Annotated in this window: 48 protein-coding genes, 1 tRNA gene and 2 rRNA genes (1 of these 51 running past the window's edge); 5 read left to right on the top strand and 46 right to left on the bottom strand. The window is 55.1% G+C overall.

Features of this window, described 5'->3' with window-relative positions:
• From HMPREF9623_RS09825 to topA, 18 genes are all read right to left on the bottom strand, one after another.
• Window positions 1-73: transfer RNA gene (locus tag HMPREF9623_RS09825), tRNA-Ala, on the bottom strand.
• Window positions 74-79: 6 nt separating this feature from the next.
• Window positions 80-197 (bottom strand): 5S ribosomal RNA (rrf, locus tag HMPREF9623_RS09820).
• 60 nt (window positions 198-257) lie between these two features.
• A 16S ribosomal RNA gene (locus tag HMPREF9623_RS09815) occupies window positions 258-1,788 on the bottom strand.
• A gap of 235 nt (window positions 1,789-2,023) precedes the next feature.
• On the bottom strand, window positions 2,024-2,635 hold the full coding sequence (locus tag HMPREF9623_RS09810; protein ID WP_009533732.1) for a TVP38/TMEM64 family protein: 612 nt from the start codon (window positions 2,633-2,635) through the stop codon (window positions 2,024-2,026).
• 91 nt (window positions 2,636-2,726) lie between these two features.
• Window positions 2,727-3,929 carry an ABC transporter permease gene (locus HMPREF9623_RS09805; RefSeq protein WP_009533731.1) on the bottom strand — a complete coding sequence of 401 codons (1,203 nt, stop codon included), beginning with the start codon at window positions 3,927-3,929 and terminating at the stop codon, window positions 2,727-2,729.
• Window positions 3,930-3,943: 14 nt separating this feature from the next.
• Entirely contained in the window at window positions 3,944-4,405 is a 462-nt protein-coding gene (locus tag HMPREF9623_RS09800; RefSeq protein ID WP_009533730.1) for an FMN-binding protein, read from the bottom strand.
• A gap of 15 nt (window positions 4,406-4,420) precedes the next feature.
• Window positions 4,421-5,107 carry an ABC transporter ATP-binding protein gene (locus HMPREF9623_RS09795; protein ID WP_009533729.1) on the bottom strand — a complete coding sequence of 229 codons (687 nt, stop codon included), beginning with the start codon at window positions 5,105-5,107 and terminating at the stop codon, window positions 4,421-4,423.
• Between the two features lie 19 nt (window positions 5,108-5,126).
• Window positions 5,127-6,296, bottom strand: coding sequence for an ABC transporter permease (locus HMPREF9623_RS09790; RefSeq protein WP_009533728.1), 1,170 nt, complete (start codon window positions 6,294-6,296; stop codon window positions 5,127-5,129).
• Entirely contained in the window at window positions 6,286-7,569 is a 1,284-nt protein-coding gene (locus tag HMPREF9623_RS09785) for an ABC transporter permease (RefSeq protein ID WP_009533727.1), read from the bottom strand. Before HMPREF9623_RS09785 ends, HMPREF9623_RS09790 begins: the two co-directional genes overlap by 11 nt.
• A 10-nt stretch (window positions 7,570-7,579) precedes the next feature.
• Entirely contained in the window at window positions 7,580-8,827 is a 1,248-nt protein-coding gene (locus HMPREF9623_RS09780; RefSeq protein WP_242822172.1) for a DUF2318 domain-containing protein, read from the bottom strand.
• A 95-nt stretch (window positions 8,828-8,922) separates the two neighbouring features.
• Window positions 8,923-9,606 (bottom strand): iron transporter, encoded by a 684-nt coding sequence (locus tag HMPREF9623_RS09775; RefSeq protein ID WP_009533725.1) that lies wholly within the window; start codon window positions 9,604-9,606, stop codon window positions 8,923-8,925.
• Window positions 9,603-10,925: an FTR1 family iron permease gene (locus tag HMPREF9623_RS09770; RefSeq protein WP_009533724.1), complete on the bottom strand. Its 1,323-nt coding sequence runs from the start codon at window positions 10,923-10,925 to the stop codon at window positions 9,603-9,605. The genes HMPREF9623_RS09775 and HMPREF9623_RS09770 overlap by 4 nt, the downstream gene beginning before the upstream one ends.
• An 18-nt stretch (window positions 10,926-10,943) precedes the next feature.
• Window positions 10,944-11,645 carry an ABC transporter ATP-binding protein gene (locus tag HMPREF9623_RS09765; RefSeq protein ID WP_009533723.1) on the bottom strand — a complete coding sequence of 234 codons (702 nt, stop codon included), beginning with the start codon at window positions 11,643-11,645 and terminating at the stop codon, window positions 10,944-10,946.
• On the bottom strand, window positions 11,632-12,045 hold the full coding sequence (locus HMPREF9623_RS09760; protein WP_009533722.1) for a DUF4418 family protein: 414 nt from the start codon (window positions 12,043-12,045) through the stop codon (window positions 11,632-11,634). The genes HMPREF9623_RS09765 and HMPREF9623_RS09760 overlap by 14 nt, the downstream gene beginning before the upstream one ends.
• Before the next feature lie 241 nt (window positions 12,046-12,286).
• Window positions 12,287-13,228 carry a translation elongation factor Ts gene (tsf, locus tag HMPREF9623_RS09755; protein ID WP_009533721.1) on the bottom strand — a complete coding sequence of 314 codons (942 nt, stop codon included), beginning with the start codon at window positions 13,226-13,228 and terminating at the stop codon, window positions 12,287-12,289.
• Between the two features lie 25 nt (window positions 13,229-13,253).
• Window positions 13,254-14,021, bottom strand: a complete 768-nt coding sequence (gene rpsB, locus HMPREF9623_RS09750; protein WP_009533720.1) for a 30S ribosomal protein S2 — start codon at window positions 14,019-14,021, stop codon at window positions 13,254-13,256.
• Between the two features lie 156 nt (window positions 14,022-14,177).
• Complete coding sequence (codY, locus tag HMPREF9623_RS09745; RefSeq protein WP_009533719.1) at window positions 14,178-14,987, bottom strand: GTP-sensing pleiotropic transcriptional regulator CodY; 810 nt, start codon at window positions 14,985-14,987, stop codon at window positions 14,178-14,180.
• 59 nt (window positions 14,988-15,046) lie between these two features.
• A complete protein-coding gene (gene topA / locus HMPREF9623_RS09740) occupies window positions 15,047-17,137 on the bottom strand; it encodes a type I DNA topoisomerase (RefSeq protein WP_009533718.1) in 2,091 nt (696 codons plus the stop codon).
• 183 nt (window positions 17,138-17,320) lie between these two features.
• On the opposite strand from topA, the gene HMPREF9623_RS09735 reads away from it, so the two are divergent.
• Window positions 17,321-19,063 (top strand): Rqc2 family fibronectin-binding protein, encoded by a 1,743-nt coding sequence (locus HMPREF9623_RS09735; RefSeq protein WP_009533717.1) that lies wholly within the window; start codon window positions 17,321-17,323, stop codon window positions 19,061-19,063.
• Window positions 19,064-19,398: 335 nt separating this feature from the next.
• On the opposite strand, the gene groL is transcribed toward HMPREF9623_RS09735, so the two are convergent.
• From groL to HMPREF9623_RS09680, 11 genes are all read right to left on the bottom strand, one after another.
• On the bottom strand, window positions 19,399-21,024 hold the full coding sequence (gene groL / locus HMPREF9623_RS09730; protein ID WP_009533716.1) for a chaperonin GroEL: 1,626 nt from the start codon (window positions 21,022-21,024) through the stop codon (window positions 19,399-19,401).
• 27 nt (window positions 21,025-21,051) lie between these two features.
• Window positions 21,052-21,339, bottom strand: a complete 288-nt coding sequence (locus HMPREF9623_RS09725) for a co-chaperone GroES (protein ID WP_009533715.1) — start codon at window positions 21,337-21,339, stop codon at window positions 21,052-21,054.
• A 163-nt stretch (window positions 21,340-21,502) separates the two neighbouring features.
• The gene (locus HMPREF9623_RS09720; RefSeq protein ID WP_009533714.1) at window positions 21,503-22,006 is read right to left on the bottom strand and encodes a hypothetical protein; all 504 of its coding nucleotides are present in this window, start codon (window positions 22,004-22,006) and stop codon (window positions 21,503-21,505) included.
• Window positions 22,007-22,088: 82 nt separating this feature from the next.
• Entirely contained in the window at window positions 22,089-23,285 is a 1,197-nt protein-coding gene (locus tag HMPREF9623_RS09715; protein WP_009533713.1) for a cation diffusion facilitator family transporter, read from the bottom strand.
• A gap of 93 nt (window positions 23,286-23,378) precedes the next feature.
• Window positions 23,379-23,639, bottom strand: coding sequence for a SemiSWEET family transporter (locus HMPREF9623_RS09710; protein ID WP_009533712.1), 261 nt, complete (start codon window positions 23,637-23,639; stop codon window positions 23,379-23,381).
• A 192-nt stretch (window positions 23,640-23,831) separates the two neighbouring features.
• The gene (locus HMPREF9623_RS09705) at window positions 23,832-25,040 is read right to left on the bottom strand and encodes a hypothetical protein (protein WP_009533711.1); all 1,209 of its coding nucleotides are present in this window, start codon (window positions 25,038-25,040) and stop codon (window positions 23,832-23,834) included.
• A gap of 15 nt (window positions 25,041-25,055) precedes the next feature.
• The gene (locus HMPREF9623_RS09700) at window positions 25,056-25,511 is read right to left on the bottom strand and encodes an RNA polymerase sigma factor (protein ID WP_009533710.1); all 456 of its coding nucleotides are present in this window, start codon (window positions 25,509-25,511) and stop codon (window positions 25,056-25,058) included.
• A gap of 209 nt (window positions 25,512-25,720) precedes the next feature.
• Window positions 25,721-26,746: a hypothetical protein gene (locus tag HMPREF9623_RS09695; protein ID WP_009533709.1), complete on the bottom strand. Its 1,026-nt coding sequence runs from the start codon at window positions 26,744-26,746 to the stop codon at window positions 25,721-25,723.
• Window positions 26,747-26,813: 67 nt separating this feature from the next.
• A complete protein-coding gene (locus HMPREF9623_RS09690) occupies window positions 26,814-27,824 on the bottom strand; it encodes a TlpA family protein disulfide reductase (protein ID WP_009533708.1) in 1,011 nt (336 codons plus the stop codon).
• Window positions 27,821-28,699 carry a 4Fe-4S binding protein gene (locus tag HMPREF9623_RS09685; RefSeq protein WP_242822171.1) on the bottom strand — a complete coding sequence of 293 codons (879 nt, stop codon included), beginning with the start codon at window positions 28,697-28,699 and terminating at the stop codon, window positions 27,821-27,823. The genes HMPREF9623_RS09690 and HMPREF9623_RS09685 overlap by 4 nt, the downstream gene beginning before the upstream one ends.
• Window positions 28,692-28,817 carry a CD1871A family CXXC motif-containing protein gene (locus HMPREF9623_RS09680; protein ID WP_040800418.1) on the bottom strand — a complete coding sequence of 42 codons (126 nt, stop codon included), beginning with the start codon at window positions 28,815-28,817 and terminating at the stop codon, window positions 28,692-28,694. The genes HMPREF9623_RS09685 and HMPREF9623_RS09680 overlap by 8 nt, the downstream gene beginning before the upstream one ends.
• Window positions 28,818-29,006: 189 nt before the next feature.
• On the opposite strand from HMPREF9623_RS09680, the gene HMPREF9623_RS09675 reads away from it, so the two are divergent.
• A complete protein-coding gene (locus tag HMPREF9623_RS09675) occupies window positions 29,007-29,684 on the top strand; it encodes a response regulator transcription factor (protein ID WP_009533705.1) in 678 nt (225 codons plus the stop codon).
• Window positions 29,681-30,856 (top strand): sensor histidine kinase, encoded by a 1,176-nt coding sequence (locus HMPREF9623_RS09670; RefSeq protein WP_009533704.1) that lies wholly within the window; start codon window positions 29,681-29,683, stop codon window positions 30,854-30,856. The genes HMPREF9623_RS09675 and HMPREF9623_RS09670 overlap by 4 nt, the downstream gene beginning before the upstream one ends.
• A gap of 385 nt (window positions 30,857-31,241) precedes the next feature.
• On the opposite strand, the gene HMPREF9623_RS09665 is transcribed toward HMPREF9623_RS09670, so the two are convergent.
• From HMPREF9623_RS09665 to HMPREF9623_RS09605, 13 genes are all read right to left on the bottom strand, one after another.
• A complete protein-coding gene (locus tag HMPREF9623_RS09665; protein WP_009533703.1) occupies window positions 31,242-31,829 on the bottom strand; it encodes a peptidylprolyl isomerase in 588 nt (195 codons plus the stop codon).
• Between the two features lie 145 nt (window positions 31,830-31,974).
• Window positions 31,975-33,051 carry a M24 family metallopeptidase gene (locus tag HMPREF9623_RS09660; protein ID WP_009533702.1) on the bottom strand — a complete coding sequence of 359 codons (1,077 nt, stop codon included), beginning with the start codon at window positions 33,049-33,051 and terminating at the stop codon, window positions 31,975-31,977.
• A 73-nt stretch (window positions 33,052-33,124) separates the two neighbouring features.
• Window positions 33,125-34,717, bottom strand: coding sequence for a C40 family peptidase (locus tag HMPREF9623_RS09655; protein WP_009533701.1), 1,593 nt, complete (start codon window positions 34,715-34,717; stop codon window positions 33,125-33,127).
• A gap of 79 nt (window positions 34,718-34,796) precedes the next feature.
• Window positions 34,797-35,423 (bottom strand): cytidylate kinase-like family protein, encoded by a 627-nt coding sequence (locus HMPREF9623_RS09650; protein ID WP_009533700.1) that lies wholly within the window; start codon window positions 35,421-35,423, stop codon window positions 34,797-34,799.
• A 26-nt stretch (window positions 35,424-35,449) separates the two neighbouring features.
• A complete protein-coding gene (gene mgtA, locus HMPREF9623_RS09645) occupies window positions 35,450-38,056 on the bottom strand; it encodes a magnesium-translocating P-type ATPase (protein WP_306697498.1) in 2,607 nt (868 codons plus the stop codon).
• A gap of 25 nt (window positions 38,057-38,081) precedes the next feature.
• Entirely contained in the window at window positions 38,082-39,023 is a 942-nt protein-coding gene (locus HMPREF9623_RS09640; protein ID WP_009533698.1) for an AEC family transporter, read from the bottom strand.
• A gap of 78 nt (window positions 39,024-39,101) precedes the next feature.
• Window positions 39,102-39,833, bottom strand: a complete 732-nt coding sequence (locus HMPREF9623_RS09635) for a YebC/PmpR family DNA-binding transcriptional regulator (protein WP_009533697.1) — start codon at window positions 39,831-39,833, stop codon at window positions 39,102-39,104.
• A gap of 117 nt (window positions 39,834-39,950) precedes the next feature.
• Entirely contained in the window at window positions 39,951-40,409 is a 459-nt protein-coding gene (locus tag HMPREF9623_RS11010) for a hypothetical protein (protein WP_009533696.1), read from the bottom strand.
• 111 nt (window positions 40,410-40,520) lie between these two features.
• The gene (locus HMPREF9623_RS09625; protein WP_009533695.1) at window positions 40,521-41,840 is read right to left on the bottom strand and encodes a hemolysin family protein; all 1,320 of its coding nucleotides are present in this window, start codon (window positions 41,838-41,840) and stop codon (window positions 40,521-40,523) included.
• Window positions 41,841-41,859: 19 nt separating this feature from the next.
• Window positions 41,860-42,990, bottom strand: coding sequence for an alanine racemase (gene alr / locus HMPREF9623_RS09620; RefSeq protein ID WP_009533694.1), 1,131 nt, complete (start codon window positions 42,988-42,990; stop codon window positions 41,860-41,862).
• A 6-nt stretch (window positions 42,991-42,996) separates the two neighbouring features.
• Window positions 42,997-44,013 carry an NAD(P)H-hydrate dehydratase gene (locus HMPREF9623_RS09615; RefSeq protein WP_009533693.1) on the bottom strand — a complete coding sequence of 339 codons (1,017 nt, stop codon included), beginning with the start codon at window positions 44,011-44,013 and terminating at the stop codon, window positions 42,997-42,999.
• Complete coding sequence (gene acpS, locus HMPREF9623_RS09610) at window positions 44,010-44,390, bottom strand: holo-ACP synthase (protein ID WP_009533692.1); 381 nt, start codon at window positions 44,388-44,390, stop codon at window positions 44,010-44,012. Before acpS ends, HMPREF9623_RS09615 begins: the two co-directional genes overlap by 4 nt.
• Window positions 44,359-45,042 (bottom strand): redox-sensing transcriptional repressor Rex, encoded by a 684-nt coding sequence (locus HMPREF9623_RS09605; protein ID WP_009533691.1) that lies wholly within the window; start codon window positions 45,040-45,042, stop codon window positions 44,359-44,361. The genes acpS and HMPREF9623_RS09605 overlap by 32 nt, the downstream gene beginning before the upstream one ends.
• A 155-nt stretch (window positions 45,043-45,197) precedes the next feature.
• Here HMPREF9623_RS09605 and HMPREF9623_RS09600 point away from each other — a divergent pair, with 155 nt between their 5' ends.
• Both HMPREF9623_RS09600 and HMPREF9623_RS09595 read left to right on the top strand, forming a co-directional pair.
• Window positions 45,198-47,117 carry an ABC-F family ATP-binding cassette domain-containing protein gene (locus HMPREF9623_RS09600; RefSeq protein ID WP_009533690.1) on the top strand — a complete coding sequence of 640 codons (1,920 nt, stop codon included), beginning with the start codon at window positions 45,198-45,200 and terminating at the stop codon, window positions 47,115-47,117.
• 22 nt (window positions 47,118-47,139) lie between these two features.
• Window positions 47,140-47,325, top strand: a complete 186-nt coding sequence (locus HMPREF9623_RS09595) for a hypothetical protein (protein ID WP_009533689.1) — start codon at window positions 47,140-47,142, stop codon at window positions 47,323-47,325.
• 42 nt (window positions 47,326-47,367) lie between these two features.
• Here HMPREF9623_RS09595 and HMPREF9623_RS11700 read toward each other — a convergent pair whose 3' ends face one another.
• From HMPREF9623_RS11700 to HMPREF9623_RS09575, 4 genes are all read right to left on the bottom strand, one after another.
• Entirely contained in the window at window positions 47,368-47,592 is a 225-nt protein-coding gene (locus HMPREF9623_RS11700; RefSeq protein ID WP_009533688.1) for a hypothetical protein, read from the bottom strand.
• Window positions 47,585-48,142: a hypothetical protein gene (locus HMPREF9623_RS11695; RefSeq protein ID WP_009533687.1), complete on the bottom strand. Its 558-nt coding sequence runs from the start codon at window positions 48,140-48,142 to the stop codon at window positions 47,585-47,587. Before HMPREF9623_RS11695 ends, HMPREF9623_RS11700 begins: the two co-directional genes overlap by 8 nt.
• 255 nt (window positions 48,143-48,397) lie before the next feature.
• The gene (locus HMPREF9623_RS09580) at window positions 48,398-50,134 is read right to left on the bottom strand and encodes an ABC transporter ATP-binding protein (protein WP_009533686.1); all 1,737 of its coding nucleotides are present in this window, start codon (window positions 50,132-50,134) and stop codon (window positions 48,398-48,400) included.
• A 3-nt stretch (window positions 50,135-50,137) separates the two neighbouring features.
• Window positions 50,138-51,204, bottom strand: partial view of an ABC transporter ATP-binding protein gene (locus tag HMPREF9623_RS09575; RefSeq protein WP_009533685.1) — the 3' portion only. 850 nt of this gene lie beyond the right edge of the window; the window shows 1,067 of its 1,917 coding nt (coding positions 851-1,917); its start codon lies off the right edge, out of view — the gene reads right to left on this strand; the stop codon is at window positions 50,138-50,140.

Genomic DNA, 51,204 nt, shown 5'->3' with positions numbered 1-51,204 from the left:
TGGAGATGGAGAGATTCGAACTCTTGACCCCCTGCTTGCAAGGCAGGTGCTCTCCCAACTGAGCTACACCCCCATAATAATCCGGCGCCCGCCTATTCTCCCATACCGTTACCAGCATAGTACCTTCGGCCGTCTTCCTCTTAACCGTCGTGTTCGGGATGGGAACGGGTGTTTCAAGAAGACGCATCGACACCGGAAATCCGGTGAACCTTTGATCAAAAACCAGACAGCACAAGCAACCCTTACTTTTTCCTTAGAAAGGAGGTGATCCAGCCGCACCTTCCGATACGGCTACCTTGTTACGACTTCACCCCAGTTATCCGCCCCGCCTTCGGCAGCTCCCTCCCTAAGGTTGGGTCACTGACTTCGGGCGTTGCTGACTCCCATGGTGTGACGGGCGGTGTGTACAAGACCCGGGAACGTATTCACCGCGACATGCTGATTCGCGATTACTAGCAATTCCAGCTTCGTGCAGTCGAGTTGCAGACTGCAGTCCGAACTGAGACGTTATTTTTGAGCTTTGCTTAAACTCGCGTTCTCGCTTCTCTTTGTTAACGCCATTGTAGCACGTGTGTTGCCCAAATCATAAGGGGCATGATGATTTGACGTCATCCCCGTCTTCCTCCCGGTTATCCCGGGCAGTCTCGCCGGAGTGCCCAGCTTTACCTGCTGGCTACCGGCAATAGGGGTTGCGCTCGTTGCGGGACTTAACCCAACATCTCACGACACGAGCTGACGACAACCATGCACCACCTGTCACTCCTGTCCCGAAGGAAAGCACCCATTACGGTGCGGTCAGAAGGATGTCAATATTTGGTAAGGTTCTTCGCGTTGCTTCGAATTAAACCACATGCTCCACTGCTTGTGCGGGTCCCCGTCAATTCCTTTGAGTTTCATTCTTGCGAACGTACTCCCCAGGTGGAATACTTATTGCGTTTGCGACGGCACCGATGCCCTTCGGGCACCAACACCTAGTATTCATCGTTTACCGCGTGGACTACCAGGGTATCTAATCCTGTTTGCTCCCCACGCCTTCGAGCCTCAACGTCAGTTTTCGTCCAGCAGGCCGCCTTCGCCACCGGTGTTCTTCCTAATATCTACGCATTTCACCGCTACACTAGGAATTCCGCCTGCCCCTCCGATACTCAAGCTTTGCAGTTTCCAAAGCAGTCCCGCGGTTAAGCCGCGGGCTTTCACTTCAGACTTGCAGAGCCGTCTGCGCTCCCTTTACACCCAGTAAATCCGGATAACGCTTGCCCCCTACGTATTACCGCGGCTGCTGGCACGTAGTTAGCCGGGGCTTCTTACTCAGGTACCGTCATTTTCTTCCCTGCTGATAGAGCTTTACATACCGAAATACTTCTTCACTCACGCGGCGTCGCTGCATCAGGGTTTCCCCCATTGTGCAATATTCCCCACTGCTGCCTCCCGTAGGAGTTTGGGCCGTGTCTCAGTCCCAATGTGGCCGGTCATCCTCTCAGATCGGCTATCGATCGTCGCTTTGGTGGGCCGTTACCCCGCCAACTGGCTAATCGAACGCGGGTCCATCTCATACCACCGGAGTTTTTACCCCCGCACCATGCGGTGCTGTGGTCTTATGCGGTATTAACAGTCGTTTCCAACTGTTATCCCCCTGTATGAGGCAGGTTACCCACGCGTTACTCACCCGTCCGCCACTCGAAATAAAGCCTTCCGCCCGAAGGTTTCCGTCTTCACTTCTCGTTCGACTTGCATGTGTTAAGCACGCCGCCAGCGTTCATCCTGAGCCAGGATCGAACTCTCAAATTTAAATTTGTTCGTTCCGGTCAAAATAACGTTGGTCTTTCTCAGTTATTTTACCCGTTATTACTTGGTTTGGTTCTTTTTTGAAATTCTTTTGGAAGCTCACGGACACATTCGAAAGATGTCCGTGAACCCTCTGTTTTCACAGAGATTTCAGGGTTGTTTGTACTGTCTGATCTTTGATTTTCAAGGTTCTCGGCTCGCCCTCACGAGCAAGCCTGTGTACTATACCATTCCTGTATCAGGGCGTCAAGCTTTTTCCAAAACTTTTTTCATCTTTTTTCGGATTTTTTTCGTCCTCCAGATGATGGTGCTTTGTTGCCCATTTGGAAACCAGATATAGTAGCACCAGCAAGAGTAGCGCCGCCGCAATCCGGAGCGGATTTGCTGCCCGCTGCAAGCTCTCGCCGAGCAGTGAAAGCGACGCCACCATGACGGCCTTTGCGGGCAGCATGACGGCGAGATACCGCCGTCCCCGATAATGACTGACACCGCAGGCAAAATTCACGAAGGATGACGGTGTAAACGGTAACATGATAATCAGAAACAGGGCAAGCGGTTTCAGACCTCCGATCAGTTTTCTCGCCTTTTCTATCTTGTCCCGCCCGAGAAAACCCTGTACTGCGGGCAGTCCCGCGACGGCGCGCACCGCAAAAAAGACGAGCGCGCTGCCGACGGCACTGCCGATCCAGCTGTACAGAAAGCCGAAGACAGCGCCGAACGCCGCCACATTCGCCGCGACGACCGCCGTCAGCGGAATCGGCGGAAACAGCGATTCGAGCGCTGCCATTCCGACCGCGACCCAGGGGGTCATATGGTGAATCCACTGCATGAGTTGCATCCAGATTTGCATGAAAAATCCTCCGTTCCGTCGAACGCCATGATTCTACCACAGCCGATGCCAAAAAGCGTGTACGACAGACGAAGGATTTGTGAAGAAAATCTTACAGACGGCTTTCATATTCCGCTCTCTCCTGCTTGCGAAGAGAAAGTACGGCGCTGCAGGGCGCGAGCAGTCCCGCGATGAGAAGCACGGCGAGGAAAAGCAGTGCTGTGTGAATGCCTGCGGGTGTGAGATAGGGGAGCCCCAACGCATTCTGCAAAGCCGGCGAAAACAGCATGCCGACGGCGAGCGCAAACAGGCAGCCGACACTTGCCCCCGAAGCGCCGAGAAGCAAGCTCTCCCAGACGACCAGGCGACGGATATCCCGTTTTCTTGCGCCGAGGACATAGAGCGCCCGATACTCCGCGCAGCGCTCGCGGAGCAGGATGCCGTAGAGAAGCCTTAGCAAGAGACAGCCGAGCAGCCAGATGAGTCCGATCAAAAGATAGACATAGAGCAGCATGCGGTCCACATTGCCCGCGACCTCGCGCATCATATTTTGCGCGGCGAGCACATAGACGCCCTGTCCGCTCCAGCTCTCCTGCAGGCTCTTTCTCAGCGCATCGACGTCGGTGCCCGGCTTTACCTTTACCATGACCGAGGAAATCAAGCTGTCATCGGCGCCGATCGGGCTGTTCAGCAATTTCTCGTATTCCCGCGCCAGACTTCGCACCTCCGGCATCCCCATGAACACCGAGGTGTCAAAACCCATGCCCGTTTTGGCGAGTTTGCCCTTAATTCGATAGGTCTTTCCGAAGAGGCGAATCTCATGCCGGTAATCCCCCTCCACGCTCGCGCCGACCAAGACCTCATCGGCCGCAAGGGGAAGCTTGGCGCTTGCCTTGAGCCAGGGAACCACGGAAAAATCCGAGTCGAAATCGAGACCTATAATCTGCAAGGGATAGGAACAGCAGCCGGCCGTAAGGGAAGCCAGATAGAGCTGCGGCGCAGCCTCTTCCACTGCCGGATTTTCCCGTATCTTTTCCAGCACATCCGTGTGAAAGAAGAAACTGTTCGGCTCTCCGCGGAGTATCGCACCGCTGATTTTGCTGTCATAGCCCTCCGGCACCAAAATCAAATCCGCCCCCATGCGCCCGGAGAGCGAGCGCAGCCCGTTCTTTAAGCTCAGCATCCAAAAGCTGCTTAAAAAGAGCATGAGTGCGAGCAGCGCGGAGAGCGCGGCGATCCCAAAGGAACGTCCACCCCGAACGCGTATGTTCTGCAGCGCCAGTCCGCGCGCATCAAGCCACTTTTCATCCTGCATTCGCATGAGACTCCTTACTTTGCGCCGTCCAGCGCAGCCTTGGCAGCCTGCACAAAGGCTTCGCGGGAGAGCGTCGCGCCGCTCACGGCATCTATGCTGTCCGGATCCTGGCTGTCTACAAGAAGGCCCGGGAGCTTATCGGTCCCCAGAATCGAATTCTGCGCGATGCTGTAGAGTCCCCGATTCAGAGGCTCGCTCTTTCCGTAGTCCTCACCCTTTTCCTTGCCCTCGCGGTCCAGATTCTGCATATCCACAGTCGCGATTTTGCCGCCCGAAACCGTGATGTCGAGTTTAATGGTTCCGCCGACTTCCTTAACCTCGGCCTCTCCGCTGTAGGTTCCGTCCTTATAGCCCTGCGCGGTCTTGCTCTCCGTGGTCTTGCTCTCTGCGGTCTTGCTCTCCGCGCTCTCCTTCTTGCCGCAGGCCGCAAGGCTTAGCAGCATAAGTGCCGCAAGCAGTGCGATTCTTTTCTTCATCGTTGCTTTCCTCCTTTATTCCGCGATGACCGGTCTCTGCCGCTTTTTCTTCTCCTCGCGGGCAATGCGTCCGTGCTCCAGCACGATCATGCGCTCGGCCTCGTCTCCGACCTCCGGGTCATGTGTCACAACGATGATGGAGCTTCCCGCATTGTGAAGCTTCTCGAAAATATCCATGACGAGATATTCGTTCTTTTCATCGAGATTACCGGTCGGCTCATCGGCGAGGAGTAACGCCGGATGATTAATCAGAGCGCGGGCAATGCAGACACGCTGCTGCTCACCGCCCGAGAGCTGGTTCGGCAGGTGCTTTGCGCGGTCCGCAAGCCCCACTTCCCGGAGTGCTTCCATGGCCTCCTCTTCATCCGGCATCGAGTGGTAATACTGTGCCATCATAACATTTTCAAGCGCTGTCAGGTAGTTCACCAGGTGAAACTGCTGAAACACAAGGCCTATCTTATCGCGCCGCACCTCGGTCAGTTCCTTCTGGCTGCGCTTGGTGATGTCGGTTCCGTCGAGAATCACCTCGCCGAGCGAAGGCTTATCCATGCAGCCTATGATGTTCATCATGGTCGTCTTACCGCTGCCGGAAGGGCCCATGATGGCAATCCACTCGCCTTTTTCAACCGTCAGATTGATTTGATCGAGGGCCTTTAACTCCCCGTAGATTTTGGAGACATCTCGTAAGCTTAAAATATCCATCTTCTCTTCTCCCACTCACTTATTCACCGCGCAACACAAGCGCCGGATCGATTTCCACGGTCTTTCTGACCGGAATCAGGCAGGCAACCACCGCAATCAGCGCCGAAACCAAGATGGTAATCGGCACCAGCGCAAAGAGGAAGTGTACCGTGCGCGAAAAGACGCTCAGGCTCACGCGAAGCGCAAACAGATAGCCGAGGCCTGCGCCGAGCGCACCGCCGAGCACACCGAGCATGGCACCCTCGCCGAGAAAGTCCTTGACCACACTCTCATTCGATGCGCCGAGCGCCTTCTTTAAGCCGATTTCCTTCCTGCGCTCGGTCACGACCGCCATCATTGTGGTCGACACGCAAATCATCATAATGCAGAGCACAATGACCGTGACGATCCAGACCAGAGCCTGCAGTTTTTTGAGGACCGTGTCCTGGGAGGCCGTGACACGCTTTACCGCCTGGGGAAGCAGGCCGGAATCCGCAGCCGCGATTTTTTGCACCAGCTGATTCAATTCCGCCTGCTCCATCTCGACACTGCATTCAATGACATCCGGTCCCTGATTGCCGACGATACCGGTCAAATCTTCCATGCTCATAAAAATGAGCTCTTCCTCCTTCCCGCCGGTTGTCACGGTTCCGGAAACGAAGAAATCGGTCGCGGTCTCTTGACCGTCCCCCTTTGAGGTGTTCACCGTGAACTTGTCGCCGATATCGAGTTTCAAGGTCTTTGCGATTTCATGGCCGAGCAGAACTTCCCTCGACTTTTCCGGCCAGTTTCCGTGAATCAACCAGTAGGGACTGTTTTGCTTTGCGCCCGCAAGATCCGTGCCCGCGAGCAGGTAGGGCTGTTCGCGCACCTTGGCATTTTGATAGAGGTAGGGCGCCATGCCGACCAGCTTGTCCGCCGGTATGGTGTCTCGTACTTCTTTGACCTGCGCCTCAGTGAGAGAGCCGCCCGACTCTGTCGGCATAATCAGTAGATTCGCGCCGTAGGAACGAAACTCCTTGCCCATCTGGCGCGGAATGTCATAGTAGATGGTCACGAGGCCCGAGAGCACCGTGGCCCCCATCGCAATCGCGAGGAGTGCGGTAACCATGTGGGAGCGCCGTCTTGCAAGCGAGGCCATCACCATGTGAAAGTACATGCGTCGGCGGCTCATCTTCCGCTCCCGCGGCTGTTTCTCTTTATTTTCCATGCAGAACCTCCGTCGGATTCAGATGCAGCAGGTAGCGAATGGCCGGTATGCTGCCGAGCAGGGTCACAAAGAAGATCAACAGGGCGACAATCGGAATTACCATAGCCGCCGGCGGAATGGCAGAGCCGAACACGCCGAAGCCGATCAGCTGGGTCAGCATGAGGCCCACGAAATAACCTGCCACGCCGCCGATCACGCCGGTCAGCATAATTTCCGTGAGTATGGTGCCGATGATGCGCCCGTTGCTCGCACCGACTGCCTTTTCAAGGCCTATCTCGGTGCGCCGCTCCATGACGGCAGCCGTCACCAGGTTTGAAATGCCGAGCGCCGAACCGAGCAGGCTGAGCACCGTAATCAGTACCATGAGGAGCGTCGTCTTATTCAAGATATCGCCCTCGGACTCCGCAACCTGACGTATGGGCTTTGCGACCGAATCCGGAATGACTTCCTGAATCTGATAGCAGATGGAACTCACATAGGCCGTGCAGTACCAGACTTCCCACTCTTTGACCGTAAGGCTCAGCGGATTCTGCGCCGCCTTTCTGGCGAGTTCATTGTCCGGGGTTGTGAGCGCCGAGACTTCGATGCTGCTCACCACATTTTCCTTGCCCGCAAACGCCTGGGCAACCGGGAGCACGCAGTAAATGTACTGATCCTCATCGCTTCCGGAGCTGAAAATGCCTCTGACCACCATGGTCTTTGTCAGCGCATTGCTCTTTAACTCCAATTTGTCGCCGACGGATAAATTGTTTCGGAGCGCGTAGATCGATCCGACCATTACACCGTCCGAATCCGCTTCGTCAAGCCACTCGCCGTTCATCTCCCACCAGCTCTTTAAATGCTGCATGCCGGTGTCCACGGATTCGCCCGTCGGCAAATCCATGTGATGTTTGACCCAGGTTCCGACCAGCCTTGTTTGCTCCGCATTGCCGTTCACCTGCACCGTGGTGTTGAAGTAAGGGGTGTAATCGACAATGTTAAAGGCCCAGAATATGGTCTTGATGTTTCCGAGTTTCGACTCGTCGAGATAGCTTCGCTCAGCACCCGCTTCGTCGCCGATGCCGTAGAGATCGCCGAGCAGAGAAGCATCCTTCGGCACGACATTGATGTTTGCGCCGTAGGTTTTTAATTCCTGGTTCACCTTATCGCCGACGCCGAGCATGGTGTTCAGCATCGCGGTCGAAAGGCTCACGCCGAGCGCAACGGTAAACGCAATCATGAACATCTTGCTCTTTTGCCGGAATACGGCTCCCAATACCATGCGTAAAAACATAGCGCCCCCTTTACTTGAATACATAGGACAGCTTGTCAAGATCGGCCGTCTCTATGTATATCTTTTGGTCGTGCACCAGATAGGGGAAGGGAATGGGATTGCATCCGCCGGAAAAGCCTATGGTGCCCTTGTTCATCACGACATCGCAGAGTTTGCAGACCACCTCGTTTTTCCGCTCGAAGTAGCCGGTCGGCCCGCAAATTTCGCAGGCGTCGAGGCCCACACCGTAGGCGCTCTGTGATTTCTTGATCAGAATAAAGCGCATCTTGATGCCGTCCTTCGCCGTGTACTCATAGCGGTGCAGGTGTTCGTCCTGCAGACTCTCGAGCGGCACGACAATGCGCCCGTCCTCAATTGCATAGTCCTCCGGTGCAGAGAGTGGAATTTCTCGCCCCGCATAGGACTTGAGCGCCGTGATGCTCGAGAGATCAAGCGCAAGAAGCAGGGCAAAAAATGCGGCCCAGTGGCGCACGCGGCGGTGTCCCGCCTTCAACTTTCTGAGTTCCGCCCGATTTCGATAACTCTCCGTTACTCTCAGGTGCCGAAGTATGAGCGTAAGCGGTATCACCAGCAGCAGAGCAAAGAGGAGCGCGTCGAAGATGAGGCTGTGATTGATGACAAAGCTGAGTGCCTCAAAAAACTTCGGATTGCGCGGAATGATGCGCAGCGAATAGAGACGCTGCAAAATGAGTGCGGCCTGCGAGACACCGCGGAGCAAAAGTACCGGCGGAAGCAGCAAATCGAATTCCCGCTCTCCGAGGCAGAAACCGCAGCGGAACGCCGCAATCCCCGAGAGCAACATGACGAGAATCGCGAGACTGTAGCCGATGACACGGAACAAAACCGCCGTGCTGACCGCACTCTCTCCGTAGCTCACAAAGCTGCTCACATTGGTCATAATTAGCGGGAGGTACGAGAAAAACGAGGCGAGACTGTATAGGACCACAGCGAGGCTCAGCAGGATTTCATATGCCTTCCGCTGTTTTTTTCGAAGATAGGAGCCAAACAGAATGAGCAAGAGCAGCAGCAACATGCTCCCGACAACGGGCAGCATGCTATAGAAGTTTAAGGCGGTTCGGTTTAAAAAATTCGGTATCGAGCGCAGATACGCCGAGAGCGCCGCGGCGAGAACGCCGCCGATGACGGAAAAGCCTATGATGCGAACGCGCTTGGCTCTCTCCTCATAGCGCAGTAAGGAAAACAAAAGACCCATGGTGACCGAAAACGCAATTCCGCCCTCCATGATTTTGACAAACAACTTTAAGATAGAATCACCTTCCCTCTCGAGTGCTATACATGGCAATACAGGCGAAGGGTTGCCCCTCCGCCCGTACTGAAGTCAAAGCGTTCTTTTTACCACTGCGGTCCGTTCCACTCAAAGTCCGGCCACTCCGCAACCAGCGGCTCGGTCCAGAAGCGACCCGTGACACCCGTCTCCTTGTCGACGTGGAGCAGATAGTCATTGCCCGGAGCGCTCACAACGAACTTGACATCATAGACGCCGACACCTTCCGGGAACTTGAAGTTTGCGCCGTAGTGCGGGCCGTCGGAAGCGTTCATCGGCATGAAAGCGACCTCGGTCGGCTCCTTGTCGGAACCCTTCTTCTGGATGATGGCCTTGACCTGCAGCCACGGAACAAAGTCACCCTTGCCGTAGCCGAGGGTCGTGCCCTCCTGGCTCGCCGTGATATCCGCCTCGATGTGGCAATCGGAATCTGCCTTCGAGAGCGAATTGCCCGCCGGCTCCATGTCGACCGGCTGGAAATAAACGCCCGAGATAATCAGCGGGCCGACCTCCTGATCGTCACCGATTGGGAACTCCTCAAATCCGGCATTCTCACCCGGCGCCTTTGCCTCGGCCTTGGTCTCCTCTGCCTTGGTCTCGCCCGCAGCCGCCTTGGTCTCACCGGCCTTGGTCTCCGCACTGCTCTCCGTAGCGCTGCCCGAAGCCTTGGTCTCCGCGCTCTTGCTGCCGCCGCAAGCGCTCAGCGCAACCGCGGCAATGAGCATCGATACTGCCAAACTTCTCTTCATCATGACTTTTTACCTCCCTGTTTCTGTGTTTTGTTTTTACCCAGCTGGCGACGGTAGGTGAAGATTGTCAGCGCCAGCAGAATAAGCTGAGGAATGAGATTCTCGTAGCGGTCGTAAATACCGAGAAGCTCGAAATTAAAGCCGTTCATCCACGGGATGATGGTTCTTCCGATGACATCCGCCTCCTGCAGTTCGTAAACGCCCTTGCCGATGAACGAGATGCAGAGGATAAACATGAGCACGCTCGTGAAGGTGAAGAAGGGCTTTAAGGGCAGTCTGACGGACAGTTTCGTGATTGCGACATAAACAATCGCGAGAATCAGAACGGCGAGTGCAAGACCGCCCCAGAGCATCTGCGGGTTATTGGTGATGTTCGCGCGCATGCCCTGGAAGAACATAATGAGCTCCGCACCCTCTCGCGCTACCGCGAGGAAGGCCGAGAAGGAAAGCGTGTACATGCTGCCCTTATCGATGCTCTGCTGTACCTTGTCCTTAATATATTTGCTCCAGGTCTCCGCCTCTGCCTTCGAGAGCATCCAGTTGCTCACATAGAAGAGGACAATGACCGCGAGGAACATCGTGACACCTTCAAAAATCTCCTGCCCCGCACCGGACTGCGCATCGCCGAGGCTTGCCGCAATCCCGTTGAAGATCATCGCGAGCATAACGCTGAACAGCACACCGAGTCCCGCGCCGATGTAGACCGAAGCCAGATACTTCCGGCAGTTTGTCTTGACAAGATAGGCGATAATCGCGGCAATGACCAGAATGGCCTCAAGGCCCTCTCGAAGCGTAAGGCCGAGCACCGCAAGGAAGGTCTGCCAGGCCGCCCCGCCGCTACTCGACCCGTCGGCACTGTTTGTCGCAGCGGTGCTCCCGCTTCCCTGCGCCGCGGCTTTGCCGCCGTCCAGGGTAATCGCATCCTCGGTGAGCATGCCCTTTAAGGTCTCGACACTGCTCTTTAACTCCTCTTTCGAGCCGCCGTCGCGGATGATCTTTTTGACGAGATAGAACTGGTGCTCCACATCGGAGCCGCGACTTCCGGAGATGGAAGCCATGACCGTCTTTTCAAAGCCGAGTTTCTCGTAGAATTTATAGTAGGCCACGTTGACCTGCTCGGTCGCTTTCTTGCCGGCCTCTTCGCCGCCCGCGCCGTAGGCTTCGACCGCGCCGTCCAGAACCGTACCCATGGTCGATGCGACCTCCTGCCAGTTCGCATACTTTTGCTCCGCATAGACCGGCAGGGCGAGCAGCAGCGCCATCAAAAGTGCCGCGCACGCTGCCGCAATGCGGCGAAAGCTGTGTCTGCTTCTCTGACTCATTTTTCCCCTTTCTGTTGTTCACCCGGAATTTCCGATTTCCTGTGTCACATCCCGCACCGTGCCCGCCCGAAGTTGCAGAACGCGGTCGGCCGCCCGAAGCTGCGACCAATCATGCGTCACAACCAGTACGCCTGTGCCCTGCGCCCGGAGAGCCGCAAAGAGCCGCAAAAAGTCGGCCGCACTCTCCCGGTCCAGATCCGCGGTCGGCTCATCCGCGAGTAAAAACCGCGGTGCTGTCATGAGCGCTCTCGCGAGCAACACGCGCTTCGTCTCTCCGCCGGACAATTCCGCGGGACAGGCATCCCGGAGCGCAAGCGCCCCGGTCCGGTCAAGTAAGGCCGTAGCGCGGCTGTAGAGCTCTTTGCACTGCGCCTTATCTCCCGAAAACATGGCGGGGAGCGCAACGTTCTGCACCGCTGTCAGGGCTTCGAGCAGTCCGAGTTGCTGCGGCAAATACGAAACCACGCGCTGTCGCAGATCGCAGCACTCATCCTCCGTAAACGCAGTGCTGTCTCTGCCGTTCACCAGAACTCTGCCGCCATCGGGTTTTAAAAGCCCCGCGAGAATTTTCAAGAGTGTCGTCTTGCCGCTCCCCGACTCGCCGGTCAGAAAAACCAGTTCGCCGCGCCCGAGACAAAGGGACGCATCCTGTAACACTTTGACCTCGCGTTTGCCGCGAAGAAAGCGCTTGCAGAGGCCTTCCGCCCTAAGCTCTTCCATGTTTTGCCTCCCCCGTAAGCCTGCAGCAGAGCGCTACGGCACTGACCGCCATCAAAAGTCCCGACAGCACGTAAATCAGCGGGCGCGTGTAGAGATTGCAGGCCATTTCATGCACCCTGCAGCCACCGATCAGGCTTTTTGCGAGTGCGAAGCTCTCTGCGCCTAGCGCCAGATTCATGGCGGCGATGCCGCCGCTGAAAGCCGCGGGCCAAAGAGCCGCCAACAGGCCGCCGAAGATAACGACCGCCGCGACGCTCTGTTCCGCGACATCCATCCAGTGGCACTTCATAAAACCGCCGTCAGGCTTCATCGGACAGACCGGCGCAAGCGTGCCCGGTGTCAGAAATAACAAAAGTCCGAGAACCAGAAACAGGATGCCGAAGATTCGCTGAAGCCGCATAATCACCGTCCTCACAAAGGTTAAATTTAGCTAACACGCGCGGCAAAAAAAATACAAATTCCTTGGAATTTGTATGATGCTTTGCGCATTGCTTTTCTTAATACTATGATAGTTGCCTATAATTGTCAAGTTTGTTTTCTATAATCTCACTGTTTTTTCTGCTCTGCGGCAGCATATAAAAAGAGCGAACCGGCGCAACCGCGCCGATTCGCTCTTTTTCGTATGGTCTCGCAGGTGCTTTTTAGCCCTGCATCTGCTTTGCGACTTCTTCCGCAAAGTTCTCGCTCTTATGCTCAAGGCCCTCGCCGGTCTCATAACGGACAAAGGTCTTGATTGTGATGTGCGCCTGGTTGGCCTTTGCGACCGAAGCTACGTAGGAAGCGACATTCTGCTTGCCGTCCTCAGCCTTGACATAGACCTGGTCCAGAAGGCAGATTTCTTTCAGCTCCTTCTGGAGACGGCCCTGCACTGCGCCCTCAATGACCTTCTCCGGCTTGTTTGCCATCTTCGGGTCATTCTTAATCTGTGCCGCGAGAATCTCTCTCTCCTTCTCGAGGTAGTCCGCATCGACCTCGGCATCGCTCGTGTAGAGCGGCTTCAGTGCTGCGACCTGCATTGCGACATTCTTCGCCATCTCTTTAACCGCATCGTTCACGACATCGGTCTCGACCGCAAGGAGAACGCCGATCTTTCCGCCCGCGTGGACATAGGACTCGACGAAACCGTTCTCCTCCTTAAGCTGACGGAAGCGACGGATGTCAAGCTTCTCACCGATCACGGAAATCATCGAGGAGAGCTCTTCCTTGACCGTGAGAGACGGATCTGCCGTCCACGGCTCTGCGAGGAAGCCCTCGAGGTCCGTCGCATCGGTGTTCAACGCCTGCTGCGCAACCTCGCCGACATAGGTTCTGAACTTCTCGTTCTTCGCGACGAAGTCGGTCTCTGCGTTCACTTCGACCGCAACGCCCTTCTTGCCGTCCTCGCTGACAAGCACAGCAACCATACCCTCGGCTGCGATGCGGCTCGCCTTCTTCTGCGCGCCTGCGAGTCCCTTCTCACGGAGGAACTCGATTGCCTTTTCCATGTCGCCCTCAACTGCCGCGAGAGCCTTCTTGCTGTCCATCATGCCTGCGCCGGTGAGCTCTCTGAGCTCTTTTACCATTGCCGCTGTAATTGCACCCATTTTTTCTCTCCTCTCGCCTGATTGCTTATCGCGCGTTTGCTTCAATTGCCGCCTTGATTGCGCCTGCAGCCGTGTCATCGCCCTCTGCGACTTCCTCGCTGCGGTTCTCCTCACCCTGGTGTGCCTCAACAACAGCGTCTGCGAGCTTGGAGACAATGAGTCTCACCGCGCGGATTGCGTCGTCGTTGCCCGGGATCACATAGGTCAGCTCTTCCGGATCCGAGTTCGTATCCGCAATGCCAATCAGCGGGATGTTCAGCTTATGTGCTTCCGTAACGCAGATGTGCTCCTTCTTCGGGTCGATAATCACGATTGCGTCCGGGATCTTCTTCATATCCTTGATGCCGCCGAGGTTCTTCTCGAGCTTCTCGAGCTCCTTCTTGAGCTCCGTCACTTCCTTCTTCGGAAGGCGGTCGAAGGTGCCGTCCTGGCTCATCTCCTCGATCTGGCGCAGTCTCTTAACTCTGGACTGAATGGTCTTGAAGTTGGTGAGCATGCCACCGAGCCATCTCTCGTTCACGTAGAACTGGCCGCAGCGCTCTGCCTCTTCCTTGATGGCATCCTGCGCCTGCTTCTTCGTGCCGACAAAGAGAATCGTGCCGCCCGCAGCCGCAATGTCCATGACTGCCTTGTAAGCATCGTCCACCATGCCGACTGTCTTCTGCAGATCGATGATGTGGATGCCGTTTCTCTCCGTGTAGATGTACGGTGCCATCTTGGGGTTCCAGCGTCTCGTCTGGTGACCGAAGTGCACACCTGCCTCTAAAAGCTGCTTCATTGATACTACGCCCATGTTTTTTTCCTCCTGAGGGTTTGTTCTTCCGCCGGCCTTTCGGCGCGCACCACTGCTCTCGCAGCACCCGGCGCACGCCTCGGCCGACGTGTTGTCTGGGAAAAATCCCGTAACTATCTTACTTTATCACTTTTCTTGCCATATTGCAAAAGGATTTTATCGCTTTGCGGCAGCTGTCCGCCGCTTGCCGTTCTCCTCCTGATAGGCAGCGATCTCGTCGAAGACCGCGTCATTCAAAATTTTGATGTAGGTACCCCGCATACCGCTTGAACGGCTCTCAATGACGCCCGCGCTCTCAAACTTCCGGAGTGCATTTACGATTACGGAGCGGGTGATGCCGACCCGGTCTGCGATCTTGCTCGCGACCAGGACGCCCTCGGTCCCATTCAGCTCGCTGAAGATGTGCGTGACTGCTTCGAGCTCTGAAAAACTCAAAGTCTGAATTGCCCCGCGCACAATCTGGAGTTTTCTCGCCTCTTCCTGATATTCTTCGTTCACGCTCTGGCGCATCGCCATGCCGATTACCATCGCGGTATATTCGCTCACGATGATATCGTCAATGGTGAAGGCCGCTTCCTTGTATGCCATCAAAGTTCCAAGACGCTCACCTGCAATGTAGATCGGTGTAACAAGCGCCTGGCGGTTCTGCACCGCCTCGCGCGCAAATCCCAGTGTTTCCAGATTCACATTCTCCTTGGTCGACAAAATGGCAAGCAGCCGCTCGTTTAACAACGGGTCGGCAAAACTGCCCACCTTGCCGGACAGGAGACCGCAAAACTCTTCCTTCTCTCCCCCGCCGATACCGCCTGTACCAAGAATCTTACCCTTCTTGCTGATGACCAGGGTACTGCCATCCAGTACATTGCTCAGTACAGTCAGAATGTCGCTGAACTTTACCTTCATGCTTCTGCCGTTTTGCAGCAACTGGTTTATCTTTCTGGTTTTATCAAGTAATTGCACGCTCATGATGTCTCTCCTCGTATGTCGTTAACCCGGTTGTTATTTCTTTGCTGCAATTAAACTTCTCAGCCCTTGTCCTCCTTTCCGAGCACCTCGCTGTAACCGCACGCCTCATCGGCACAGACCAGCTTATTGCCTCTCTCTGTCATATACCCGCCGCACTTCGGGCAACGCTTCTCCGACGGCTTGGCCCAACTCATGAACTCACAGGTCGGATTGTTTTCGCAGCCGTAGTAAATGCGTCCCTTCTTCGTTCTCTTGCGTACCAGCTCACCGCCGCACTTCGGACATTTGACCCCGATCTTTTCGAGATAGGGTTTCGTATTCCGGCACTCCGGAAAGCCCGGACACGCGAGAAACTTGCCGTGCGGTCCGTACTTGATCACCATGCGTCTGCCGCAGAGCTCGCAGTCGACATCACTCTCTTCGTCTGCAATTTTTACGCTCTCCAGCTCTTTTTCCGCCTGCTTGACGGCTGCGTTGAGATCCGGATAAAAATTCTCAACGACAGTCTTCCAATTCATTTTACCCTCTCCGACCGAGTCAAGCAAGCGTTCCAGATTCGCCGTGAATTGTGGCTCCACGATAACCGGAAACGACTTCACCATCATGCGGTTTACGACCTGACCGAGCTCCGTGACATAGAGGTTTTTCTGCTCTTTGATCACATAGCGCCGCGCCAGTATCGTCGTGATGGTCGGTGCATAAGTACTCGGGCGACCGATGCCCTGTTCCTCCATCGCGCGAACCAGACTTGCCTCGGTGTAATGCGCCGGCGGCTGCGTAAAATGCCGCTCCTTGTCAAAGCCCTCGAGCACAAGTTCCTCGCCCTCGCTGAGCTTTAAAAGCGCCGCATCCGGCTTCTCCTCCTCTTCCTCCTCGCTGTCGCTGTAGACTTCCATGAAGCCCGAGAACTTAAGCGAAGAGCCGGAGAGGGAAAAGCGGTGCTCGCCACAGACCAGTTTGACCGAAGTGGAGGCATAGACCGCCTCCTGCATGCGTCCCGCCGCAAAGCGCTTCCAGATCAGCTGATAGAGGCGGAACTGGTCGCGGGACAGCGAGGCTTTTACCGTCGCCGGTGTCAGCGTGATGTCAATCGGGCGAATGGCCTCGTGGGCATCCTGAATCTTCTGCCCACCCTGTTTCTCCTTTCGCTCGGCAGCGACATACGTTTCCCCGTAGTTCTCACGGATATACGCCCGCGCCGCGGCATCCGCCTCTTCGGCGACACGCGTGCTGTCGGTTCTCAGATAAGTAATCAGTGCGATGGTACCTCTGCCCTCGACCTCGACGCCCTCGTAGAGCTGCTGCGCGATACGCATGGTCTTTTGCGTCGAGAAATTCAGGCGTTTTGATGCTTCCTGCTGCAAAGTCGAAGTGGTGAAGGGCAGCGGCGCTTTCCGGCTCCGCTCACTCTTTTTGATTTCCTGCACGAGAAGCGGCTTGCCCTCGCAGTCTTTGATGACCGAAAGGCATTCCGCCTCGCTGTGAAGTTCCATCTTTTCCTTACCGACCCCGTAGTAGCGCGCCTTCAGCGGCTTTTTGCCGCCTGCTGCGTGCGTGATTGCTTCGAGGGACCAGTACTCTTTCGGCACGAAGGCCTCGATTTCCGCCTCGCGGTCGCATATCATACGAAGCGCGACCGACTGCACTCTGCCGGCGGAGAGCCCGCGCTTCACCTTGGCCCAGAGCAGGGGGCTTATGCTGTAGCCCACCATGCGGTCCAGGATGCGGCGTGTCTGCTGTGCATCGACCAGATCCATATCAATCTCTCTCGGATGCTTGATGCTCTCGCGAACAGCGTTCTTTGTGATTTCATTGAACGTAATGCGGTATACCTTTTTCCCTGTCTCCTCCAGTTTCAGCGCTTTTTGCAGATGCCAGCTGATGGCCTCTCCCTCGCGGTCCGGGTCCGTTGCAAGATAAATCTTGTCCGCTTTCTTCACTTCTTTCCGAAGTTTTGCGAGTACATCTCCTTTTCCGCGAATTGTGATATACTTTGGTTCATATCCGTGCTCGACATCGATGCCGAGCTGTGATTTCGGGAGGTCGCGAACATGTCCCTGACTCGCGTCCACCACATAATTGGATCCCAAAAACTTTTTAATTGTCTTCACCTTCGCAGGTGACTCTACGATCACTAAATTTGACGCCATGTGATTGCATTCCTCTCAAAAAGTATTGTTATTTCCGCGGAAAAAATGCGAAATAGCTCCTATAGTAAGAAAGCGTGTTTTACCTTACCGCATTTCTCAAAAGTTTGCAAGTATGTTTCCCTTGCAAGCCATCATTTTTAGGCTTTTACGCCGATAAATATCCGATTACAGAAAGGAAAACCTATGGCTTTAGACGGTATTGTCATCGCCGCACTCGTGCAAGAGTTGCGACGCACTCTGCTCGGCGGGCATATCCAGAAAATCGCGATGCCCGAGAACAATGAGCTCCTTCTGACCATTAAAAACAATGCGTCCCAGCACCGCCTCCTGATTTCCTGCGAGGCTGCCCTCCCGCTCCTCTATCTGCAGCGCGAGAACAAACCGAGCCCGCTCACGGCGCCCGGCTTTGCGATGTTACTCCGGAAACACATCGGCTCCGGCAAGATCACCGCGATCGAACAGCTGGGGCTGGAGCGCATTGTCCGCATTGAGACGACGCAGTTCAATGAACTCGGAGACATTGCGCCGCGCGCCCTCTATGTGGAGCTCATGGGCAAGTATTCGAACATTATCTTTACCGATGAAAGCAATGTTATCCTAGACAGCATGCGCCGCGTCCCCGCGAGTGTGAGTTCGCTCCGCGAAGTGCTGCCGGGCCGCCCCTATTTTGTCCCCGAGAAATTACAGAAAACCAATCCGCTCTCGCTCACGGAAGAGACCTTTGCCGCCGCCCTCGCCGCGGAGAGCGGCCTTCCGCTGGACCGCGCTCTCTCCGCTGCCTTCTCCGGCATCTCTTCGCTCGCAGCCCAGGACATCCTGTACCGCACTTCGATTGACCCGCGCGCCGGGTTTTCCGATTTGCGGCCCGAAGAAACGGTGCGGCTCTTTGCGACTTTTGAGAGCGTCATCGAAAAAGTTCGCAACGGACAGTTTTCTCCCGTCATGTATGTCAGGGATGAACTCCCCGTCGAATTTGCCGCACTGCCGCTCGCAATGCTCGAAGCCGAAGGACTCTCTCTGCGCGCCTATGACTCGATGAGCGAACTTCTCTATTCCTACTATTCGCTCCGCGCGAAGAGCGCCCGGATGCGGCAAAAATCCGCGGATCTCCGTCGCCTCGTGCAGAACCATTTGGAGCGCAGCCAGCGGAAGCGTATCCTACAGGAAAAACAGCTCGCCGACAGTCAGAAAAAAGAGAAGTACCGCGTCTATGGTGACCTCCTGAATACCTACGCCTTTCAGGTACCGCCGGGCGCAGACTCCTTCGTCGCCGAAAACTTTTACGATGACAACAAGCCTCTTCGGATTCCGCTCGACAAAAATCTGACGCCGGCCGAGAATGCCAAAAAATATTTTGACCGCTACGCCAAGTTAAAGCGCACCGAGCTTGCAGTCGATCAGGAGCTCGAAAAAACCGTGCAGGAAGAAGCACACCTCTCCTCCGTTTTGACTGCCCTGGAGCTCGCGACCGAGGAGAGCGATCTCGCCGAAATTCGGGAGGAACTCGCTGCCTTCCAATATGTGAAACGCCAGCGCTCGCCGAAAGGAAAACGCCCGCAAAAAATCCAGTCGCACCCGCTTCACTTCCGCTCCAGTGACGGCTTTGATATCTATGTCGGCAAGAACAATTTCCAGAACGAAGAGCTCACCTTCAAAGTAGCTTCCGGCTCCGACTGGTGGTTCCACGCGAAGGGCATGCCGGGCTCCCACGTGATCGTCAAAGCGAACGGACAGGAACTCCCGGACCGCTGCTTTGAAGAGGCTGCCGCTCTCGCCGCCTACTATTCCAAAGGGCGGGATCAGGACAAGGTGGAAATCGATTACCTGCAGCGCCGCAATGTGAAAAAGGTAAACGGCGCACCGCCCGGCTTTGTGATCTACCACAGCAACTGGTCCATGATGGCAAAACCGCGGGCGGAGATATAAATCTTACTGCTTCCCCATCAACGCCTCTTTGCGAACAAGAATCGGCAAGGGGTGCGCCGAATCTTCCCTATATGGATTACACCATCTTTTCATCTATTTTCCTTTCTCAGTCGTGGCTTGGACACTTCTCTTATACGGAAAGGTGATTTCCTTGTGAAACGATTTATTTCCCCCGCATAGCGGGTGGGTTTTTGCTTCGCAACGGTTCACTTGCTTTGCAAGCGAACCATGCTCAGCAGGCGAAAGCCAAAAGCTTCAACAAAAAGCGGGCAGCCCGGATTTTCCGGACTGCCCGCTTTCTTTGTTTCTGTTTTTGTTTTGCCGAAGCGGCTCTTTTACATCATGCCGCCCATGCCGCCTGCCGGCATTGCCGGTGCCGCCTGGGGCTCCTTGATGGTCGCAACCGCAGACTCGGTCGTGAGCAGGGTGCTCGCAACGCTCGTCGCGTTCTCGAGTGCCGTTCTGGTCACCTTTGCCGGATCCAGAATGCCCTCCTTGACCATGTCGACATAGACCTCGTTGTAAGCGTCGAAGCCGATGCCCTTCTTGCTCTCCTTGACCTGGTTCACAATGACAGCGCCCTCAAGGCCCGCGTTCTCCGCAATGTAGAAGAGCGGAGCCTCCAGTGCCTTCATGACAATCTTTGCGCCGGTCTTCTCATCGCCCTCGAGGCTGTCCACCAGCTTCTGAACTTCCTTCGATGCGTTGATGTACGCCGTGCCGCCGCCTGCGACAATGCCCTCTTCGACAGCCGCTCTCGTCGCATTGAGTGCGTCCTCCATGCGGAGCTTTGCTTCCTTCATCTCGGTCTCGGTTGCCGCGCCGACGCGAATCACCGCGACACCGCCGGAGAGCTTTGCCAGACGCTCCTGGAGCTTCTCCTTGTCGAACTCGGACGAGGTCTCTGCAAGCTGCGCCTTAATCTGCGCGGTTCTTGCATCGATATCCGCCTTCTTGCCGAGGCCGTCCACAATCACGGTGTTCTCCTTCGTGACCTTGACCGACTTCGCGCGACCGAGCTGAGCCATTCTCGCATCCTTGAGCTCAAGGCCGAGCTGCTCGCTGATTACGGTACCGCCGGTCAGAACCGCGATATCCTGCAGCATTTCTTTTCTTCTGTCGCCGTAGCCCGGTGCCTTGACCGCAACCACATTGAAGGTGCCGCGCAGCTTGTTCACAATCAGAGTCGTGAGTGCCTCACCCTCGACATCCTCTGCGATAATGAGGAGCTTCGCACCGCTCTTCACAACTTCCTCGAGCAGCGGGAGCACTTCCTGGATATTCGAAATCTTCTTGTCGGTAATCAGGATGTACGGATCCTCGAGGGTCGCCTCCATTTTCTCGACATCGTTTGCCATGTACGCGGAGATATAGCCGCGGTCAAACTGCATGCCCTCAACCAGATCGAGCTCGGTCTTCATGGTCTTGGACTCTTCGATTGTGATGACGCCATTGTTCGTGACCTTCTCCATAGCGTCTGCGACCATCTCGCCGACTTCGTCATTCGAAGCGGAAATCGCCGCGACTCTCGCAATCTGCTTCTTGCCGGAAATCGGCTGAGACATCTCCTTTATGGTCTCGACAGCCTTGTCGCAAGCCTTCTTCATGCCCTTCCGGAGCACAATCGGGTTGGAACCTGCCGCAATGTTCTTCACACCCTCGTTGATCATAGCCTGTGCGAGAACGGTTGCGGTCGTCGTGCCGTCACCTGCGACATCGTTGGTCTTCGTCGCAACTTCCTTGACGAGCTGAGCGCCCATGTTTGCGAACGCATCCTCCAGCTCAATCTCCTTTGCAATCGTCACACCGTCATTCGTGATGAGCGGCGCACCGTAGGACTTGTCGAGAACCACGTTTCTGCCCTTCGGTCCGATGGTAACACGCACCGCATTTGCAAGCTCATTGACACCCTGAATCAGCGCATCTCTCGCCTCAACGCCAAACTTTACTTCCTTTGCCATAATTCCACTCTCCTCCTGTCCGCTCTCTTATTCCATCACCGCAAGGATATCGCTCTGCTTAATTACGACATACTTCACGCCGTCGAGCTCCACATCGGAACCCGCATATCTCGAGTACAGAACCTTGTCGCCTGCCTTGACCTGCATCTTGACTTCCTTGCCGTCCACAAGTCCGCCCGGACCCACTGCAATAATCTCGCCCTGACCCGGCTTCTCCTTGTCGCCCTGACCCGGCAACACGATTCCGGATGCGGTGGTCTCTTCCTCAACCATCTTCTTCAGCACGACACGGTCAAATAACGGTACCAGCTTCATAATACAATGCCTCCTTCACCAAACATGAACTGCATTTTGTTTTATCTTCTCAACAAGAGCAGTTATAACATTTGTTGTTAGCAGTGTCAAGGTTTGAGTGCTAACTTTTTTTGATTTTGTTGCAAGAAATAAAAAACGGCACCCTTTCGAGCGCCGCTTCCGCTTACGATTTGTCCGCGATCAGATATTCGATGCCGTCGACCACATCATTGGTCAGATAAATTTTGAGTTCGGTGTCTCCGAGCGTGTAATAGAGCACGCCCTCGTCCTCTTTGCAGCCCGTGCCGTACGCCTTCTCGACCGCCTCGCGCGTAGAACCGAGGCGTATGCCCTCCGGGGTGCTGACATTCTTATCGAGAATGCAGACCGACTGCACCTTCTGTGCGCCGTTGTTCTCGCTCAAAGTACAGAGTTCAAAGCCCTTGAAGCTGTAAATTCTCTCCTTGCCGTTGCCCTGCACCGCTTCCTGGACAATCATCTTATCCGCCTTGCCGAGTGAGTTGAGAATCCCCTTGGCGCTCTGGCCGCAGGTAATCTTTGCGCCGCCGCTCTGGAAGGTATAGGCGCTCTTCTTGGCGCCGAGCGCCGCAAAGCTGCCGGCAAAAATCGCAGCGCTGATGACAACTGCCGTGATAACTTTTTTTCCCGCACCCATATTTCTCTTCATGCTCTTCCTCTCGACTCCGGTTATAATCTTTACGAATTTATTACATTCTATCCCAAGAATACAAAATATGCAAGTATTTCCCTCAGCTCGAGAGGTCAGAAACATCCGAATCCGGGGTGATATCGACCCGGTACCCCGGGTAAGCAGCTTCGATTTCCTGCCGCAAGACATCGACCGCATCCGCCCTGCTCTTGGTGAAGTCCACCACGGCGTCAAAGCGCATATACTTCTTCGCGGGCTCCGCATAGAAGCCGTGGATCTGCAAAATCCAGGCATGCGAGAGCGCAATGTGCTCGATCGTATGGCGCATCTCTGCAGCCGCCGGATCTTTGGTATTGTGGGCATAGACACCGATGGTGCTGATGCGGATGCCGGTCGCCTCTTTGACGCGCTTCTGAATGCGTCTGGTCAGCGCGTCGACCTCTTCGACGGTCATCGTGTCCGGGAGCTCGAGGTGCACAACGCCGTAGCGCCGCTCCGGGCCGTAGTCCGTGATGAAGAGATCATACGCCCCGATTACAACCTGTTCCTCCATAATCAGCGCGCGAATCTTCCGGACAAGTTCCGTATCCGGGCGCTTGCCGAGAATCTCATCGAGGGTATCACATACCATGCCATATCCGGCTCTCACGATCATCACCGAAATCAGGGTGCCCACATAGGCCTCGAGGGAGATTTCGGTGCGGAGGAAGATGAGAGCGGACGCGAGCACAGACGCCGAGAGCAAGGCATCAAATGAGGCGTCGGAACCCGAGGCGACCAGCGCATCCGAGTTCAGCAGTTTCCCCCGGTGCTTTACATATTGCCCCATCAGAATCTTTACGAGAACCGCCACCGCGATAATGACAAGACCGACCGCACTGTACTGCGGCGTCTCTGGATGCAACATCTTTTTGACCGACTCGACGAGCGAACTTAAGCCCGCATAGAGAACCAGCGCTGCCACCAGCAGCGCACTCAGATATTCAATGCGACCGTGTCCGAGCGGATGCTCCCGGTCGGGCTCTTTTGCCGCAGCTCTCGCGCCGACGATTGTGATAACCGAGGACAGCGCATCGGTCAGGTTGTTGACGGCGTCGAGTAAAATCGCGATGGAATTGGATGCGAGGCCGACCGCCCCCTTGAAAACCACGAGAAACAGATTGGCAATGATGCCGATTACACTGGTTCTTACAATACCCTGATTTCTCGCTTCGGGCGTCTTCACGGTTTCTTTTTGTGCCGCTGCCTGCCCCTTGTCCCCGGCTATCGGCAGCTCTTGTCTCTCGTTTTCCCGCATGTGCTTTTCCCCGTTTCCTTCCTCTCTTGTATACAATTTTTCACTTTAAAAAGAAGTCCTTTGCCGGTGACAAAGGACTCTTTGTTGTTCTGCTCAGATAATTGCCGTAATCGCTGCGATGAGGCCGAAAACGATGCCCGGCGCATTCGCCAGCGCGACCGGATAATCGCGGTTCTTCTTTAAGAGCGCATAGGTGACCCAGAGCGTGCAGTTGACTGCCGCGACCAAGGGCTGAATCGGTGTGCCCTTCATTCCGTGCAGATTGTTCATAATCTGCGGAATATAGGAGACATACATCATGACGGCGACACAGGTTGCAATCCATCCGAGAGCCGTTAACGCTTTTTGTGACATAGTATCCTTTCTCTGCCGCGGCAGGAAACCGCGCTCATCAAGCGCGCAACACAGTAACTTGTGTCTTAGATACTAGCAGTTCGTTTCATTCTCCGTCAACTTATGCATTTGCCGAAATTTAAGTATTCTTGTCCCTGATTTTAGACAATACGACAGATGACTTTTATTTCCGAAAATAAGTAACGCAGGGCCTCACAGCTTGTATTCGACCGCATTGATGACGTGACTGTCCCGTAGACTGCCGAGAAAGGCGTTCAGGCCACCTTCCTCCGTTTCTTCACTGTCCGCGGTCACAATCATAGCTACATCCTCTGCAACCATGCGAACAGCATCGGCCTGTTCTTTCGTACACTTCACCATGGCGCAGTCCGAAATTTTCAGTTTTTCCAAAATAGTCTCCGGACTTAAATTCGCATCGAGCTTAATCTTTGCGCAGTCTTTTACTCGAAGTCCCTTCGGATAACGCTTCAGGATATCCGCACTGATGCCAAGTACGGGGCGATCCGCAATATAACCGAGTTCTGTGTCGACAATGCTAAGCTCCCGATAAATCGCATCGAGCTCATCAAAAGCAGCTTCCAGCTCCTTTGCAACACGAACCGTCCCCTCGACCGACAGGTAGCTGAGCTCGGCAAGCGCCTCGGCATCGCGAATAAAGATATCCCCGCTGACACAGAGTTTGGGACCATACTTTCGAACAAGCTTCACTGTCAGCTCTTCGATATCCGCAATATGCCTTGTGCCGTCCGGTACCCGGCAGAGTTCCGTCTCTTCGTCGATACAGGGAAGCAGCTTTTCGAGTAGGCTATCGGTGATTACGATTTTCTTTGCCGCAAATTGTATTCCCTTGGAAAGTACCGCTTCCGTATCAATTGCAGGGTCCAAAAGATAGAGTGTTCCGCTGCAATAGTAACTCGCCTTTTGTGCTCTCCGAATAAAGAGAGCGTCGATTTCCGTATCCGCTTTTAAGATACTTGCTCCCTCCGGGTAATAGTCGGTCTTTCCGTTCACCTGCAAATTTGTGAGGCAGCCCTCATAGCTCTTCGGCATTAAAAGCTTGCCGTTCACCAAAATGCGATGATAGCGCTTTGCCGCGTCCAGACTGCCGTTTCGAAGCGTGAGTCGTCCGTTGACCACGAGAACCTTCCCGGTTCCGTCCGTCTCGGCGTTTAGTTCCCCTCTTCCGTTTACAAACTGTACCTCCAGTTTCTCATTGTCCGGAAGATTCAAACTGTTTGCCACATTAAGACTCACGCAGTAGCGATTCAACAGCGCCCGTGCGCTCTCTCCCGCAATCAGAATTGCCGCATTAATCGAGATATTCTCATAGCCGCTGAAACTCTCTTCCGTCACCCGTCTCGCATCACAACAAACCGCGTTGATTACTTGATTCTTTTTCATAAGAGCTTCCTCCTTCTATGTTTTCAAGCTTTCCCGCAACTCTTTTCTGGCCCGACTGAGGGCCGCACGCACCCCGGAGGGCGAAAGCCCATAAAGTTCCGCGAGTTCCCGCGAACTGTAGCCCTCAAAGTAGCGCCTTCGAAACAGTTCCGCCGTATCCGGCGGCAGCAGAGAGAGCAGCATTGCGGTTTCTACATCAGAGAATCCTCCCTCTACCACATCCTCGGGTCTCGGCATTTTGTTTTGTTCCAGCGCACGTCGCCGACAGGCGTCGAAGAACAAATTGCGCGCGACCTTATAGAGCCAGGCCTTCCGCTCTCGATCCCCCAGGTCTTCGAGAAAGTCCTGATAAGAGAGCACCTTTACGAAGGTCTCCTGTAACAGATCTTCGGCATCGCTCACATTGCCGCATATCATACAGCAGTATTTCAAAAGCTCAGTGCGATGCAAGCTGTACAGCTCGGCTATCATGGCTTCCTCCTTTCTTTCTTCGGCTTTCACTCTTATAACGTTTGAGAAAGGCAAAGTGTTTTCGTTATTTTATTTTCTTCAATTGTTTTTGATTGTTTGGTTGAAAAACGGATGCCACCCATTCCGAGTAGCATCCGTCTCTTACGTATAGGTATATCTCTGTCAAGCACAGTCAAAGTCACGCGAACAGTTTTCGGATTGTTTTCCCCTTACTCCCAAAGCGTGTGATCCGCATGAACCTTATAGCGGAGCGGCTCTCCCTCCATGGTAAAGCTGCCTTCAAACACATAGCTCGTAAAGAGTGTGTAGGGTTCGGTCTGCAGCCGCAGGAACACAAAATCCGCTTGCACCGATTCTTTCACTTCCGGCGCCTCAATCGCAAACAGCTCTGCGGGGGGCTGTTTTTGAAAATCCTGCGCCTTCAGTTCCGCTATCTTTTTGCCCTGCACGGCGACCTCCGAAAAGCCCTCGTCTTCCGGCGTGAAATAGCAGGAAACCAGCACGCAGTCTTTCAGCTTGGCCTGCTGCTTTCCGTCTGGCACCAGCCTGACCCTGCCGTAGCGCTTTCCGTCCCGCCGAAGTTCCATCGTGAGCGCTTTATAATCATAGACCCCCTTGATCTCCGCGTATTCCACCTCCGTATCGGCGCTGTTTCCGTCGAGCGAAAATCCCTCGGCCAGCAAATCCCTTCCGCGGCTCAAACCGGGCGTCAGTGTGCTCTCCGCAATCTGTACCCGAAGCGGCGGCGCCGGAACTCCCGTTATGCTAACCGTTAGCATGAGGAGAAAGGAGGTAAAAAATGCCGTGCCCCAGACTGCCATGGAAGCAGAATAGTAATGTATCTCTTCATGGCGATGAAACAGCCACCAAAGATTTTTTCCCTGCACCACGAGAATGCGCATCACGAGGACAATCCCAAATTCCGCGCGCAGCGCAAAATAACCGGCCGCATAGAGATTAAGTCCGCTGTGGTACTTGTAGGCAATGACCAGGAGATTGCTGAGCAGGATACCGAACAGGAAGAGTCTCGCCTCCCTGAGCGCCTCGGGCGTTGTCAAGTCCTCATAGTGATCCGTGCCGCGACCGTGTACCGCGTGTCCGAGCTTGTAAACCCAGTCCGGCACTTCTCTCTCCGCCATGACGGCATTTCGAAGCGTAATATACACGACCGGCACCATAAAGGCGCAAACCAGTGTCATTCCGACAAACAACAGCGCACCGATATAAAAGCCCATTGCACAGTAACCTCGTTTTCCCAAATTCCGCTAAGAAACCGCGTCAACAGGATTATACCATTATTTCTTACTTCTTGCTGTTTGCGAGCGCCTTCTCAATCAGCTGATTGAGGCGCTCTGCCTGCTTTTTCTCCGTAATTGCACCGACAATGGGCTCCCCGACTATATTCCCCTTTTGGTCAACGACATAGCTGGTCGGGAAAGAGTAAATGCCCATCGCAAACTTCCCCGCGTCCGTGTTCGCATCAAAGCGAAGGTTTCGGTAGCTCGCGCCCTTTTTCGCAAGCACATCTTTTGCCTCCGCAATCGCCGCCGCATCGCCGTCCAGCGTAAAGCTGTTGATGCCGACCACGGCGCCGCCTTTTTCCGCGAGCTGCTTGTTCAGCGCATCCAGCGCCGAGAGTTCTTCCACGCAGGGTCTGCAACTTGTAAACCAGAAGTTTACGACCGTCACGGTATTTCCGCCGAAGAGCTCGCTGCTCTTCACTGCATTGCCGTCTAAATCCTTGCCCTCAAACGCTGGAAAGCTGCCGAGGGAACTCTCGGATACAGGCTTACCGTTTTCCGCCGGAACAGCGCTATTGCCGCCATCCGGCTTCGCGCCGCTCTCCGGATACTTCTGCTCCAGGATGGTAAGCTTTCCCTCAATCTTTTGAATCTTCTCCGCGCCCTCGCGCAGGGTTTTCAGTTCCTCTTCGCTGAACTGCCCCTTTGCGTCCTCGATGGTCTTTAAGAGGAAATCCCCGTAGTTGCTGCCGTCCTCAATCATCGTCGAGCCCTTATCCGCCGCGAGAAATACCTTTTCCCAGAGCGCCCGATTCTCCGTGAGTATAGCGGTCTCTGCCTCCGTGAGCTTTTGGTGCAGGGCCATGGCTGCCTCGGTGTTATCGATCTCCAGGTTTAAGAGCGTGTCGAGATCCGTGCTCGCCGTGCCGTCCAGACTGCCGCTCGCCGAGACAGCCGCGCTGGTTTCGGCCTTGCTTGTCCCCGCCGCCTTTGTCTCCTTGCCGCCGCAGGCAACCAGACTCCCCATGGTCAGTGCGAGTGCGATTCCGGTCAACAGTTTTGTCTTTTTCATTTTGCTTCCTCCCGTTTGATTTTCATTTTTTTATTTTCGATCGTTTTTCCGGCCCCGAAGCCGCAGCGGAAATGCACTGCCTTGGTCGGGCAGGCGTCCACACACATGCCGCAGCGTATGCACTCACTGTGGTCCGGCGTCTTGGTCACATCGACATCCATCTTGCAGGCACGCGCACATTTCCCGCAGGAAATGCAGCGACTTTCATCCACCCGCATACCGACCAACGAGACTTTGTTGAGCAAGGCATAAAAAGCGCCGAGCGGACATATCCACTTACAGAAGGGGCGGTAGATGAACACGCTCAGCAAGATAAACGTGATCAAAATGCCGAATTTCCAGGCAAAGAGTTTGCCGAGCGCCGCGCGTATCCCCGTGTTCACGACGGAGAGCGGTATCGCGCCTTCCAAGACGCCCTGCGGGCAGAGGTACTTGCAGAAAAAGGGTTCTCCCATGCCGAGATCATTGACCGCAAATGCGGGGAGAATCATCACCATAAGAAGCAGCACCGCGTATTTGAGGAAGGTCAAGGGGCGCAAGTTCTTGGTCGACAGCTTTTTTCCCGGTAGCTTATTAAGCAGCTCCTGAAACCAGCCGAAGGGGCAGAGAAAGCCGCAGACAAAGCGCCCCAGGAGAACGCCGAAAAATATCAGGATGCCGGTCACATAGTAGGAAAAGCTGAACTTGGAACTCCCGACGACCGCCTGAAACGCCCCGATCGGACAGGAACCCGAAGCCGCGGGACAGGAATAGCAGTTGAGACCGGGCGCACAGGCGAGTTTTCCCTTGCCCTGATAGATACTCCCCTTCAAAAAGTTCGGCAGATGAATGTTGGTGAGCAAAGCGGCGGCCGCCTGAATCCATTTTCTATCCAATGCCGACACACTCCAGACAGAGTCGTATCGCCTTACTCAGCACGGTATCTGCCTCCCCGCGCCAGGCACCGAAGCCTATCATTGCGACCGAAGAGAGCAATAAAACCGCTTGCAGCATCGTTTTCTTTGAGAGCTTCACCGCAATTCCTCCTTTCATTTGTCCCCATTTTAGCGCGGGGCGTGTAAAATCTCCGTTAAGAGAAAACTTAACGCGGATTTTATGCCGGCTTATGATACAACTTAAGAAGACTTCCATTGAAGCTGCATCCTTGAATTTGAACCCATAAATACGGAGGGAGGATTTCTTATGCATATCTTAGTCGTTGAGGATGAGCGCGCTCTCTGTGAGACCATAGTCCGGAGTCTTCGCCGCCTTGCCTACAGCGTGGATTTTTGTTTTGACGGGGACGAAGCGCTCTCTCTACTCGAGAGCGAGCGCTTTGATCTCATCGTCCTCGACCTGAACTTACCGGGCACGGACGGCATGACCGTACTCAGAACGCTCCGTACGCACGACCGGGACACTCGCGTCCTGATTCTCTCCGCGCGGAGCGAAGTCAGCGACAAAGTTGCGGGACTGGATGCCGGGGCAAATGACTACCTTGCGAAGCCTTTTCACTTAGCCGAACTCGAAGCCAGGATACGGAGCCTTACCCTCAGGCAGTTTACCCAGCAGGATGTACTGCTTTGCCTCGGAAAACTCTCCTTCGACACGAAGGCAAGGCGTGTCAGCGCGGACGGACAGTTGCTCTCTCTCACCAAAAAAGAACTCGGTGTCCTCGAGTATCTCCTACTCCACCGGGGGCGTCCGGTCAGTCAGGAGGAATTACTGGACCACGTCTGGGACAGCAATGCGGACCGCTTCAGTAACTCAATCCGCGTTCACATCTCGACGCTCCGCAAAAAACTGCGCGCTGCGCTCGGCTACGACCCGGTTACCAACCGTATCGGCGAGGGCTATGTGCTCACGGAGGCAGTTGAATGAAACGGCTCTCTCTACAGTGGCGCATCACGCTGATGACAGCGCTGCTCATTGCCACAGCCTGCATCAGCATGAGCCTCTTACTTGGCTATTCCGGCAGGCACTATATGGACCGCATCGGCACTTCGATCTCCGCCTACGGCGAATCCGTTTCGGAAAACGATACCGCAGAGCACACCGATGATATCCCGAACACAGCGACGCTCGCACCGAACTCCGATCTGGTCATCGTGATCGACGGTGCGCAGGCTGCTTTTACCGCAAGTAATTGGCTCATCACCGCCGCCGTAACGCTACTCAGCGCGGCGCTCGCCTACTTTGTGAGCGGAAGGGCACTTAGGCCCCTACACAGCTTTGCTTCCCGCCTCGAGGAAATCGAGCCGAACAATCTCGGAAAAATGAAGCTTCCCGAGGACCTGTTGCCTGAGTTCCGCCGCTCCCGCGATGCCTTTAACCGCATGCTGGACCGACTGGACGAGGGCTTTCGCGCGCAGAAACAGTTTACCGGCAATGCCGCCCACGAACTCAGAACACCGCTTGCCCTCATGCAGGCAAAGCTTGAGCTCTTTTCCGCCGAGCACCCGAATGCAGATGCCGAAACCGCGGACTTTCTTCGCCTGCTCGGAGAGCAGACCGAGCGCATGGCGGAAATGAGTAAGACCCTCCTGGAACTGAGCGAGCTCCGCTCCGTGCCCTGTGAGGACAGGATAGAGCTGGAACCCCTGCTGGAAGAACTTTGCACCGATCTCACGCCGCTCGCGGAAAAACAGAACATTGAACTCCGCTACGAGGGCAATGCTATGCTGATCGGCAGTGATACCTTGATTTACCGCCTGCTCTTTAATCTCACCGAAAATGCGATACGCTATAACCGCCGAAACGGCAGCGTGCGGCTCTCCGTGCGGGAAGAAGCGGGCTGCATCGAAATACGGGTTGCGGACAGCGGCACAGGGATACCGGCGCAGTACCGCGAGAGCATTTTTCAGCCCTTTTTCCGCGTGGATAAATCGCGGAGCCGCCGCTACGGCGGCGCGGGGCTCGGCCTCGCCCTCGTGCGGGAGATAGCCTTGCTCCACGACGCGGAAATTCGGGTCGAGGAAAGTAACGAGACGGGCACCACCATGGCAATCCGTTTCCCCAAGATGCGAAACGCGAATCTCAAAAACATGCTATAAAGGAGAATAAAAGCTTACTGCAAAGAGGACAGCTTGCAGGCCTTATACCACTTTCCTCCAAACACACTGTTTTAAGGAAGATGCCTTTTTTCCGACTCGTTTTGTCCAGCCTTCATCTTGATTCAGAGAAGATAAACTCCCCGCAACGCTTGATTCTGGTATACATCCCGTCAAGTAGACACATGAATATGCTCCTCATATGATAGATTTTGGATATTTCCGATGTCTACATATGGGGAGCATATCATTCTACTAACATTTCATGGCCTTCTGCCAGCTCTTTTTGTCCTATAACTCCCGTTTGCCGAATAAAAGGAAAAAGAAATCCCTGAAGTACTCACGAATATCCGTACTTCAGGGATTTTTGATGTGATTTGCATTCACCTTAGCGCCAGCAGGGCGGCAGGTTCTGCTTTTCCATCCGCACGGGTGCGGGATAAGTTTCTCCGAAAAGCTCGAGCTCTGCCCGCTCGATGATTTGGGGCTCCGCGGGCTCCAGGATTTTTTTATCGGTACCGGGGTAAATCACTTCGCGGGTCGGAAGTTCCGCAATGCGCCGTATCTCATCCATCCCCTCGATCACCTCGCCGAGCACCGGATAGATGCCGCGAAACTCCGGGAACTCTTTCAGCGGAAAGAATATTTCCGCGCTCGCAAGACCGGCTTCATCGTAGCCTCCCATGCAGATAACGCCGGGGCGCGGAGTCAGAGGCTCCAAGTTAGGATTCAGTTGAAATTCATCGGGAATCAAATAGCGACATTCCTCGTATCCGAACGCATTGTAACTCAGATCCACCCACTTCCCGGGCGCAATACGCTGAATCGCGTGGTGATCCATCCAGCCGTGAGAGGCCACATAAATCAGACTGTTCACGGCATTCGGGGCCGCTTCCGACCAAAGGTCTATGACAATCTTTGCGCCGCTCTTAAGATACAGCTTGAGATAGGACTTTAAATGAAGTTTGAGTTCCATGTCTCGGTCTCCTCTTGTTCAATGCTATGATTGATGCCTATGAAACGCTGGCTTTATCATAGCATAGCTGCCCGCCGACTGCCTTTGCCAAAAAATCCGGCGCGCCCTCTTTTGCCGGGCGGCCGGATTTTCGTTTTTTCTGTCCTTAGTCGATTATATCCAGTTCATGTGAATAGTGGTTTAAGGGCTCCACGCCGTTCTCGGTCACCATCACGAGGTCTTCGACGCGGACACCTGTGTCTCCGACCAGATAGATGCCCGGCTCAATCGAGAAAATCATGCCGGGCTCCACCTTCCAGTCGAAGGCCGAGGAGACATCGCCGAACTCGTGATCCTTTAAGCCGATGAAGTGCCCGAGGCGGTGGTTAAACTGCGGGCCGTAGCCCTTTGCCGTAATCAGGTCTCGCGCTGCCTTGTCGATGTCGCAGAGTCTCACGCCCGGGCGGATGATGGCGGTCGCCGCTTCATTCGCCGCGCGCGTGGTCTCATAGACCTCGCGGCAGTGTTCGCTCACGCTCTTATAATAAAAGGTGCGGGTCATATCCGAGCAATAGTGATCCTTCACACAGCCGACATCAAAGAGCACGCAATCGCCTTCCTTCAGCACCGTGTCATCGGGCTCATGGTGCGGATCGGCGGCATTTGCCCCAAAGGCAACGAGCGGTGTAAAGGAAAAGCCCTCGGCGCCGAGATCCTGATAAATCTGCAGCATCTGATCCGCAATCTCCCGCTCGGTCACGCCCTCGTGCACAAGGGAACGGAACTTTGCCATGGCTGCGTCGTTGATGTCCGAGGCGCGGCGCATCTTCTCCTGCTCTTCTGCATCCTTCACGCCGCGGGTCTTATCGACCGCGAGCGAGCTGTTCACAAAGCCGGCCGCCGCCTTTTTCTCCATGAGCGGCAGCAGGAAGCGCGCCGTGAGCTCCTTGTCCACGCCGAGGACAGCATCCCGCATGAGATACGGTGCAACCACCTCCGCAACCGGATCGGTGTCGGAGAACCAGACTTCCTTGACGCCGCTGTTCTCCGGCGCATAGAAGAGCTTGTTGAGGAAGAGGACATGCTGTCCGTCCTTCCGAAGCAGAAGCCCGAAGAAACGCTCGTACGGATCGTTTGCATACTCCGTCAGATAGTAAATCGACAGCGGATCTACAATCAGCATCTGGGAAAGTCCCTGTTCCTCCAGTGCTTTCAGAATCCGCTCCACACGTTGCTCTTTCATACCGAATACCCTTTCAGCCGCATTTCGCGGCTGCCTTTCTGACACACTTAGTCCTGTCACTTGCCTGTTACCCTTAGTCGCCGAGCACATTCCGGATGGCGCGCGGGGTGCGGTAGTTCCAGGTAGAAATCTTAATGCCGGAGCGTCGGCTCGCCGCGTTGACAATCTGACCGTTGCCGATGTAAATGCCGACATGGTTAATCGTGCCGCGCGAGTTCGAGTAAAAGACCAGATCGCCCGGCCGCATCTCGTCCTTCGTGACCTTCTTGCCCATCTGTGCCTGAGAGCCCGAGTAATGCGGCAGCGAGACACCGTAGTGTTCCATGACCTTCATCGTAAAGCCCGAGCAGTCGCAGCCGTGCTCGAGGCTCGTGCCGCCCCAGATATAAGGATTGCCGAGATACTGGAGCGCGAAGTTCACAATCTGCTGACGCCTTGAGAGCGAAACATGCTCCGCCTCTTCCTGCGGGCTGAAGTGAATCGCCTCATTCAGCGCATAGCGCACATCGACATATTCGCTCTTCACGAAGACATCGTCGCCCTCCTCGAGTTCCAGCTTGACCCAGCCATCCAGCTGTTCCACAACCGGATAGCGCTCGCTGTTGTTGATCTGCGTCCAGATGGCGCTGTCCTCCTTCGGCTCGGAACGCGCATTCAAAACATCGGTGTGCACAATGGCCATCAAAGAGGCGTTCTGCATTGCCTCCTCCTTGGCCTGCTCGCCGGTCGCAATGTACTCGGCCTTCACATAGCCGGTGATGCCGCCGGACTTGATTTTCAGCCAGCCGTTTGCATTCTCGAGGACATCACAGCCCGCCTTCGAGGTCAGCTTGCCAATAATTTTGCCGTCTTCCTTCGGCTCCTCGCGGATATTCAAGTAACCCGTCACCTCGGAGACCCCCAGGTTGTCATACATATTGAGAACCATCGCGCGGAGATCCTGCTTCCTGGCCTCGTTCAGACAGTCCCGAATTTCCACATAATCCGCGCTGATGTAACCGGAGCGCGTCTTCACGAAACCGTTCTCCTCGCCGAGCACCTCATAGCGCTCGTACTGCAGCGCCGTTCCGACGCTGTCCGCGTCCTTGCTCGGCGCGGAGCGGATGTTCAGCTTGTCGGCTTTCACAATCGCGCGCCGTTTCACATTCTGCAGCGCAAGGGTCTTCGCCTCCTCGCCGGTCTTCACATAGTCGCTGTGCACATAGCCCTCGAAACCGCCCGAAGAAATATGATACCAGCCGTCCGCCGTCTTATCGAGAATCTCGCAGGCAGAGCCGCCGTAGAGCTTTCCGTTGATTTCGCTCTTCTGAGAGCCCTCTTTGTGCATGTTGAGGTAGCCCTCGACATTGACGATGCCCAGATTATGATAGCCGTCCACGACGGTGCGCGCATTGGCCTCGAGTTCGGCCGCGCGCGACTCTTCCGGTGAGAGCGTCGCCTCAATGCTCTCGCCGGCTGCCGTCGACGCATGCGCCGCATTCTGTGCGGCGCTTCTGTTCCGGGCTCCCTTGCCCGACCGCCCCTGCACAAAAAAGACAGTTCCGAAGACCAAAAGAACAGCGCCGAGTCCCGCCGCTGTCTTTTGCGCGGTGGTCGCCGCGCGCCGTCTTCTTCGCTTTTGCGGCGTCAGTCCACCGCCCAGATTTTTTCTCGGATCATTGTTCATAGCGCTTCCCTCCAGACGAAAGCGCCTATATTATACCTTGACGCACTTGTCCTGTCTGTAAAAAAACTGTGAATTGGCCTCAGGCCTTCAGGAGTCCCCGCAGTCTGAGATAGGTCTTCACAAGCTCTGCCGTCTCCGGAATCGTGAGATGGGTCGTGTTGAGCGGCAGATCGTAGAGCATCGGATCGCCCCAGTTGTTTCCGGTGAAGTAGCGGCAATACTCCCGGCGCTGACGATTAATCTTCTGGATGCGCGCCATCGCCTCGTTGGCATCCACACCGTCCACCTCCATGACGCGCCTCATCTTGTTCACCATGTCGCAGTAGACAAAAAGGCTCACAAAGTCTCCGAACTCCGTCGCATCGAGCACAAAATCCGCACTCCGCCCGATGAAGATGCAGGACCCCTTGTCCGCCATCTCGCGTATGGTCTCCGCCTCAAAGCGGAACAGGTTGTCGGGGTGGGTGATGTTGCCCGCGAGGCGCGGCTTTCCGACCACATCCCGCGCCTGTCCGAAGAGACGCTTCCCCGGCTTCTCGTCGTGGAGACGGAAATACTTCTCGCCGACCGCCGCATGTTCGGACGCCGCGCGGATAATTTCATCATCATAGTAGGGAATGCCGAGCTCCTCCGAGAGTGCCTTGCCGAGCAGACGTCCGCCGCTCCCGTACTCCCGCTCGATCGTGATGACAAGATGCTGTTTCATGGTCTATCCTCCTGCTTTTTGTTCGCTTAGATGCCGTTTCCGTTCCGATAAAACCAGCGCTTTGCAATCTCGGCTGTCACCATATAGCATACCACAACCAGCCCCAGTGCCGCGAGCAGAGAACCCGGCAGCGGCACGAGCCCAAGCAGCGCGCCGAGCGGCGTGTAGGGCAGGGCGATCGCCGCGAAAATCGAGAGAATGGTTGCAAAGCAGAGTCCCTTGCCCACGCGGCTCTTGAAGAAAGGCTTCGCCGTCCGGATCACCAGCACCACAAGTGCCGCCGAGACGACAGACTCTACAAACCAGCCGCTCCGGAAGAGTCCCGCGTCCGCGTGGAAAACGCGGAGCAACACATAGAAGGTCAGATAGTCAAACGAAGAGCTGATGAGACCGAAGAGCAACATAAAGCGGCGTATCATGCGGAAGTCCCAGCGAATCGGGTGGCTGACCCACTCGGCATCCACGACATCGTCCGCAATCTGCACCTCGGGCATATCGGTCAGCACATTCGTGCTGAGAATCTGCTTCGGCAGAAGCGGCAGGAAGGGCAAAATCAGCGAGATACCCGCCATACTGAACATATTGCCGAAGTTTGCACTCGTCGTCATGAAGATGTATTTCAGGGTGTTCGCGAAGGTCTTTCTGCCCTCGCGGATGCCGGCGAGCAGCACGCCGAGATCCTGTTCGAGCAGCACAATCGAGGCCGCGCTCTTTGCGATATCGCTCGCGCTCTCCACCGAAATGCCGACATCCGCCGCGTGCAGAGCCGGCGCATCATTGATGCCGTCGCCCATGTAGCCGACGACTGCGCCGGCGTCCTTCAGCGCGAGGATAATGGCCTCCTTCTGCCCGGGATCCACCTCCGCAAAGAGTTCGGCCTCGCGTACCCGCGCCTTTAATTCCTCCTTGGAGAGCGACGCGATTTCGCCGCCCGTCATAATGTGTTTCACATCCATGTCGAGCTGACCCGCAATGTTTGCCGCAATCAGCGCATTGTCGCCCGTGATGATTTTGAGGCTCACACCCTCCCGCCGGATGGCAGCCACCGTATTCTGTACATTGTCCTTCAAGGGATCGAGAAAGAGCAGCATCCCCTGGAACATGAGTCCCTGATCCTTGGCCGCCGCGGCATCTTCGTCCGCGGAGAGTGTGCGGGTTGCGACGCCGATTGCGCGGTAGCCAAGCCCCGCATAGTGCGCATACTGGGTCTCGATGTCATTCTTCATCTCATCGAGCGGGACTCCCTGCCCTTCGGCGTTCACGACCGAGACCGAACGCGCGAGAATCTCCTCGAGCGCGCCCTTCGTGATCATGATACGTGCGCCGTGAAACAGCGAGTTCTCCGGCGTATCCGCCGTGACGGTCAGGCAGCGGCTCTCGAAACTGTAGGGAATTTCCGCGACTTTCCGGTAGCCGTCAATGGGACGCGCCCGGCTGGTCAGCGCGTCGTCGAGCGGATTCCGGTAGCCCTCCTGTAATTTTGCGTTTAAATAGGCTGCAAGCAACAGGCGCTCTCTCTCGACTGCGAGCGACTCCGGCAACGCCGTTCCCTCCGAAATTTCATCCTGCAAACCTTCGCCCGCCGTGACCGCGCCGGAGAGCGCAGCCTCGCCCCGCGTGATGGTGCCCGTCTTGTCGGAGCAGAGGACATCCATGCTGCCGAAATTCTCGATCGCATTGAGCTTCCGGACAATGACCTTCTGCTCTGCCATCCGCTTTGCGCCTTTCGCGAGGTTAATGCTGATAATCGCCGGCAAAAGCTGCGGCGTCAGTCCGACCGAGAGTGCCAGCGCGAACATAAAGGAGTCAAAAATCGGCTTCTTCATCAGAACATTGAAGAGGAAAATGGCCGCAAGCATCACAACCGTAATGCGAATCAGAAACGCGCCGAATTTCTGCACGCCGCGCTCAAAGTCGGTCGGGGCTTCTTTGCCCTGCACACTCTTCGAAATCTTTCCGAACTCGCTCTCCGGCGCCGTGTGCACGACGACCGCCCGCCCGGAGCCGGTCTTGATGCCGGTTCCCATGTAGAGGCAGTTGCTGCGCTTCGCGAGCACGGTTCCGGCGTCGAGCGCGCCCGCGCGCTTCTCGGCCGGAAAAGTTTCGCCGGTCAGAGCGCTCTCATTTGCCGTGAGACTGCTCGCCGACAGGAGATAGCAGTCCGCCGGGACGAGATCGCCGACCCGGAGTACAATCACATCGCCGCGGACGAGATCCTCGGCAGAGATTTCCTGTTCCCTGCCGTCCCTGCACACGGTCACCTTGTCGCCGACCACTTTGAGAAGCTCTTCGACCGCGACGCCCGCGCGATACTCCTGGAAAAAGCTGAGCACCGCCGAAAAGAGCACAATCGCAAAGATAATCAGAGCGTCCGTCGTATCCTGCATCAAAAATGAAATCGCGGTTGCAAAGAGCAGAAGCAGCGTGACCGGACTCTCAAACTGCCTGAGGAACACCCGAAGCGCACTGTCGCCGTTCCCCTTGGTCAGGCGGTTTTTGCCGTCGGTCCCGAGCCGTTTTTCCGCTTCCGCCGACGAGAGTCCCGACGCAGCGGTCGAGAGTCCCGCGAGCACTTCGTCTGCCTGTAAACTCCAAACTTCAGCTTTCATCACTAACGCCTTTCTTGTTTGCACTGCCTCAAAACAAATTGCCGTGCCCTCAGAACAGAACCATCAGAATCGGCACCGTGATAAAGATGCCGATGGTCGACAGCACCGAGCCGATGGCCGCATACTGCTCATCCGCGCCGTAGGCGCCCGCCATGACCGTAATCTGCGAGACCGAGGGCAGTGCTGCCTCAATCAGGAAGACCTTCTGCGGAAGTCCCGTGACGCCGAGTGCCCGGGTCACCAGAATCGAGACCAGCGGCGCAAAGAGTAGGCGGAGCGCTATCATGGCCGGAATGCCGTGCTCTAAGCGCAGGCTCTTTTTTCCGAGCTCATAAATCACAAAGCCGCAGTAAAACAGCGCGAGCGGCGTCACGGTCGCACTCACATAGTTCATGAAGCTCATTGCGATGCGCGGCAGGCGGATGTCCAGGAGTAGCAGCACATAGGCCGCAATGATACCGAGAATCGGCGGCTTCGTAAACAGCGAAACCAAGAGATTCTGTTTCTTTCCCGTCTGTTCCGCGGCCTCGCCCGAACGCTCCACCAGCATCAGCGCAACCGTCTGGGTGAAGACCGTCGAGCACATGTAGTAAATCATCACATAGGGCAGACTGACATCACCGAACAACTCCTGCGCCATGGGAAGACCGATGAAAAGCGTGTTTGAGAGAAACGCGAGCGCCACAAAGACGCCGCTCCGCCGCTTCGGAAGTTTCAGCATCTTTGCGACCAAAATTGAGACCGCGAGACAAATCAGTATCGTGATCAGCGGCACCAGCAGGAGCTGCCCCATCTCGAGCATATCCGAGCGCTTCAGATTCTTCTGGATGCCGACAATCGTATTCAGCGGCACCGCAATGTTGATGACATAGCGGCTTACAAACTTTTTCTCGGTCGCCGTCATAAACTTGAGCTTTCCCAGCAAAATTCCCACGGCCATCAGACTGAAAATCACAAACACCGCCGACACTGCATTTAAAAACTCTCCCAAACAAACCTCCCTTTCTTCGCCATGACAAAGGGGGAGAGGTTCTTTTCCTCCTCTCCCCCTTCTGAAACCCAAACTGTCTTATTCCTCGTCCCAGCTGTGGAACACGGCCTGGACATCATCGTCCTCATCGAGCAGATCCAGAATGCGCTGCATCTTCTTCTGATCCTCTTCGCTCTTTAAGCTGACCCAGTTCTGCGGAATCATCTTGACATCCGCCTCGAGCATCGGAATGCCTTTCTGCTCGAACGCCTCGCGCACCGCCGAGAACTGCTCCGGATCCGTGAGCACCTCGTAGCTGTCCTCATTGTCCGCGAAATCCTCCGCGCCCGCATCGAGCGCGAACATCATGAGCTCGTCCGGATCCATCTCGCACTCTTCCTTGTCAATGATAATCTGCCCCTTGCGATCAAACATGAAAGAGACACAGCCCGGCGTACCGACATTGCCGCCGCCCTTCGAGAACGCCGCGCGCACATTTGCCGCCGTGCGGTTCTTGTTGTCCGTCAGGGTCTCAACAATAATCGCGACGCCGGACGGGCCGTAGCCCTCGTAGACATTCTGCTCGTAGTTCACGCTGTCCAGGCCGCCCGCTGCCTTCTTGATGCCGTTGTTGATCGTATCGTTCGGGACGTTGTTTGCCTTCGCCTTCGCGATGACATCCCGGAGCTTCGAGTTGTTGGCGGGATCGGGACCGCCCTCTTTGACTGCGACAGCAATCTCTCTGCCGATTACGGTGAAAATCTTGCCCTTTGCGGCGTCGTTCTTCTCTTTTTTGTGCTTGATATTCGCAAACTTGGAATGTCCTGACATGCCAAAAACTCCTTTGTCTTAATCTTCTGTACGGCGCTTTGCCGTCGTTTCCGTCCCATACTAACACGCGAAAAAACGCGCGTCAACTGACGCGCGCTTTCCCACTTCTGTTCCGAATCAAAAAGTCTGCTGCGTGAACGGAGACTCCGGTCCGCCGACGCGCTTACCCGTATCCTCGTCAAAGCTGCCGTCCTTGCCGTGGTTGCGGACAGCCTCTCTCGGGCGGTAGGTCTTATCGTTTGCCGTGCGCACAGCCTCTCTCGTCGCAGCTGTCGAATAGACGCGGCGAATCTGACCGTAGGTAATCCACTGACCGTCCGCGTTGACCTGGTAACCGTCCGGCGTCGTGGTGTCCGTGAGCAGCCAGCCGTCCTTGTCGAAATAGTAGCACTCCGCAATGCCGTCTTTGTTGCCATCCAGCCAGACCCAGGTGTTCGACGGATACTGTCCGTCACCGTAGTCATACCACCAAGCATCCGGGCGGCTCTCGCCCTGTCTCCAGGTGCCCGCAAATGCCGTAAAACTGAGTGCAAGTGTGAGCGCCACCGACGCCACAGCCAACTTTGCAATCTTCATGCCTGCTTCCCCCTTTACTGTCGGACTTTCTTGTCTCTATCATAGCGACAACTTAAATTTCTGTAAAGAGATTCCGCGCCGGAAAGCGAAGACGACTGAAAATTGTAAGGTTTAGTCCTCCTGCCACTCGACTTTGACCGTCTTAATCATCCTGTTTTCTGCCTTCAGAATCTGGAACAGGTAGCCGTGAGCCTGTATGCTGGCCCTCTCATTGTCCTCCGGGAAATGGTCGAGCTTCGCAATCAGAAAGCCGTTCAGCGTGTCGAAATCCTCGAGTTCCTCCTCGGTAAACGGAATACCGCTCGCCTCCTCGGCGTCCGAAAGACGCGTGAAACCGTGCATAATCCAGCTGCCGTCCGGCAACGCGCGGATTTCCTCCTCGTCGCGGTCGTACTCGTCCGCAATGTTGCCGACAATCTCCTCGAGAATGTCCTCCATACTGACCACGCCGTCCGTCTGGCCGTACTCATCGACGACAATCACCATCTGCAGTTTCCGGTACTGCATCTCGCGAAACAGCACATCGACCGCGCGCGTGTCCGGCACAAAGTGGGCATCGCGGAGCAGCCCCGGGAGCTCCGAAAGCATTTTGTTGCGGCGCGAAGGTGTCTGTGCAAAGCTGATGGCATCGCGCAGATGCAGAATGCCGATGATGTGGTCAATATCTTCCTTGTAGACCGGGAAGCGCGAGTGGACATTTTCCTGCAACAGAAAGGCGACTGCGTCCGAGAGCTTCATCTCGGCGTCCAGCGCAATGACGCGCTTTCTCTGTGTCATGATGTCCTCGGCTGTCTTGTCGTTCAGGCGGAAGATGTTGGTGATCATCTTGGCCTCATCCGACTCAACAACACCCTGCTCATGGCCTTCGTTGACCATGGACATGATATCCTCTTCGGTGACATTCTCGCCGCTCTTCTCGGGATTGATGCCGCAGAGCCTTAGCACCACATTCACCAGATTCCGCACAATCCACTCCGGGACAAAGAGCACTGCCATGAAGATGTGTACCAGCCTGAGGGCTCTTCTCGCTGTCTTTTCCGGATCTCGCTCGGCGAGCCGTTTCGGTAGCACTGTGCCGAAAGCCGCAAAGAGTATGGTCGCAAGCCCGTAAACCGGCACCGCCGAGACAGCTCGCGCCGCGGGCAGGCCGCTCCGGAAAGCCGCCTTCGCAAGCAGTGCCGTGAGCGGCAGGAGACAAACGCCACCGACCAGAAAACCGAGGAGCACCGTGAGCAGCTGGAGGCTGCGCACAAACCTGCCCGGGCGCTCTTTCTGCCGGAGCAGCTCCCCGGCGCGCTTGTCGCCCGCCTCGAGGGCTGCCGCAAGTTCCTTCTCACTCAGATTCTGCAGGGCCGCGCCAAACGAAAAGCCCGCGTTACACAGTACCAGTGCCAGCAAAAAGCCGATTAGACTCGGCAGTAAACTGTCCAAAAAAACTCCTCTCTTTGCCTCAGCAATATATGCGAGGTACTCTTCGGTTCAGACAACACATAAACTCATAGGGAAAACGCCCGGATTTCTCCGCCAGTTCTTCGAGCGTGATGCGCTCGTTTCCGTCCGCGCCGAGCAAGGTAACCGGCGATCCCGGCGCTGCCTCTCGCACCTCACTCACATCGACCATGAACTGGTCCATGCAGACCCGCCCCAGAATGCGACAGCGCTTGCCGTGAATCAATACTTCGCCCTTGTTGCTGAGCGAGCGCGGGTAGCCGTCGCCGTAGCCGACCGGCACCGTCGCCACCCGTTTTGCCGACGCTGCGACATAGGTGCCGCCGTAGCTGATTGCCTCTCCGGCCGGCACTTCTTTCACGTAGGTCACCGTGCTGTGCAGCGAGAGCGCCGGTTTGAGGCGCACCGTGTGCGCCATTTCCTCTGCGGGATAAATGCCGTAGAGCGCGATGCCGGCCCGCACCATGTCAAAGTCCGTCCCGTGCAGGTTCAGAATACCTGCGGAATTCGCGACATGGCAGATTCGAGGCTTTAATCCCTTCTCAGCGAGTGCTGTCTTAAAGTTCCGGAAGCGCGCCGTCTGGCGCTCCGTGGTCTCGAGATCCCACTCATCCGCGCGGTAAAAATGTGTGAACATCCCCTCAAAGTCGAGCATCGGATAGGCCGTAATCTTCTCGGCCAGCGCAACGCCCGTCTCGTCCGCCCGGAGCCCGATGCGGTTCATGCCCGTATCGACGGCAAGGTGGAACGGCGCTCGAATGCCGAGCGCAACCGCTGCGGTCGAAAGCGACGCAGCCTGCTCTTCGGTGAAAATCGACGGGCGGATTCCGGCGCGAATCAACGACGCATAGTTGTCGCCCGGCACGGGGCCGAGAATCAGAATCGGCTTCTCGATTCCCTTTTCCCGCAGCTCCAAGGCCTCCTCGGCCGCCGCAACACAGTAAAAGGCGACATAGGGCGCAATCACCTCACAGACGGAAGCCGCGCCGTGCCCGTAGCCGTCCGCCTTCACGACGCCTGCCATTTTGATGCCCGCCGGCAGGGAAGCCTGCATGGCCTCCATGTTGTGACAGAGCGCTGCTTTGCTGATTTTGGCATAGACGCGGCGCTTTTCTCTCTCTTCCTGCTGCACTTCCGCTCACTCCTCTCCCATATCTTCCAGCTCGATGGTCTGCGCGGACCGCATCACCGTCGGAACCGCATCGGCAATGTCCCGCGCGAGAATGCCGTGCAGCGAGAACTGGCCCGCCGCGACCTGTCCGGCGCGCCCGTGCAGGTAGGCACCGTAGGCCGCCGCCGCACCGGGTTCCATGCCGAGGCAGAGCAAGCCCGCAATGATGCCGCTCAGTACATCGCCGCTCCCCGCCTTGGCAAGCGCCGGCGTTCCGCTCTCGTTCCGGTAAATTTTCCGACTCTCCGCCGCCGCAATGATGCTCTCCGAAGTCTTCAGGCAGACCGTCACTCCGTAGTGGTCACGATAGGCCGCCGCAATCGCACGGCTCTCGCACAGTATTTCCGGAATCTCATGTTCCGTGAGCCGGGACATCTCGCCGGGATGCGGCGTAAAAATCCAGTTGCTCTTCCGACAGGACAAAAGGGACGGACGGCGTGCAATCAGATTCAGCGCGTCGGCATCGACCACAAGCGGAACCTCGCAGCGGGAAAGGGTCTCTTTGACGAGGGCAACAGCGGCCTCCGACTGTCCGAGCCCCGGCCCGATCACCACCGCCTTGCTCGAAGCGAGCAGTTCTTCAAGCCGCGCAAGCGGGAGAGGCAGACGCTGATTTTTCGCCTGTCCCGCCGGTTCCTCCTCCTCGGAGACTGTAATGCTGCCCTGTTGCTGCGCGAGAAACTGTCTCTCGGGGTTTTCCGCCGTGACCGCCTCTGTCTCCAGATCGTAACTTTCCACGATGGCCTCGGGCAACTGGATCTGCAGCACCGAACGGTTCACCTCCGGCGTCAGAATGCGCACCAGTCCCGCGCCGCTCCGATAGGCGCCGAGTGCCGTGAGATACGCTGCCCCCGCCATACCCTCGCTTCCCGCAATGCAGAGCAGAGGACCGTAAGTCCCTTTGTTGGACTCCCGCTGTCTCGCCGGAATTCTGCAGAGATCACTCTCCTCCAGCACCAGCGCGTCGTCTGCTTCCTTTCTCATTTTGTTCCTCCTCTGTCTCCTCGCTCGAGCACGGCGACCGCCATCGCATGCGTCTTGGTATTGCTGATGCTGACCAGCGGTGTCAGGCCGCCGAGGGCCGCACAGTACGTCGCCGCCGCGCCCGAAAGCCGCACATAGGGTTTCCCGAGCGCATCGCGCAACACTTCGATCTCCGCCGGTTCAATCCCCCGGAACCCGGTTCCGAAGCACTTCACGACTGCTTCCTTGACAGCAAAACAGCCGGCGAGAAAAGCCATGTTTCCCCCCGACTGCCGCCGTTCCTCCTCTGTAAAGGTGCGCGCGAGGAAACGCTCCTCTCGCGCCGCTTTCTCCACGCGGGCAATCTCAATCAGATCGCTCCCCAGTCCCAGTATCACCCGTCTCCTCCGTCTTCTTTTGTTTCCGTCTGGCGGCAATCATCCGGTAGGAGAGCTGCATGAGACTCTCCGAGAGGTGCACGTTCTCGACGAGCACATCCTCATCCACCTGGAGATCCGTGTGCGCAAAATTCCAAATCGCCTTGATACCGCAACGACACAGCCGCTTGGCGACCTCGATTGCGCGGTCTCTCGGAAGCGTCAGCGTCGCGATATCGATTGCGTTCTTCTCGAGATACGCCTCCAGATATTCCAACGGGAAGACCTGCGCGCCCTGAATGGTTCTGCCGATTACTTCCGGATCGATGTCAAAAAGCGCTTTGACCTGAAATCCGCGCTTTGTAAAATTCTGATAATTTGCGAGCGCCTGTCCGAGATTCCCGGCGCCGATGATAATCAAATACTTTTGCTGGTCAATTCCAAGCAGTTTCCCGATTTCCGCATGCAAATGCGGCACATGATAACCGTAACCTTGCTGTCCGAATCCGCCGAAGGTATTCAAATCCTGGCGTATCTGTGACGCCGTGACGTGCATGCGCGCCGCGAGATCGCTTGAAGAAATGCGCTCTACATTTTCCTCCAGCAAATCCGAGAGATAACGATAATAGCGCGGTAGGCGTTGAATGACCGCCGTGGATACTTTGTCTTTCAAGGCTTTCACTTCCTGCTTTCCTGTGTCTTAGAACCCAGTTGCCGTTTGGCGCTTAAGAAAGTATAGGGAGTTTTCTCTGCCTTGTCAATCCGACGGCATTTCGCTATACTACAGCGGAGTATTCATTGTAAAGCTTGCATGAAAATGGGGTGCTTATGATACTGAATGCCGCGCATTTAAAAAAGAGTTTTGTGGGGGAGACCGTCATTGACGACGCCTCCTTTTTCCTGAACGAACATGACAAGGCGGCGATTGTCGGTCCGAACGGCGCCGGAAAGAGCACGCTCCTAAATCTGCTGACCGGGGAGTTGCCGCGGGACGAGGGCGAAGTCACGCTGAAAAAGGACTGCACGCTCGGCTATCTTCACCAGGACAACACGCTCGACTCCGAGCTCACCATCGAGGAGGAGCTGACCAAGGTCATTCAGCCGATTCTGGATCTCGAGGCAGAGCTGTCTCTCATGCAGCGGGAGATGAAGCACGCCGAGGGCGCCGCGCTCGAAAAACTGCTCGCCGCCTACACCGAGGCCGAGCACCGCTATGAGCTGATGGACGGCTATGCGGCGAGAAGCCGCGTGACCGGCATTATCCGGGGTCTCGGCTTCAGCGAGGCCGATGCAACGCGGCCCCTCTCCTCGCTCTCCGGCGGTCAGAAGACCCGTGTGTTTCTCGGCAAACTTCTGCTGGAACAACCCGATTTGATTCTGCTCGACGAGCCGACCAACCACCTGGATCTTGAGAGCATCGAGTGGCTCGAGACCTATCTCATGAACTACGCCGGCGCAGTCCTGATTGTCTCGCACGACCGCTTCTTCTTGGACCGCATCGTCAATAAGATTTTTGACTTAAACCACGGCAAGGTGACAAGCTACGACGGCAATTACACGCAATTCACTGAGAAAAAGGAAGCACTCGCCGAAGCCGCCGCCCGCGCCTATGAAAACCAGCAGGTGGAGATCAAACACCAGGAGGCCGTGATTCAGAAACTCCGCGCCTTTAACCGGGAGAAATCGATTAAGCGCGCCGAGAGCCGCGAAAAACTGCTCGACAAGGTGGAGCGCCTCGACAATCCGTATGAAGCGAAAAAGGACATGGCGCTCTACTTTACGCCGGACGAGGTCAGCGGCAATGATGTACTCTCGGTCGAGCACCTCAGCAAAGCCTTCGGCGACAATGTCCTCTTTTCCGACCTCAATTTCTCCTTAAAACGCGGCGAACATGTCGCGATTATGGGCGGAAACGGCACCGGCAAGACCACGCTTCTGAAAATCATCAACGGTTTGCTTCCGCCGGACAACGGCACGGTGACCCTCGGGACCAAAGTCTTCTGTTCCTACTATGATCAGGAGCATCAGGTGCTGCACCCCGAGAAAACACTCTTTGAGGAACTCCAGGACACCTGGCCGGACATGACCAACACCGAGGTCCGCAATATGCTCGCGGCTTTCCTCTTCACCGGGGACGATGTCTTTAAGCGCATCAGGGATTTATCCGGCGGCGAGCGCGGCCGCGTCTCGCTCGCAAAACTCATGCTCTCGCACGCGAATTTTCTGCTTCTCGACGAGCCGACAAACCATCTCGACATGGAGAGCAAGGAAATCCTGGAGCGCGCCATCCGCGCTTTTCCGGGCACGGTGCTCTATGTATCCCACGACCGCTATTTCATCAACCGCACCGCGACCCGCATTCTGAACCTGACCGAGCACTGTCTTGTGAACTACATCGGCAACTACGACTACTACCTCGAGAAAAAGGCCGATGCCGAGCGCGCCGCCATTCCGGTAACTGCGCCTGCACCAAAGGGCGAAGAGAACGAGGGTTCCTCCACGAGCGCCGAGGACTATAAGACGCAGAAGGCGCAGAAGGCCGCGGAGAAAAAGCGCCGCGCCGAACTTGAGGCCTGCGAACAGCGCATCGCCGAACTCGAGGAAACACTCCGCGGCATTGAAGAGGAGTTCCTGCTCCCCGAAAACCAGAGGGACGCCGCCGCTCTCCTCGCGATTCAAAAGCGAAAGGACAGCGCGGAAGAAGAACTCGCAGACTGCTACGAGCGCTGGGAAACGCTCGCAGACTGAGAAAGCTCAAAGGAGAATCCCGATGAAACGTGTATTCAGCTTTGCTCTGGCCCTCTTTTTGATTCTCATTCTGCTTGCAACCCTCATTGTGGGGCTCTTCGGCGGTCCCGACGGCGCTCCCTTACTCCGTGCTCTGATCTTCATAGACATCACAATACCGGTCGTGATTTACGGCTTTTTACTGATCACGCGCCACACAAGACGCTGACCAAAACCACTCATACCCTCCTTTTTGTCCTCAGTTTCCGGTCTAGGCTCCGCTCGCATCGACGGTATAGCCATCCGGCGTCCTCTCGTCGCAATACATGACGCCGAACTTTTTCCCATACACGCCCCAGCTGAAGCAGTACCATTTGCCGTTGATTTCATGCCAATCCGTCAAAATCGAACCGTTTTCCGGATCCAAGTAATACCAATTGCCGTCCGATGGATCGAGCAACCAACCCGTCTTCAAGTAGCCGTTTGCATCAAACAAAATAGAAGCGTCCCTCGCTAATGCCGTCAGAGTCGGGAAGAAATACCCATCCGTTTCTCGGATAAGTGCCGTCCTTGTACTGAAACCACCAGCCTCTTCCATCATAGCGCCAGACACCTTCCGTGTATCCATAGTTCTCCGGAACAGACCCTAAACCGTCAAAATAATAAGTGCCTGCCATTACATTGGTATCGCCCGTCCCCCCAAACGACTTTCGCTTCAGTTCGCGGCCGTTGACAACCAACTTACTGGTATTTGTGAACACATAGCCTTCCAATTGATCCGCCTTTACGAAAACATCCGCCGCATAAACACCGCCCACCCTGAAACACTCCGACGAATCCATCGCTGCATTCACGCCGTTGATGCGCATTTGAACATTGGCATAATCCGCGCCCTCCGTGGTAGTTGTCGCGCTGACACTGTCGGCATTTTGACCAATCTCCGGCGCTGTCACCGTGACACTCACCGTTTGAACCTTCTTAGTTGCAAACACAGATACCGGAGCAAACGGCAAACACAGGGTCACCGCCAACAGAACTGCTGCCATTTTTTACGCTTTGATGTCTCATTGCTAGCCCTCCATTTTGTATCTTTGCTCCCACGGGTGCATTCTTCCGCGCTTCTTCAGGTTCTATTCTTATTTTACTGACTTTTCATTTATTTTATAAGCATTTTCTCCTGTTTTCAAAATAAAGCTCCGGATCTGAGGTTTTACCTTGTCTTTTGCTTTAAAATTGCCACCCTCAAGTAAAATGGGCTGTTCGGGATGCGGACTACTATCATTTGGCTGCTCTTTATGCTTTTATAATATCCAGTTGGCTGCTCGCTCTCTTGCCTGAATAAACGCAGAATAAATGCCCTCCTGATTGATCAGCTCGCTGTGTTTTCCCTCTTGCACTAATTTACCGTCATCAATCACCAAGATCTGATCGGCTTTTCTCACGGTAGTAAGTCTGTGCGCTATGGAAATCACTGTATGCCCTTTGGACAATTCCTCGATAGCCGCTAAAATCTCATATTCATTTTCGGGATCAACGGAACTGGTCGCTTCATCCAAAAGAATAATCGAAGCATTTTTAAGTAATGCTCTGGCAATCGAAATCCGTTGCTTTTCTCCGCCGGAAAGGGAGCTTCCCCCCTCGCCTACCATGGTGTTATATCCCTCGGAAAGTTCCATGATGAAATTGTGGCAGCGCGCTTTTTTTGCGGCCTCCACTACTTCCTCGCGGCTTGCATGCGGATTTGCAAAACGGATATTATTTTCTATGGTATCCCGGAAAAGATACACGTCCTGAAAAACGAGGGAAAGATTTTTAAGTAAACTCTCCACTTTATAATCTCGTAGATCCCTATTTCCCAATTTGATTGTACCGCTGTCCACATCGTAAAAACGGGATATCAAATTGATAATGGTCGTTTTTCCGGAACCGGAGGGTCCTACAATGGCCGTCTTTGACCCCTGCGGAATCGTAAATGACAGGTCTTTTAAGACCGGTTTTCTTTTGTCGTAGCTAAAGCTCACCTTGTCAAAGACAATATCTTGATTTTCCACGGTTTCCAAAGTACCGTCACTTATCTCGGGAATATCCAAAACCTCATCCAAATATTGCATATTGGCAGGATTTTTCACCATCAGAATTGCCGCATTTTCAAGCTGCTTTAGACCGCCGAAAATCATAAATCCGGCCGCCGAAACGGTGAGCGCCTGAGGTAATAAGACTTCGCCTTTTGTATAGAGATAGCAGGAAAACAAGGTAACAAGCAGGCTCGATAGATTGATAACAGTAGAAAAAATTCTCGCATAGACAACAAAAACCATCTCAAAATGTACTTGAGAAAGCCTGAGCTCCTCAGAAGAATTCTTCAATTTGGAATGCACTTCTTCCACAACTCCGGCATCCGCAAGCGGAAAACTGCGGAGTACGGGAATACCGCTGATGCTGTCAACGAGGGCGTCTCCAACTTTGGTAATTGCAGCGTGTTCCCGAGCTATCTCTTTCTTTGCTTGATTTACCATAAGAATTACACAGAGCCAAATAAGAGCTAAGCAAATTAGAGTTAAAATTCCGATTTTAAAATTTATACCAAACATACCTATCAAAAGGAAAAAAGATATTGAAATACCGGAAACAGTAAAGTCTATACTCATTGATGAGTAGTTTTCAAGACTTTTCATGACATTGGTAAAAGCTGACATGATTCTTGAAAGACTCTGTTCTGCAAAGTATCCCATAGGAGCTTTTTTTAGCCTTTCACCGACTGCAAGTCGGTAATCCTTGAAAATACCAAAGAAAACACCGTCGCTGAGACTGCTTTTTGCCCACCCCGTCAGAAAATTGAAAAGGAAGGAAGCAAACAACACGCCGAAAATCGTCCGAATATGCTTCCCGGTAGTCTCATTCATCCAACCAAATGCAAGGAAGAGCGCGCAAAAGCTAAACAATATGGACGCATTTTGCAGAAAAATAAGGAACACTCCCGCCCTGAGGCGATTTTTATAGCGCCCTGCCATTTTAAATGACAATCTAATAAACTCCATCTCTTACTCCTCTCCTAAATATTGTCTCCAAAGACTTGCATAGAGCGGCTCCTGCAACAGCTCATCATGCCTTCCCTTGGCTATGATTTGGCCTTTATCAATTAAAATGATCTGATGGGCCTGCTTGATGGTATTCAGCCTATGCGCAACGACCACAAGGTTCTTTCCCTTTACGAGATGAGAGATTGCTTCTTGAATGAGCGCTTCGTTTTCCGGATCAGCGTAAGCGGTCGCTTCGTCTAAAATAATGGTTGAGGCAGGCTTCAGGATGGCTCTGGCAAGGGTTATACGTTGGCGTTCACCGCCTGACATTGCGCCACCTGCAACGCCCGCTTTGGTTTCATATCCCCCGGGAAGCGCCATGATGAATTCATGGCAATGAGCAGCTTTTGCGGCTCTTATAATTTCATCCTCGCTTGCGTCGGGCTTGCCGAGACGAATATTATCCCTGATACTTACATCAAACAGGAAGTTATCTTGAGAAACGAAGGAAATCTCTTCGGCAAGCTGATGAAACGGTATTTTCTTTGTATCCACACCGCCAAGAGAAATCACACCTGACGCTGGATCCCAAAAGCCAGCCAAAAGCTTTGCAATCGTGGATTTTCCTCCGCCGGAAGGACCGACAAGCGCGGTTACTTCTCCCGGCTTCGTTTCAAAGGAGATCTTATGCAACACCTCAGTGCCATCGTGATAAGAAAAACTTACATCCGTAAATTTAATCCCCTTAGTGTTATCGATGACTGCTCTCTTGTCAGCATCAGGACGCTTTTGGACAGGCATGTCAAGCAGCTCCTGTATTGAGACCCAGGTATTGGAGGCCATCTGAAAGAGTTCAAAGCTCATCATGATTGCCAAGGCCTGCGGAAGAATGGAAATCGGCAGAATAAGCGATAAGAGCAGGGTTTCTATACCGATTTCCCCCTTTCCGTATAAATAAAATGCAAAAGGCATACTCACAATTTGCGGCGTCATCATTGCCGCAGTCATCAAGGCTTTGCCCAACCAACTTTGCTTCCACCACTTCATTGTGGAAAAATGATAGAATTTTACTGCATCCGCAAATTTTC

It is taken from the genome of Stomatobaculum longum (assembly GCA_000242235.1).
GTDB lineage: Bacteria > Bacillota > Clostridia > Lachnospirales > Lachnospiraceae > Moryella > Moryella longum.
The sequence above is the reverse complement of the archived record's forward strand: the minus strand, read 5'-3'. Positions and strand labels throughout refer to the sequence as shown.

Coding starts and splice junctions, on each gene's coding strand:
- HMPREF9623_RS09810 (WP_009533732.1), bottom strand. CDS start 2,635: ATGCAAATCTGGATGCAACTCATGCAGTGGATTCACCATATGACCCCC.
- HMPREF9623_RS09805 (WP_009533731.1), bottom strand. CDS start 3,929: ATGCAGGATGAAAAGTGGCTTGATGCGCGCGGACTGGCGCTGCAGAAC.
- HMPREF9623_RS09800 (WP_009533730.1), bottom strand. CDS start 4,405: ATGAAGAAAAGAATCGCACTGCTTGCGGCACTTATGCTGCTAAGCCTT.
- HMPREF9623_RS09795 (WP_009533729.1), bottom strand. CDS start 5,107: ATGGATATTTTAAGCTTACGAGATGTCTCCAAAATCTACGGGGAGTTA.
- HMPREF9623_RS09790 (WP_009533728.1), bottom strand. CDS start 6,296: ATGGAAAATAAAGAGAAACAGCCGCGGGAGCGGAAGATGAGCCGCCGA.
- HMPREF9623_RS09785 (WP_009533727.1), bottom strand. CDS start 7,569: ATGTTTTTACGCATGGTATTGGGAGCCGTATTCCGGCAAAAGAGCAAG.
- HMPREF9623_RS09775 (WP_009533725.1), bottom strand. CDS start 9,606: ATGATGAAGAGAAGTTTGGCAGTATCGATGCTCATTGCCGCGGTTGCG.
- HMPREF9623_RS09770 (WP_009533724.1), bottom strand. CDS start 10,925: ATGAGTCAGAGAAGCAGACACAGCTTTCGCCGCATTGCGGCAGCGTGC.
- HMPREF9623_RS09765 (WP_009533723.1), bottom strand. CDS start 11,645: ATGGAAGAGCTTAGGGCGGAAGGCCTCTGCAAGCGCTTTCTTCGCGGC.
- HMPREF9623_RS09760 (WP_009533722.1), bottom strand. CDS start 12,045: ATGCGGCTTCAGCGAATCTTCGGCATCCTGTTTCTGGTTCTCGGACTT.
- tsf (WP_009533721.1), bottom strand. CDS start 13,228: ATGGGTGCAATTACAGCGGCAATGGTAAAAGAGCTCAGAGAGCTCACC.
- rpsB (WP_009533720.1), bottom strand. CDS start 14,021: ATGGGCGTAGTATCAATGAAGCAGCTTTTAGAGGCAGGTGTGCACTTC.
- codY (WP_009533719.1), bottom strand. CDS start 14,987: ATGAGCGTGCAATTACTTGATAAAACCAGAAAGATAAACCAGTTGCTG.
- topA (WP_009533718.1), bottom strand. CDS start 17,137: ATGGCGTCAAATTTAGTGATCGTAGAGTCACCTGCGAAGGTGAAGACA.
- HMPREF9623_RS09735 (WP_009533717.1), top strand. CDS start 17,321: ATGGCTTTAGACGGTATTGTCATCGCCGCACTCGTGCAAGAGTTGCGA.
- groL (WP_009533716.1), bottom strand. CDS start 21,024: ATGGCAAAGGAAGTAAAGTTTGGCGTTGAGGCGAGAGATGCGCTGATT.
- HMPREF9623_RS09725 (WP_009533715.1), bottom strand. CDS start 21,339: ATGAAGCTGGTACCGTTATTTGACCGTGTCGTGCTGAAGAAGATGGTT.
- HMPREF9623_RS09720 (WP_009533714.1), bottom strand. CDS start 22,006: ATGAAGAGAAATATGGGTGCGGGAAAAAAAGTTATCACGGCAGTTGTC.
- HMPREF9623_RS09715 (WP_009533713.1), bottom strand. CDS start 23,285: ATGCGGGAAAACGAGAGACAAGAGCTGCCGATAGCCGGGGACAAGGGG.
- HMPREF9623_RS09710 (WP_009533712.1), bottom strand. CDS start 23,639: ATGTCACAAAAAGCGTTAACGGCTCTCGGATGGATTGCAACCTGTGTC.
- HMPREF9623_RS09705 (WP_009533711.1), bottom strand. CDS start 25,040: ATGAAAAAGAATCAAGTAATCAACGCGGTTTGTTGTGATGCGAGACGG.
- HMPREF9623_RS09700 (WP_009533710.1), bottom strand. CDS start 25,511: ATGATAGCCGAGCTGTACAGCTTGCATCGCACTGAGCTTTTGAAATAC.
- HMPREF9623_RS09695 (WP_009533709.1), bottom strand. CDS start 26,746: ATGGGCTTTTATATCGGTGCGCTGTTGTTTGTCGGAATGACACTGGTT.
- HMPREF9623_RS09690 (WP_009533708.1), bottom strand. CDS start 27,824: ATGAAAAAGACAAAACTGTTGACCGGAATCGCACTCGCACTGACCATG.
- HMPREF9623_RS09680 (WP_040800418.1), bottom strand. CDS start 28,817: ATGCTGCAAGCGGTTTTATTGCTCTCTTCGGTCGCAATGATAGGCTTC.
- HMPREF9623_RS09675 (WP_009533705.1), top strand. CDS start 29,007: ATGCATATCTTAGTCGTTGAGGATGAGCGCGCTCTCTGTGAGACCATA.
- HMPREF9623_RS09670 (WP_009533704.1), top strand. CDS start 29,681: ATGAAACGGCTCTCTCTACAGTGGCGCATCACGCTGATGACAGCGCTG.
- HMPREF9623_RS09665 (WP_009533703.1), bottom strand. CDS start 31,829: ATGGAACTCAAACTTCATTTAAAGTCCTATCTCAAGCTGTATCTTAAG.
- HMPREF9623_RS09660 (WP_009533702.1), bottom strand. CDS start 33,051: ATGAAAGAGCAACGTGTGGAGCGGATTCTGAAAGCACTGGAGGAACAG.
- HMPREF9623_RS09655 (WP_009533701.1), bottom strand. CDS start 34,717: ATGAACAATGATCCGAGAAAAAATCTGGGCGGTGGACTGACGCCGCAA.
- HMPREF9623_RS09650 (WP_009533700.1), bottom strand. CDS start 35,423: ATGAAACAGCATCTTGTCATCACGATCGAGCGGGAGTACGGGAGCGGC.
- HMPREF9623_RS09635 (WP_009533697.1), bottom strand. CDS start 39,833: ATGTCAGGACATTCCAAGTTTGCGAATATCAAGCACAAAAAAGAGAAG.
- HMPREF9623_RS11010 (WP_009533696.1), bottom strand. CDS start 40,409: ATGAAGATTGCAAAGTTGGCTGTGGCGTCGGTGGCGCTCACACTTGCA.
- HMPREF9623_RS09615 (WP_009533693.1), bottom strand. CDS start 44,013: ATGAGAAAGGAAGCAGACGACGCGCTGGTGCTGGAGGAGAGTGATCTC.
- HMPREF9623_RS09600 (WP_009533690.1), top strand. CDS start 45,198: ATGATACTGAATGCCGCGCATTTAAAAAAGAGTTTTGTGGGGGAGACC.
- HMPREF9623_RS09595 (WP_009533689.1), top strand. CDS start 47,140: ATGAAACGTGTATTCAGCTTTGCTCTGGCCCTCTTTTTGATTCTCATT.
- HMPREF9623_RS11695 (WP_009533687.1), bottom strand. CDS start 48,142: ATGGCAGCAGTTCTGTTGGCGGTGACCCTGTGTTTGCCGTTTGCTCCG.
- HMPREF9623_RS09580 (WP_009533686.1), bottom strand. CDS start 50,134: ATGGAGTTTATTAGATTGTCATTTAAAATGGCAGGGCGCTATAAAAAT.